General features: G+C 67.1%; 47 protein-coding genes, 2 pseudogenes and 1 riboswitch (2 of these 50 running past the window's edge). Of the genes and pseudogenes, 29 read left to right on the forward strand and 20 right to left on the reverse strand.

Features of this window, described 5'->3' with window-relative positions; translation table 11 throughout:
• On the reverse strand, positions 1-519 hold the beginning of the coding sequence (locus AC1DC5_RS16685; protein WP_476865883.1) for an MFS transporter. It extends 882 nt beyond the left edge of the window; only the first 519 of its 1401 coding nucleotides appear in the window; its start codon is at positions 517-519; the stop codon falls past the left edge of the window.
• Positions 520-727: 208 nt separating this feature from the next.
• Here AC1DC5_RS16685 and lhgO point away from each other — a divergent pair, with 208 nt between their 5' ends.
• The gene (gene lhgO / locus AC1DC5_RS16690) at positions 728-1933 is read left to right on the forward strand and encodes an L-2-hydroxyglutarate oxidase (protein WP_476865884.1); all 1206 of its coding nucleotides are present in this window, start codon (positions 728-730) and stop codon (positions 1931-1933) included.
• 34 nt (positions 1934-1967) lie between these two features.
• Here the strand turns inward: lhgO and AC1DC5_RS16695 are convergent, their stop codons facing one another.
• Together AC1DC5_RS16695 and AC1DC5_RS16700 are read right to left on the reverse strand one after the other, a co-directional pair.
• On the reverse strand, positions 1968-3200 hold the full coding sequence (locus AC1DC5_RS16695) for an MFS transporter (RefSeq protein WP_476865966.1): 1233 nt from the start codon (positions 3198-3200) through the stop codon (positions 1968-1970).
• A gap of 154 nt (positions 3201-3354) precedes the next feature.
• Positions 3355-3981 carry a class I SAM-dependent methyltransferase gene (locus AC1DC5_RS16700; RefSeq protein WP_476865885.1) on the reverse strand — a complete coding sequence of 209 codons (627 nt, stop codon included), beginning with the start codon at positions 3979-3981 and terminating at the stop codon, positions 3355-3357.
• Positions 3982-4066: 85 nt separating this feature from the next.
• Here AC1DC5_RS16700 and trmB point away from each other — a divergent pair, with 85 nt between their 5' ends.
• The 8 genes from trmB to AC1DC5_RS16740 all read left to right on the forward strand — a co-directional run bounded on the left by trmB (position 4067) and on the right by AC1DC5_RS16740 (position 14279).
• Positions 4067-4990 carry a tRNA (guanosine(46)-N7)-methyltransferase TrmB gene (gene trmB, locus AC1DC5_RS16705; protein WP_441406155.1) on the forward strand — a complete coding sequence of 308 codons (924 nt, stop codon included), beginning with the start codon at positions 4067-4069 and terminating at the stop codon, positions 4988-4990.
• Between the two features lie 184 nt (positions 4991-5174).
• Complete coding sequence (locus AC1DC5_RS16710) at positions 5175-5981, forward strand: DUF1206 domain-containing protein (RefSeq protein WP_441406156.1); 807 nt, start codon at positions 5175-5177, stop codon at positions 5979-5981.
• A gap of 161 nt (positions 5982-6142) precedes the next feature.
• Positions 6143-6230: riboswitch (SAM riboswitch) on the forward strand.
• A 101-nt stretch (positions 6231-6331) separates the two neighbouring features.
• The gene (locus AC1DC5_RS16715) at positions 6332-7993 is read left to right on the forward strand and encodes an ABC transporter substrate-binding protein (protein WP_476865886.1); all 1662 of its coding nucleotides are present in this window, start codon (positions 6332-6334) and stop codon (positions 7991-7993) included.
• Between the two features lie 6 nt (positions 7994-7999).
• Positions 8000-8959: an ABC transporter permease gene (locus AC1DC5_RS16720; RefSeq protein ID WP_476865887.1), complete on the forward strand. Its 960-nt coding sequence runs from the start codon at positions 8000-8002 to the stop codon at positions 8957-8959.
• An 18-nt stretch (positions 8960-8977) separates the two neighbouring features.
• The gene (locus tag AC1DC5_RS16725) at positions 8978-9889 is read left to right on the forward strand and encodes an ABC transporter permease (protein ID WP_476865888.1); all 912 of its coding nucleotides are present in this window, start codon (positions 8978-8980) and stop codon (positions 9887-9889) included.
• A gap of 11 nt (positions 9890-9900) precedes the next feature.
• A complete protein-coding gene (locus AC1DC5_RS16730; RefSeq protein ID WP_476865889.1) occupies positions 9901-11568 on the forward strand; it encodes a dipeptide ABC transporter ATP-binding protein in 1668 nt (555 codons plus the stop codon).
• A 33-nt stretch (positions 11569-11601) separates the two neighbouring features.
• Positions 11602-12852 (forward strand): acyl-CoA dehydrogenase family protein, encoded by a 1251-nt coding sequence (locus AC1DC5_RS16735; protein WP_476865890.1) that lies wholly within the window; start codon positions 11602-11604, stop codon positions 12850-12852.
• Positions 12852-14279, forward strand: coding sequence for an NtaA/DmoA family FMN-dependent monooxygenase (locus tag AC1DC5_RS16740; RefSeq protein WP_476865891.1), 1428 nt, complete (start codon positions 12852-12854; stop codon positions 14277-14279). Before AC1DC5_RS16735 ends, AC1DC5_RS16740 begins: the two co-directional genes overlap by 1 nt.
• 66 nt (positions 14280-14345) lie before the next feature.
• Here the strand turns inward: AC1DC5_RS16740 and AC1DC5_RS16745 are convergent, their stop codons facing one another.
• Together AC1DC5_RS16745 and AC1DC5_RS16750 are read right to left on the reverse strand one after the other, a co-directional pair.
• On the reverse strand, positions 14346-15023 hold the full coding sequence (locus tag AC1DC5_RS16745) for an anti-sigma factor family protein (protein ID WP_476865892.1): 678 nt from the start codon (positions 15021-15023) through the stop codon (positions 14346-14348).
• Positions 15020-15520, reverse strand: a complete 501-nt coding sequence (locus AC1DC5_RS16750) for a sigma-70 family RNA polymerase sigma factor (RefSeq protein ID WP_476865893.1) — start codon at positions 15518-15520, stop codon at positions 15020-15022. The genes AC1DC5_RS16745 and AC1DC5_RS16750 overlap by 4 nt, the downstream gene beginning before the upstream one ends.
• Before the next feature lie 242 nt (positions 15521-15762).
• Here AC1DC5_RS16750 and AC1DC5_RS16755 point away from each other — a divergent pair, with 242 nt between their 5' ends.
• Positions 15763-16332: a COG4315 family predicted lipoprotein gene (locus AC1DC5_RS16755; RefSeq protein WP_476865894.1), complete on the forward strand. Its 570-nt coding sequence runs from the start codon at positions 15763-15765 to the stop codon at positions 16330-16332.
• A gap of 37 nt (positions 16333-16369) precedes the next feature.
• On the opposite strand, the gene AC1DC5_RS16760 is transcribed toward AC1DC5_RS16755, so the two are convergent.
• Positions 16370-17242 carry a DMP19 family protein gene (locus AC1DC5_RS16760; RefSeq protein ID WP_476865895.1) on the reverse strand — a complete coding sequence of 291 codons (873 nt, stop codon included), beginning with the start codon at positions 17240-17242 and terminating at the stop codon, positions 16370-16372.
• 744 nt (positions 17243-17986) lie between these two features.
• On the opposite strand from AC1DC5_RS16760, the gene AC1DC5_RS16765 reads away from it, so the two are divergent.
• Both AC1DC5_RS16765 and AC1DC5_RS16770 read left to right on the forward strand, forming a co-directional pair.
• Positions 17987-18337, forward strand: coding sequence for a DUF3846 domain-containing protein (locus AC1DC5_RS16765; RefSeq protein ID WP_476865896.1), 351 nt, complete (start codon positions 17987-17989; stop codon positions 18335-18337).
• Positions 18338-18573: 236 nt separating this feature from the next.
• Positions 18574-22047 carry a DEAD/DEAH box helicase gene (locus AC1DC5_RS16770; protein WP_476865897.1) on the forward strand — a complete coding sequence of 1158 codons (3474 nt, stop codon included), beginning with the start codon at positions 18574-18576 and terminating at the stop codon, positions 22045-22047.
• Between the two features lie 284 nt (positions 22048-22331).
• Here AC1DC5_RS16770 and AC1DC5_RS16775 read toward each other — a convergent pair whose 3' ends face one another.
• Both AC1DC5_RS16775 and AC1DC5_RS16780 read right to left on the reverse strand, forming a co-directional pair.
• Complete coding sequence (locus AC1DC5_RS16775; RefSeq protein WP_476865898.1) at positions 22332-22817, reverse strand: hypothetical protein; 486 nt, start codon at positions 22815-22817, stop codon at positions 22332-22334.
• Positions 22818-22826: 9 nt separating this feature from the next.
• Positions 22827-24749 (reverse strand): primary-amine oxidase, encoded by a 1923-nt coding sequence (locus AC1DC5_RS16780; protein ID WP_476865899.1) that lies wholly within the window; start codon positions 24747-24749, stop codon positions 22827-22829.
• Positions 24750-24870: 121 nt separating this feature from the next.
• On the opposite strand from AC1DC5_RS16780, the gene AC1DC5_RS16785 reads away from it, so the two are divergent.
• Both AC1DC5_RS16785 and AC1DC5_RS16790 read left to right on the forward strand, forming a co-directional pair.
• Positions 24871-25461 carry a TetR/AcrR family transcriptional regulator gene (locus AC1DC5_RS16785; protein WP_476865900.1) on the forward strand — a complete coding sequence of 197 codons (591 nt, stop codon included), beginning with the start codon at positions 24871-24873 and terminating at the stop codon, positions 25459-25461.
• Between the two features lie 137 nt (positions 25462-25598).
• Entirely contained in the window at positions 25599-26576 is a 978-nt protein-coding gene (locus AC1DC5_RS16790; RefSeq protein WP_476865967.1) for an AraC-like ligand-binding domain-containing protein, read from the forward strand.
• A gap of 66 nt (positions 26577-26642) precedes the next feature.
• Here the strand turns inward: AC1DC5_RS16790 and AC1DC5_RS16795 are convergent.
• Positions 26643-28037: pseudogene (locus AC1DC5_RS16795) on the reverse strand (APC family permease); the annotation flags it as partial.
• A gap of 302 nt (positions 28038-28339) precedes the next feature.
• Between AC1DC5_RS16795 and AC1DC5_RS16800 the strand changes: the two are divergent.
• Both AC1DC5_RS16800 and AC1DC5_RS16805 read left to right on the forward strand, forming a co-directional pair.
• On the forward strand, positions 28340-29749 hold the full coding sequence (locus tag AC1DC5_RS16800; protein WP_476865901.1) for an aldehyde dehydrogenase family protein: 1410 nt from the start codon (positions 28340-28342) through the stop codon (positions 29747-29749).
• Positions 29750-29939: 190 nt separating this feature from the next.
• The gene (locus AC1DC5_RS16805; RefSeq protein WP_476865902.1) at positions 29940-30812 is read left to right on the forward strand and encodes a prephenate dehydratase; all 873 of its coding nucleotides are present in this window, start codon (positions 29940-29942) and stop codon (positions 30810-30812) included.
• An 18-nt stretch (positions 30813-30830) separates the two neighbouring features.
• Here AC1DC5_RS16805 and betT read toward each other — a convergent pair whose 3' ends face one another.
• Positions 30831-33137 (reverse strand): choline BCCT transporter BetT, encoded by a 2307-nt coding sequence (gene betT, locus AC1DC5_RS16810; RefSeq protein WP_476865903.1) that lies wholly within the window; start codon positions 33135-33137, stop codon positions 30831-30833.
• A 104-nt stretch (positions 33138-33241) separates the two neighbouring features.
• Positions 33242-35152 carry an FAD-binding monooxygenase gene (locus tag AC1DC5_RS16815; protein WP_476865904.1) on the reverse strand — a complete coding sequence of 637 codons (1911 nt, stop codon included), beginning with the start codon at positions 35150-35152 and terminating at the stop codon, positions 33242-33244.
• 131 nt (positions 35153-35283) lie between these two features.
• Between AC1DC5_RS16815 and AC1DC5_RS16820 the strand changes: the two are divergent.
• The 8 genes and pseudogenes from AC1DC5_RS16820 to AC1DC5_RS16855 form a co-directional block, all read left to right on the forward strand.
• Positions 35284-35397: pseudogene (locus AC1DC5_RS16820) on the forward strand (ArsR family transcriptional regulator); the annotation flags it as partial.
• A gap of 125 nt (positions 35398-35522) precedes the next feature.
• Positions 35523-37028, forward strand: a complete 1506-nt coding sequence (locus AC1DC5_RS16825; protein WP_441406176.1) for a fumarylacetoacetate hydrolase family protein — start codon at positions 35523-35525, stop codon at positions 37026-37028.
• Complete coding sequence (locus AC1DC5_RS16830) at positions 37021-37716, forward strand: GntR family transcriptional regulator (protein ID WP_476865905.1); 696 nt, start codon at positions 37021-37023, stop codon at positions 37714-37716. Before AC1DC5_RS16825 ends, AC1DC5_RS16830 begins: the two co-directional genes overlap by 8 nt.
• A 62-nt stretch (positions 37717-37778) precedes the next feature.
• Positions 37779-39293 carry a 5-carboxymethyl-2-hydroxymuconate semialdehyde dehydrogenase gene (gene hpaE / locus AC1DC5_RS16835; protein WP_476865906.1) on the forward strand — a complete coding sequence of 505 codons (1515 nt, stop codon included), beginning with the start codon at positions 37779-37781 and terminating at the stop codon, positions 39291-39293.
• A 52-nt stretch (positions 39294-39345) separates the two neighbouring features.
• The gene (hpaD, locus tag AC1DC5_RS16840) at positions 39346-40422 is read left to right on the forward strand and encodes a 3,4-dihydroxyphenylacetate 2,3-dioxygenase (protein WP_441406179.1); all 1077 of its coding nucleotides are present in this window, start codon (positions 39346-39348) and stop codon (positions 40420-40422) included.
• 2 nt (positions 40423-40424) lie between these two features.
• The gene (hpaH, locus tag AC1DC5_RS16845) at positions 40425-41210 is read left to right on the forward strand and encodes a 2-oxo-hept-4-ene-1,7-dioate hydratase (protein ID WP_441406180.1); all 786 of its coding nucleotides are present in this window, start codon (positions 40425-40427) and stop codon (positions 41208-41210) included.
• A complete protein-coding gene (locus AC1DC5_RS16850; protein WP_441406181.1) occupies positions 41195-42025 on the forward strand; it encodes an HpcH/HpaI aldolase family protein in 831 nt (276 codons plus the stop codon). Before hpaH ends, AC1DC5_RS16850 begins: the two co-directional genes overlap by 16 nt.
• 43 nt (positions 42026-42068) lie before the next feature.
• Positions 42069-43574 (forward strand): NAD-dependent succinate-semialdehyde dehydrogenase, encoded by a 1506-nt coding sequence (locus AC1DC5_RS16855; protein WP_476865907.1) that lies wholly within the window; start codon positions 42069-42071, stop codon positions 43572-43574.
• Here AC1DC5_RS16855 and AC1DC5_RS16860 read toward each other — a convergent pair.
• Positions 43562-44503 (reverse strand): LysR substrate-binding domain-containing protein, encoded by a 942-nt coding sequence (locus AC1DC5_RS16860; protein WP_441406183.1) that lies wholly within the window; start codon positions 44501-44503, stop codon positions 43562-43564. The genes AC1DC5_RS16855 and AC1DC5_RS16860 overlap by 13 nt on opposite strands.
• A 103-nt stretch (positions 44504-44606) precedes the next feature.
• Here AC1DC5_RS16860 and AC1DC5_RS16865 point away from each other — a divergent pair, with 103 nt between their 5' ends.
• From AC1DC5_RS16865 to AC1DC5_RS16880, 4 genes are all read left to right on the forward strand, one after another.
• Positions 44607-45803 (forward strand): cytochrome P450, encoded by a 1197-nt coding sequence (locus tag AC1DC5_RS16865; RefSeq protein WP_441406184.1) that lies wholly within the window; start codon positions 44607-44609, stop codon positions 45801-45803.
• A 16-nt stretch (positions 45804-45819) separates the two neighbouring features.
• Positions 45820-46143 carry a 2Fe-2S iron-sulfur cluster-binding protein gene (locus tag AC1DC5_RS16870; RefSeq protein ID WP_441406185.1) on the forward strand — a complete coding sequence of 108 codons (324 nt, stop codon included), beginning with the start codon at positions 45820-45822 and terminating at the stop codon, positions 46141-46143.
• 7 nt (positions 46144-46150) lie between these two features.
• A complete protein-coding gene (locus AC1DC5_RS16875; RefSeq protein ID WP_476865908.1) occupies positions 46151-47389 on the forward strand; it encodes an NAD(P)/FAD-dependent oxidoreductase in 1239 nt (412 codons plus the stop codon).
• Between the two features lie 121 nt (positions 47390-47510).
• Positions 47511-48908 carry an MFS transporter gene (locus AC1DC5_RS16880; protein WP_476865909.1) on the forward strand — a complete coding sequence of 466 codons (1398 nt, stop codon included), beginning with the start codon at positions 47511-47513 and terminating at the stop codon, positions 48906-48908.
• Positions 48909-48940: 32 nt separating this feature from the next.
• Here the strand turns inward: AC1DC5_RS16880 and AC1DC5_RS16885 are convergent, their stop codons facing one another.
• The 7 genes from AC1DC5_RS16885 to AC1DC5_RS16915 all read right to left on the reverse strand — a co-directional run bounded on the left by AC1DC5_RS16885 (position 48941) and on the right by AC1DC5_RS16915 (position 55272).
• Positions 48941-49387, reverse strand: a complete 447-nt coding sequence (locus AC1DC5_RS16885) for a hypothetical protein (protein WP_441406188.1) — start codon at positions 49385-49387, stop codon at positions 48941-48943.
• Positions 49388-49619: 232 nt separating this feature from the next.
• Positions 49620-50042, reverse strand: a complete 423-nt coding sequence (locus AC1DC5_RS16890; protein ID WP_441406189.1) for a heat shock protein transcriptional repressor HspR — start codon at positions 50040-50042, stop codon at positions 49620-49622.
• A gap of 15 nt (positions 50043-50057) precedes the next feature.
• Complete coding sequence (locus AC1DC5_RS16895; RefSeq protein ID WP_441406190.1) at positions 50058-51047, reverse strand: DnaJ C-terminal domain-containing protein; 990 nt, start codon at positions 51045-51047, stop codon at positions 50058-50060.
• 94 nt (positions 51048-51141) lie between these two features.
• A complete protein-coding gene (locus tag AC1DC5_RS16900; RefSeq protein ID WP_441406191.1) occupies positions 51142-51816 on the reverse strand; it encodes a nucleotide exchange factor GrpE in 675 nt (224 codons plus the stop codon).
• A gap of 2 nt (positions 51817-51818) precedes the next feature.
• On the reverse strand, positions 51819-53681 hold the full coding sequence (dnaK, locus tag AC1DC5_RS16905; RefSeq protein WP_441406192.1) for a molecular chaperone DnaK: 1863 nt from the start codon (positions 53679-53681) through the stop codon (positions 51819-51821).
• A gap of 285 nt (positions 53682-53966) precedes the next feature.
• Complete coding sequence (locus AC1DC5_RS16910; protein WP_441406193.1) at positions 53967-54359, reverse strand: hypothetical protein; 393 nt, start codon at positions 54357-54359, stop codon at positions 53967-53969.
• A gap of 142 nt (positions 54360-54501) precedes the next feature.
• Positions 54502-55272 (reverse strand): TetR/AcrR family transcriptional regulator, encoded by a 771-nt coding sequence (locus AC1DC5_RS16915; RefSeq protein WP_441406194.1) that lies wholly within the window; start codon positions 55270-55272, stop codon positions 54502-54504.
• Between the two features lie 182 nt (positions 55273-55454).
• Here AC1DC5_RS16915 and AC1DC5_RS16920 point away from each other — a divergent pair, with 182 nt between their 5' ends.
• On the forward strand, positions 55455-56417 hold the full coding sequence (locus AC1DC5_RS16920) for an NAD-dependent epimerase/dehydratase family protein (RefSeq protein ID WP_441406195.1): 963 nt from the start codon (positions 55455-55457) through the stop codon (positions 56415-56417).
• Positions 56418-56471: 54 nt separating this feature from the next.
• Here AC1DC5_RS16920 and AC1DC5_RS16925 read toward each other — a convergent pair whose 3' ends face one another.
• Positions 56472-57671 carry the 3' portion of an MMPL family transporter gene (locus tag AC1DC5_RS16925; protein ID WP_476865910.1) on the reverse strand. It continues 1023 nt past the right edge of the window, so only the last 1200 of its 2223 coding nucleotides appear in the window; its start codon lies beyond the right edge, outside the window; the stop codon is at positions 56472-56474.

Consider the following 57671-nt stretch of genomic DNA (forward strand, 5'->3'; position numbering starts at 1 on the left):
GCTGAGCACCTGCGCCACAATGCCGGCGGCGAAGGGTCCCACCAGCGAGGGAATCACCCAGGCCGCGGAAAACGCGGCGAAGATCTTCGGGTGCAGCACGGGCGGATAGACCCGGGCGATCACCACATACAGCGCCACGGTCATGGCGCCGCCGCCCAGGCCCTGGACCAAGCGGCCCGCCACGAGGGCGGGCATGGTCGACGCTGTTCCCGCGATCAGCAGGCCCAGCACAAACATGGCCACGGACGCGTACAGCGGCCCCACCGGGCCGCGCCGGTCCGACCAGTTTCCGGCGGCCACCATGCCGATGACGCCGGTGGCGAGCGGACCGGCGAACGCCAGGGCGTAGAAGGCGGCCCCATCCAGTTCACGGCTGACCAGCGGCATGATCGTGGTCACCGCCAGCGACTCGAAGGCAGCCAGGAACACGAGGGCACAGGCACCCAGGGTCACCAGCAGGTACTCGCGGTGGAAGATGCCGGCTGATTCCAGGGTCGGGGCGGGGGTGGTGCGGGGCAAGGGCGTGGCCTGATCGGTAGTCGTGGACGGATCCGCGGAACCTCAGCTGACGTTGAGGTCAGGGCCCGTTGCCGGGCGGAGTTTCCTGGCGGAACCGGGATGTTGGCTTAAGGGGAAGCATGCCACAGCCGGCGGCCGGGACGCAGCCCCTGAGCAATGGCGGGGTTCTATACTCGCGGGAAGACCACGGCGACAAGGACGCAATGACGTGACTGAACGAATCGGAATCATCGGTGGCGGGATTGTTGGCATCGCACTGGCCCGCGCCCTTGCCCAGGCCGGGACGGGAGACGTCACGGTCTTCGAGAAGGAGCACCGGCTGGCCGCCCACCAGACCGGCCACAACTCGGGCGTCGTCCACGCCGGCCTCTACTACGCCGAGGGCTCGCTGAAAGCCCAGCTGTGCGTTGCCGGACGTGCGGCCCTGCGGGACTTCTGCCTGCAGAAGAACCTTCCCTACCGGGAAGTCGGCAAGCTGGTGGTCGCCGTCGACGAGTCCGAGCTGCCTGCCTTGGCCGAAATCGAACGGCGGTCCCGGGCGAACGGCGTGCCCGGCCTGGCCCGGATCGACGGCGCCGCGCGGCTGCGCGAGATCGAACCGCACGTCGCAGGGGTGGCGGCGGTCCATTCGCCGCACACCGCCGTCGTCGATTTCGCGGCGATTACGGAAGCGATGGCCCAGGACGTCCGCACCGCCGGCGGCACCATCCTGCTCGGGCAGGAGGTGGTTGCGATGGCAGTTGAAGGCGGCACCGTGCGAGTAGTAACCGCCGGGTCCGAGCACGTCTTCGACCGGGTGATTGCCTGCGCCGGCCTGCAGTCCGACGTCGTGGCCCGCCTGGTGGGCGCCGACCCCTCGCCGAAAATCCTCCCGTTCCGGGGCGAATACTGGTCACTCAGCCCGGAGCGGGACCACCTGGTGCAGGGGATGATCTACCCGGTGCCGGACCCCCGGTTCCCGTTCCTCGGCGTGCACTTTACCCGCGGTGTGTACGACGACGTGCATGTGGGTCCCAACGCCGTCCCGGCGCTCGCCCGCGAGGGCTACGGCTGGCGGACCGTCTCGGTGAAGGACACTTGGGATTCGCTGCGGTGGCCCGGAGCCGGCCCGCTGGCGAAAAAGCACTGGCGGATGGGCATCGACGAGATCAGCGCGTCGCTCTTCAAACCGGCCTACTACCGCAAGGCCCGGCGCTTCATCCCCGAGCTCACCATGGCGGACCTGACGGCGAAGACAGCCGCGGGCGTCCGGGCCCAGGCCTGGGGCCGCGACGGGTCGCTGCTGGACGATTTCGCGGTGGACCAGGTGGGGCCCGTGACGCTGCTGAGGAACGCGCCGTCGCCAGCCGCAACGTCGTGCCTGGCCATCGCGGACTACCTCGTCGAGCAGTATCTGAAGGCCCTGCGCCGCTGAGCCCAGCTGCCGCCAGATTCAGCCGGAGACGGGCTCAACCGCCGACGAAGCGGTTCCGCCCGGCGCGGTAGCCGAACACCGCGGCCAGCAATCCGACGACGAGGAACAGCACCCCGGCCGCCGCGAAGGATCCCGTGGCCTGGTGCAGCTGGCCGACCATCAGCGTGCCGGTGGAGCCCACCCCGTAGCCCACGCCCTGCATCATGCCGGACAGGTGCGCGGCGGTGTGCCCGTCCCGGGTGCGGACCATGATCATGGTCAGCGCGACGGCGGTCAGGCTGCCCTGGCCCAGGCCCAGCAGCCCGGTCCACAGCCAGATCAGCTCCAGCGGCCCGAAAATACTCAGTGCGAAGCCGCCACCGGTCATCAGCGCCACCACGGTGTTGATACCGCGCTGGTCCCGGAACCGGGTGGCCAGCGCCGGGGCAAACAGGGACCCCAGCATCTGCAGCACGATCGAGACGGAGACGATCAGCCCGGCTGTGCCGCCGTCGACGCCGCGTTCGCGCAGGATCGGGGCCAGCCAGGCGAAGACGCTGAAGGACATCATCGCCTGCAGCACCATAAAGATGGTCACCTGCCAGGCAATCCCCGAGCGCCACACGTTCACGCCGCCGTGCGACAACCGCTGGCGGCCGTGGCGCTGCCGGATGGCCACCGGCAGGAACAGCAGAAGAACAACGCCGGCGGGCAGCGCCCAGAACTGCAGCGCCGCGGTCCACTCCCCTGTCGCACTGAAAACGGGGTAGGTGAATCCGGCGCCGAGGGCCGCTGAGGCGCAGATCGCCGTGGTGTACAGGCCGCCCATCAGGCCGAGACGGTGCGGGAAGTCGCGCTTCACCAGGCCGGGCAGCAGCACGTTGCAGAGCGAGATCGCGGCGCCGCAGGTCGCCGTCCCGGCCAGCAGTGCGGGGAGGTGGCCTGCATCGCCCACGTCCAGGGGCCGCAGCAGCAGCCCTGCGGTGAGTGCGGCCATGGCGCCCAGCAGCACGCGCTCGGCCCCGAAACGGCGCGCCAGGACAGGAGCCAGAGGGGCGAAGACGCCCAGCAGCGTCACCGGCACGGTGGTGAGGACCACCACCGCCCAGCCCGGCAGCCCGGCGTCGGCTGTCACCTCCGGAAGAACTGCAGAGAAACTCGAGAACACCGTGCGGAGGTTCAGCCCGATCAGGACAAGGCACACGCCCAGGTAAGCCAGCGCACGGCGGCCGGCGGCCCGGGTGGGTTCCGCTGCGGGGACGTCGTCGATCTCGGCGTCCACCAGCATGCCCCGGCCGTCCTCGATCTCGAGGCCGCCGACGGTGGAGTCCTGGGAGCTCTTCGGTGCAGTCACGGACCCATTCTGGCAGGCTCGTCGCCGCTGGCGTTGGCAGCAGCGCCCGCCTGCGGCGCCCGTCAACAGCACCCCGCCGACGGTCCTGTCAGGTCCGGCTCAGGATCAGGTAGCGTTCGTCGCCGATCTCCTTCCCCCACAGCGCCGGGTCTGTCAGCGGGACGACGTCGGCGTGGCGGCGGTGCCTGAGAACCAGTTCCCGGCACTCCGCCGAGGAAATGCCGGCCCCCGTGCCCCACAGCCCTTCCACCAGGATCATGGTTCCGGGTCCGCGCAGGAGCCGCGTCCAACGGCCAAGCGCGGCGTCCGGATCCGGCAGCGCCCACAGCACGTGACGGGCCAGGACGACGTCGCAGCCCGCCGGCGGGTACGGCGGTTCCGAGGCGTCACCCCGCAGGAACTCAACAGCTGCCGGGGCCCGGGCGCCCGCGGCTTCGGCAGCCTTGGCCGCCTCGGCTGCCTTTACCCGCGCTGCCTCCACCATCCGTGCGGACAGGTCCAGGCCCCGGACGCGGTGGCCCGCCTCCGCCATCAGGATGGACAGGCTGCCGGTCCCGCAACCCAAATCGGCCACTTCGCTGGCGGGCACGGGGATGAGCGGCAGGATCAGCCCGGCCCAGGCCCGGCGGACGCCCGGATCCAGCAGGCCATGATCGGCCTCCCGGTCGAAGTCCGCCGCCTGACCATCCCAGTATTCGCGTATTGCGTCGGTCATGCGGACAGTCTGCCACGGACCCCGGACAGGAACGCGTGCCACGGTCCCAACGGCCCGACGGCGGAACTCCACTATTCTGGAAGGGATGAGTGAAACCCCAGAATCCCCCGAAACGCCGCAGCCACCGCGCCCGGTGACCCCCGGCAGCCAGGCCTCCTTCGGCACCTACGGCGGCCGCCCGGTCAGCTTCGTCCGGCGCGGCACCAGGCTGCAGGGCCGCCGGCAGGCTGCGTGGGAGGAGCATTCCGACCGGTGGGCCGTCGAGGTCCCCCGCCACATCGCCAACACGTCCGTGCACCCGGACTACGTCTTCGACGCCGAAGCCGAGTTCGGCCGCAAGGCGCCGCTGATCGTGGAGATCGGTTCCGGGCTCGGCGACGCCGTCTGCCACGCCGCCGAGGAGAACCCGGACACGGACTTCCTCGCCGTTGAGGTCTACACCCCGGGGCTGGCCAACACCCTCATCAAGATCAACAGCCGCGGCCTGAGCAACGTCCGCGTCGTGGAGGCGAACGCCCCCGAGGTGCTCGCCACCATGCTGCCGGCCGGTTCCGTGACGGAGCTGTGGGTGTTCTTCCCGGACCCGTGGCACAAGTCCCGGCACCACAAGCGCCGCCTCATCCAGCCGGCCTTCGCCGAACTGGCCTCGCGGGCCCTCAAGCCCGGCGGCCTCTGGCGCATCGCGACGGACTGGTCCAACTACGCCGTGCACGTGCGGGAGGTCCTGGCCGGATCCCCCGATTTCGAGAACCTGCACGACGGCGAGCGCAGCGGCCCGGAGAGCCCCCTCACCAAGGTGTGGGAATCCGGCGTCGAATCCCTTGTGGGCGGCGCCCCCGTCAAGGAGGGCCGCGCCCCGGTGAGCACCGAACACACCGGCCCGAACGAGGGCACCGACGAGACCGGCGGCTGGGCGCCGCGGTTCGACGGCCGGATTCTGACGAGTTTCGAGAACAAGGCGCACGAGGCGGGCCGGCTGATCTTCGACCTCAGCTACCGGCGCCGGTAGTTCGGGTCGAGCCGGCCCGCCGGCCGGGTCCGACCCCTCTGCTGCCGCCTTCCCCGGCCCGGATTCCCGGGTGCTGTTCCCGGGCGGCCCGGCGTGGCACGATTGCGGGAGATGCATGAACCGGGCCGGCCAAAGGCCCGGCAGAACCACCGAGACAGTTGAGGAATCCGCCATCAAAAAAGAAATGAAAACCGCCGCGGACACGGCGGAAGAGATCACCAACTCCCGTGCGCTGGAGGTCGTGGCCCGTGCCGGTTTCGCTGTGAGCGGCATCCTGCACCTCCTCATCGGCGTGGTCGCGATCCGGCTCGCCATGGGCGGGGAAGGCAAAGCCGATGTCAGCGGAGCCGTTCAGCAGCTCGCCAGCCAGCCGGCCGGCCCGCTGTTGCTGTGGACGTCGTTCGCGGCGTGCGTGGCCCTCGCCATCTGGCAGACCAGTGACGCCATTTTCGACTTCGAGCACCTGCCGGCCAAGAAGAAGCTGGCAAAGAAGCTCAAAGCCGCTCTGCAGGCCGTCGTCTATGCCGGGCTCGCCATCACCTTGTTCTCGTTCGCCAACGGCGCCGGTTCTGACCAAAGCAGCTCCACGAGCGACCTCACTGCGTCCGTGCTGAAAGCCCCCGGCGGCTACGCCCTCCTGCTCGCCATCGGCGCAGCCGTGGCGATCACCGGGATCGTGTACGCCATCCGGGGCTTCCGCCAGTCGTTCGCCGAACACCTCCGCCTCCCTGCCTCGCAACGGGCGCGGACTGCGGTGACGGTCCTGGGAGTCGTGGGCTATGCAGCCAAAGGCATCGCCCTGCTCCTTGTGGGGCTGCTCGTCATTATCGCCACCGTGAAGGCGCACCCCGAGGAGTCAACCGGGGTCGACGGCGGGTTGAAAGCCCTCCGCGACCAGCCCTTCGGCGTGTACATGCTGGCCGCCGTCGGCGTGGGCCTGATCTGCTACGGCATCTTCATGATGGTGCGGGCGAAACTCGCCAAGATGTAACGCCAGCCGTGAGACGCCCGGACGCGGAAACCGGGCCTTTGTGATCATTTGTTGCAAAACGTGTCGTAATTATTGGGAAATCGAAGATTCTGCAGGAAAGTAGGTGTTGCCTCCACTGGAAACGGTCGCGGCAATGAGAAACGACCTTCTTTACGAATTACTAACCATCCAGATCGGCTGAGAGACCTGGCTCGATGACGCCGTAGCAACCACCTTCGGGCACGGTGCTAATGCCAGGACCGATGGATATTGCCACGATCCCAGGTTCCACCACCCTGCGCCCTGCGGCGGCCGGCGTGTGTGGGGCCTGCGATTCTGGAGTTCCTCGGTCATGACCGAGAGGATCCCCGATGGGTACCAATGAATCACGCACGGCAACGACCAACACGAAGGCCAGACGCCGCCCCCTGCGTTTGCTGACCCTGATGGGGGCGGCGGCCCTGGCCCTGAGCGCCTGCGGCGCCAACCCGGCCGGCACCGCGGCCTCGCAGGTTCAGGACGGAACCCCGGTGCAGGGCGGAACCTTCGTCTTCGCCGAGGTCACCCCGATCAACAACTTCCAGACCCAGGCGGCGCGCTTCTACGAAAAGGCGAACGTCCTGAACAGCGTCTTGGACCGGCTGACCTATTTCGATGCCAAGAAGGGCGAGCTCGTCCCCTGGATCGCGAGCAAGTTCACCGCGAGCGAGGATCAGACCAAGTTCACCTTCACGATCCGCCCGGGAGTGACCTTCAGCGATGGAACACCGCTGGACGCCAAGGCGGTCCAGGCCAACTTCGACGCACTGGGGAAGGGCATCGAGAGTGCGAAGATCCAGCCGAACGTTGATTTCTCCACTTACCAGTCCTCCCGGGTCATCGGCGAGGACCAGGTGGAGGTCACGCTGTCCTCCCCCGACGCCAGCTTCCTGCGCGCCACGTCCTCCGTCACCGCCGGACTCGTCTCGCCGAAGACCCTCACCCTGGACAACGCCGGCCAGTCGGCCATCGCGAAAATCTCCGGTTCCGGTCCCTTCACCTTCGAATCAGAGAAGGCCGACGAGGAAATCGTCCTGGCCAAGCGTTCCGACTACGCCTGGGCGCCGGAGGGTGCCGCCAACCAGGGTGCCGCCTATCTGGACAAGGTCGTCGTGAAGTACCTGCCGGAAGTGGCGCACCGTGCGGGCGCCGTTCAGACCGGCCAGGTTGACCTGGTCCGCGGCCTGCAGCCAGCCGACGAAACTGCCCTTGCCGGGAGCGGCAACCAGGTCCTGCCGGCCAAGGGCATTGACCTGACGGCAAACATGGCCGCAGTACGGATCGGCAGCGGCAAACTCGCGGACGCGAAGGTCCGCCAGGCACTGCAGCTGGGCATCGACCGGCCGACGCTGAAGGACACGGTGCTCTCCGACAGCTACGAACTGGCCGGCTCCGTCCTGAACCGTGAAGCGCCTGACTTCACTGATCTCTCCGCCGACCTGGCCTACAACCCGGAGAAGTCGCAGAGCCTGCTCGAGGAGGCCGGCTGGGCGGTTGGCTCCGACGGCATCCGCGCCAAGGACGGCCAGAAGCTTGAGGTCACCGTCACGTCGTCGAATAACTCCGTGGTCATCAAGCCCGCTTTCGAGCTGATCGAGCAGCAGTGGCGCAAGATCGGCGTGAAGCTGGTCAACCGCGCGGCGGACAACGCCTTCCTGGCGACTGCCATGAAGGATCCCAACGTGGAATTCTTTGGAACCCGGCAGTTTGCCTACGGCGGCCTGGGGCCGGTCTTCGGCCCGGTCACCAACACGCAGACGTTGAATGCGGACCAGCAGCTCAATGAACTCTTCGCTAAGGAACGCGCCGCCACCAGCCCCGCAGCGCACAAGCAGCTCGTCGCCGACGAACAGCGCGCGCTGGTTGTGGACCAGGCGTTGGCCCTTGTGCTCTGGGACGAAGTCCAGGTTTACGGCGCCAACGCGAAGGCGCATGTCGACTTCACCTCCGGTACCGCGCCGATTTTCCAGGGTGCCTGGAAAACCGGCAAGTAGGCCGTCATGGGCCTCTACTTTGCGCGGCGCCTCGGGCAGGCGCTGCTTGTCATCTGGCTGGCGTACACGCTCGTCTTCCTGGCAGTCCAGCTGCTGCCCAGCGATCCGGTCACGATCTTCCTCTCGGCGGACGCTGCGGCGGACCAGGCAACGATTGATGCCATGAAAGCCCAATACGGCTACGACCAGCCGCTGCTGGTGCAGTATTTCGGCCAGCTTGGGCAGCTGCTCGGTGGAGACGTCGGGTACTCCCTGGCCTCCGGGCAGTCCGTGGCGACCCGCATCGGCGCGGTAGCCGGGTCCACCCTGGCGCTGGCCTCCAGCGCCTTCGTGGTGGCCGTCGTCCTCGCGGTGGCCCTCGTGGCCTCGGCCACGTTGAGCCGGTCGGCGGCGCTGAAGCGATTCATCACCAATCTCCCGCCGCTGTTCGCAGCGGTTCCGGTGTTCTGGCTCGGGCTCGTGCTCCTGCAGCTCCTGTCCATCCAGCTCGGCGTGATGTCCCTGTTCCCGGACGGATCCTTTGCGTCGCTGGCAGTTCCCGTCCTTGTCCTGGCCCTTCACGTTTCCGCCCCGATCGCGCAGGTACTGCTCAAGAGCATCACGAAAGTCTATGAGCAACCGTTTGTCGACGTCCTGCGGGCCAAGGGCGCGTCCCCCGCATGGATCTTCTACCGCCACGCCCTGAAGAATGCGGCGGGTCCGGCAATGACCATTGCCGGTATCACGGTGGGAACCCTGCTTGCCGGTTCCGTGATCACGGAGACCGTGTTCGCCCGCTCCGGCCTCGGCTCGGTGGTCCTTCAGGCGGTCACAGTCCAGGATGTCCCGCTGGTCCAGGGCCTGGTCCTGCTGACGGCGTCGGCGTTCGTTGCAGTGAACCTGATCGTCGACCTGCTGTATCCGCTGCTGGATCCCCGCATCCTCAAGAGCAGTGCCCACGGCTCGCCAAGAGCACTGACTGCCTGAGCCAGAACGGAGAACCTTGTGAGCATCGATCTACTACGAACGGACCCTATCGCTGATTTGGCCTCGCCGCCCGCCGGTGGCGGCACCGGCCCGCGCGGCCCGGGAAAGCGCCAGGGAAAGCGCCAGGGAAACATCCTGCGCTCGGCGGGTCTGTGGCTGACCGTCATTCCGCTGCTGATCGTCCTGGGGTGGGCATTCCTGCCGGGCCTTTTCAGCTCCTTCGACCCCATCAGTGGCATTCCGAAACAGAAATTCCAGCCGCCAAGTGCCGGGCACTGGTTCGGAACCGACCACCTGGGCCGGGACGTCTACTCGAGGGTCGTCCACGGCACCTCGCAGACCCTGCTCACAGCAGGGCTCGCTGTCCTGATCGGTTTCGTGGTGGGAACGGCGTTGGGCCTGTTTGCCGCGACGGCGGGCCGGGCCGCCGATGCGGGCACCATGCGCCTCGTGGACGTGCTTTTGGCCGTGCCGGGGTTCCTGATCTCCCTCATCATTGTGACCGCGTTCGCGCCGGGACCAATCTCGCTCGGCGTCGGTGTGGGCATCGCCTCGATTGCCTCGTTCGCCCGTGTGGTGCGCTCGGAAGTTCTCCGCGTCCGCAACCTGGACTACGTCGAGGCCGCTTTCCTCAACGGGGGATCCTACTGGTCCGTCGTCTGGAAGCATGTCCTGCCGAACTCCTGCGGCCCGGTCCTTGCCCTGCTGGCAGTCGACCTTGGCGCTGCCATTCTCGCAATTTCCGGGCTTGGCTTCCTCGGCTTCGGTGCCCCTCCCCCCACGCCGGAGTGGGGTCTGCTGATCTCCGAGGGCCGGCAGTACCTCGCCGGAGCATGGTGGATGACAAGCCTGCCGGGCCTGGTCATCGTGCTGACGGTGGTGCTCTTGGCCGGTCTCGGACGCCAACTTCTCAAGATCTTCCGGTTCTAGTCAGGAGCCCCATGACACTCAACGCAGCAAACCCCATCGCCGAACCCGGGCCTCTTCTTGAGGTTCGCGGACTGCAGGTCGAATACGGCCGCGACCCAGGGGCCATCGTGGCCGCGGATTCACTCGACCTGGTCCTCAAACCGGGTGAGATCGTCGCCGTCGTTGGCGAATCCGGTTCCGGCAAGAGCACGCTCGCCAAGTCGATCATCGGCCTTCTCCCCGAAGCAGGCGGGATCTCTGCCGGAACCATTGTGTTCGACGGAATTGAGCTGACCGGACTTTCCGAACGCGCAATGGAGAAAATCCGTGGACGCAGGATCGGCATGGTTCCGCAGGATCCCGGCGGCTCGCTGGACCCGGTGAAGACGGTCGGATCCCAAGTGGCCGAGGTCTTCCGGCTGCACCCGGAGGACGGCAAACGCTCCAAAAGCGAGATCCGGGCGGAGGTCATCCGGCTCTTCGAACTGGTGGGCATCGACCGGCCGGCGGAGCGGCTGAAACAGTACCCCCACGAGCTCTCCGGCGGACTCAAGCAACGGGTCCTGATCGCAATCGCCTTCAGCCTGGGACCGAAGCTGCTGATTGCCGATGAGCCGACCTCCGCGCTGGACGTCACGGTGCAGCGGCGGGTGCTCGAGGTCTTCAGCAAGCTGGCGCGGGACCACGGGACGGCCGTCATCTTCGTGACCCATGACCTGGCCGTCGCCACCGACCTGGCCGATCGGATCGTGGTGATGCGGCAGGGCAGGATCCTAGAAGACCGTCCCGTCGCCGAGATCCTGGCGCAGCCGGAGGACGACTACACACTCAGGCTGCTGCGGGAGGCCTCTCCGGCCGCCCCGAAAACCGGCCTGGCGGCAGCGGCTACGGCCCGCGAGGAGCCCGTGGCGGCGATCGAAGTCCGCGGACTCACCAAAATCTTCGGGAAGCGCGGGGCAGAACACCGCGCGGTGGATGACATCAGTTTTGCGGTGCGCCAAGGAACCACCTTCGCCCTGGTCGGCGAGTCAGGGTCGGGCAAGTCCACCACGGCCCGCATGATCATGCGGCTGCTGGACCCGACGTCAGGCACCGTGAAGATCCACGGGAACGATGTCACGTCAACCGAGGGCAAAGACAAACGGGAGCTGTGGCGCTCCCTGCAGCTGGTGTACCAAAATCCGGATTCGGCGCTCGATCCGAGGCTCACCGTGCGGGACATCGTCGCCGAGCCCCTGGTGAATTTCCGCGTCGGGTCGCGGCTGGAACGTCGTGCCCGGGTTGTCGAACTCCTTGACCAGGTGAACCTCCCCGCACGGGTCGCCGGCAGCAGGACCAAGGAGCTGTCCGGCGGCCAGCGCCAGCGCGTGGCGATCGCCCGGGCCCTCGCCCTGGGCGCCCGCACCATCGTCTTGGACGAGGCCCTCTCCGCCCTGGACGTCCTGACGCAGGCCCAGATCCTGCTCCTGCTCGAAGACCTGCAGCGCGACCTGGGACTGTCCTACCTGTTCATTTCCCACGACCTGCACGTTGTTGAACGCTTCGCCCACGACGTCGGTGTGATGAGCCGGGGCCAGCTGCGCGAAGTCGGCCCGACTGCGCAGGTCTTCTCTAATCCGCAAAGCGAATACACCAGCCTGTTGCTCGATTCCAACCCCGGCCACCGCCTGCGCGAACTCGTCGCGGCGACCAGCCACTAAGAACATCAGTACCCGTTCAACGTTAGGAACATGATGACTGTCCCGACAGAAGTAAGAGAACTCAGCGGGGAGGCCCGCTACGCGGAGTTGTCCGCCCGCTTCCAGGATGTCTTCGCGCGGATCGCGGAAGGTGCCCTGGAACGCGAGTCCAGCCGCGTCCTGCCGTTCGAGCCCGTCGCCTGGTTGAAGGAAAGCGGCTTCACCACCATCCGGGTCCCCGCCGAGCATGGCGGGGAGCCCGTCAGCTATGAGCACCTGAGCCGGCTGCTGATCGAACTCGCCGCCGCGGACTCCAACGTTTCACACCTGCTGCGCTCACACTTCTCGTTCGTGGAAACGATTGCCCTGCAGCCGGTCGAGTTCCGCAACCGCTGGTTCCCCCGGGTCCTGGCCGGGGAGATCTTCGGCAACGCTGCGACGGAACGCTCCGGCAACGCGCTGGGCACCACCCAGACCAAGCTGCGCGAGGAAGGGGGCCGCTGGCTGCTGAAGGGCGAAAAGTACTACACAACCGGCAGCATCTTCGCCGACTGGGTCGTGGTCATGGCGAGCACGGAGGGCCGTGAGGGCCGCCAGTACGCCTTGGTCCGTGTGGACGACCCCAAAGTCACGATCCTCGACGACTGGGACGGGTTCGGGCAGCCGCTCACCGGCACCGGAACGGCCATCTTTGAGGACGTGGAGGTCGACGCCGGGGACATAATCCAGCGCAAGGTCACCAGCACGCTGGAACCGGCTTTCTTCCAGCTCGTACTGCTGGCCGTGCTCGTCGGAATCGGCCAGGCGGCGCTTCGCGACGCCAGCGCGCTGGTCCGCGAGCGCACCCGCACCTTCAATACCGGATCAGGTTCGCTGTTCCGGACCGATCCGCTGATTCAGGAACGCGTTGGCCAGATCGCCGCCGGCGTCTACGCCGCCCGGTCCGTCGTGGTGGCGGCCGCACGCGATCTGGATGCCGCCGTCGACCCTTCCCTCGGACTTGATGAGGAGGCCGCCTTCGTCCGGGCCGAGCTCGGGGTGCAGCAGGCCCATGTGACGGTCCCGGGTCTCATCCTGGCCGCCGCCAATGAGCTGTTCGATGTCACCGGCGCTTCGTCGACCAGCCGGGGCAAGGGGCTTGACCGGCACTGGCGCAACGCCCGGACGGTAGCCACGCACAACCCTGCTGTGTTCAAGGCGCGCTCCGTCGGCGATTATCACATCAACGGAACCATTCCCACGGGCCTGCACAGCATCGGCGACGCGGTCCAGGCAACTACGCAGATCCAGGGGAGTGATTCCTGATGGGAACCTTTGACGAACGTCCGCGGCTGCTCCTGAGCGCTTTCGTGATGAACACAACCACCCACATCCTGGGCGGTCAGTGGCGGCATCCGGAGGCGCAGCAGCACCGCTTCAACGAGCTGCAGCTGTGGGTCGACCTGGCCCGCGAGCTGGAGGAGGCAAAGTTCGATGCGATGTTCTTCGCCGACGTCGTGGGGCTGTACGGCGACCACGAGGGCGGCTGGGCCTCGTTGGTGGAGCGGGGGCTTCAGGTCCCCTCGAACGATCCGCTGGTGCTCTGCTCCGCGCTGGCCGCCGTGACCAAGGATATTGGCCTGGCCATGACGAGCTCGGTGATCCAGTCGGATCCGTTCCAGTTGGCCCGTCAGCTCTCGACCCTGGACCATATTTCCAATGGACGTGTCGCCTGGAACATCGTGACCAGTGTGCTGGAGAACTCCCACCGGAACTTCGGCAACGCCGGGCTCACTCCGCACGACGACCGGTACGACTGGGCCGAGGAATACACCGAGGCTGTCTACAAGCTATGGGAGGGTTCCTGGGACGACGACGGCCTGCTGGCCGACAAGGTCCGCGGCATCCACGCGGACCCGGCCAAGGTCCACAAGATCAACCACCGCGGGTCCCGTTACTCCATTGACGGCCCGCACCTTGTCGCGCCCAGCCCGCAGCGCACCCCCTTCCTGTTCCAGGCGGGGAGCTCCTCCCGCGGCAAGAAATTCGCCGCGGAAAACGCGGAGGCAACGTTCCTCTTTGCGCCCAACGTTGACTACGTCAAGAAGCAAACCACCTCCATCCGGGCCCTCGAAGCCGCCGCCGGCCGGGCCGCCGGCGACGTCAAGATCTTCGGCGGACTGTCCTTCGTGATCGGCAGCACCGAGGCGGAGGTCGACCGCAAGCAGGCCGAATACGACGAGTACTTGGACCTCCACACGATCATCGCGCACATCGGCGGCGGGATCGGCGTCGATTTCGGTGGTCTCCCGCTCGATACCCCGCTGGGCGAGATCGAGACCGAGGGCGCCCAAGGCGTTCTTCAGGCGGCCATTGCATCCGTGCCCGGCGGCAAGCCGACCATTGGTGACCTGGCGCGATACCGGGCCAAGGCCCAGCAGATCGCCGGCACGCCCGAACAGATCGTGGACGAACTGGAACGGTGGCAGGATGCCGGGATCGATGGTGTAAACATCATCAACCAGATCATCCCCGGGTCCTACACCGACTTCATCCAGGGCGTGCTGCCCGAGTTGCAGCGCCGCGGCCTGGCCCAGACGGAGTACGCGCCGGGCACCCTGCGTGAGAAGGTCTTCGGCCGTGGCCCGAAGCTCGAGCCGACCCACCCCGCAACCCGGTACCGCGGTGCCTTCAGCGAGCTGTCGGCAGCAGCAACAGTGAAGGCGAACGGCCTGGCTCCGGTGCAGGCTTAGCCGGATACTGCCCCGGCACCAAGCGAGCGGACGGCCGCGACCACGATCGTGTGGTCGCGGCCGCCGCTAGCCGTGGGGGACGGCGATGACGGCCATGGTCTGTTGCTGCCCGTCCCGCATCTCGACGCTGGCGATATTGGTCAGCTGCAGGGGCGTGGCCCCGGTGATCCTGACCCTGCCGCTGGGCGTGGCCGTCCACGCGCAGGCGCGCTCTTCGCCGCCGACGCTGTCCTTCACCCACAGTGAAAGCGTGCCGTCCACCGGCAGGCTCCGGCCCTCGACCGCGAGCTCGGTGCCCCACGTCTTCTTGACCATGCCCACCGTGAACTGCAGCCCGTCGCCGGCCTGGACGGAGTAGCTGGCGTCCGGCTTGGGCGGCGGGTTGACCAGCGGCGCGGCCAGGATCCCGAGGGCGAGGCACGCCGCCGCCGCCGCAGCCACGGCGGCGGTCCACCGGAGCCGGACCTTCCGGCGCCGCGTGGACAGCTCGTCGAGCAGCCGCCGCGGCACGGCAGCCGGCGCGGGAACCGACGGCACCGGTTCCCGCCCGGCCGCCGTGCCGAGGGCGACGGCGTCGGACACCGGGAGCGCGTCCAGCAGCGCCGGGAGGCTGGCCAGTTCGTCCAGCTCCTGCCGGCAATCCGTGCAACGGGCCAAGTGCTGCTCAAAGGCGGCGGCCTCGTCAGGCTCCAGGCCGCCCAGCAGATAGGCGCCGAGCAGTTGGTGCGGGTCAGTAGCACTCACCGTTGCACCCCCATTTCATCAAGGATTGTCCGGAGGGCCCGTACGGCGTAGAACGCCCGGGACTTCACTGTTCCACTCGGGATATTCAAACTGACCGATGCCTCCTGGACGGTATAGCGGCGGTAATGCAGGGCCACCAGGACGTTGCGGTGCTCCGCGCTGAGCCGCAGCAACGCCTCTTCCATCAGGACCCGGTTGAGGAGTTCGTCGACGCGTTCCGCGCCGCCGGACGGGTCGGCCAGGTCCCGGTCCGTCGTCTCGCGGGGCCGGCGCTGGGCCTTGCGGTAGTTGTCGATCATGATGTTGCGGGCGGTCCGGAACAGGTAGCTCCGCATGCTTCCGGTGATGTGCGGGGCCTGCTGCCAGACCCGCAGCACGGTTTCCTGCACGATGTCGTCCGCAAGTTGAGGGTCGCGGCAGGCGCTAAGGACGAAGCCCCTGAGTGCCGGTCCGTGGTCGCGGTAAATCGCAGCCACGACGTCTTCGTCCAGCGGCATGACCGTCCACCCTTCTCTGCGGTTCCCCTTGCGGTTCCGCAGCCCTTCGGCTCGCGCTTCTGCCCCTACGACGTGCTGATCGCCGGAAAAGTTCACGTGCACCGGTTGCGGGGCCCGGTCCGGTGCAGCCCTGAACCATTCTTACCCCGGAGGCGTCGTAACGGTTAGCGCCGCCGGACCAGCTGGGGGGTTCGCTTCACGGTGCCTTCGAGTCATGGAGCATTCGAGTCAAGGAGCAGCAGATGAAGAAGCACCTCAGCATTGGCCTGTCCGCTTTCGCCCTCGCCGCACTACTCTCCGGCTGTGCCGGCAGCAGCGGAACCACCACTTCCCCGACGACGACGGCGGCGCCAACCAGCGCGGCGGGCCCCTCGTCGGCTACCGCGTCGACGTCGGGCCCCGCCTCGGCGTCGGGTCCCGCTTCGACGTCGGCACCGGCCGCTGCCGCGGCGGACCTCAAGGTGGCGGATTCCTCCGCCGGCAAGATCGTGGTGGACGGCAAGGGCATGAGCGTCTATTACTACACAAAGGACGTCAAGGACTCCGGGAAGAGCGCCTGCACCGGCGGCTGCCTCGACGCGTGGCCTCCGGTCCTCGCCACCGCTGACACACCAACGGTCGACGGCGTCACCGGCACCGTGGGCACGATTGCCACCCCGAACGGCAAGAAGCAGCTGACCATCAATGGAATGCCCGTGTACCTATACGCCAAGGATGTTGCTGCCGGGGACATTACCGGCCAGGGCGTCGGGAGCGTCTGGTACCTCGTGGCCCCCACCGGTGACATGATCACCGCCGCCGCCGGGTACTAACGAAGGACGGTCGGCGGCGGGCACCGGACAGCAGGGCTCAGCCGTCGGCGTCCTCGAACTCGACGGCGGCCAGGATTTCCTTGGTGTCCGGGTGGATCATGACCGCTTCCTGCTCATCGTCCAGCATGAGGAACTCGCCCTGGTCCGTGGTGAAATGCCACGCCAGGGCGGTCTGGCCCTCGTGCTCGTAGTTGGGGTCGCCCATGGTGATCTTCTGGAGCGTGTGCCCGGCCACGGCGCACAGCTCGCGGATGATCATCTCGAATTCCGGGGTGTCGAGCAGGTCATCTTCGGCGGCCTCAGCCTGGCGCTCCGCCAGGTTGGGGATCCGGGACACGCGCTCGGCGATGTGGCGGTCCAGTTCCTCATCGCCCAGGACGAGGAGGTCTGCCTGGCTCCGGAGCCACGCGGCGTTGAGCGCGACAATGTTTTCGGTCTCCAGCAGCGTTTCAAAGTCGCCGTCGAGCTCTTCCAGGAGGCGGACGGCGTCCGGGACACCGCCGTCGGCGTCGCCTTCGAGGTCCGTGTCCCCGTCAAGGTACGCGTCTGCTTCCTCCTCGGAGAGGGAGTCGAAGGCAGCGACGCTGCGGTTGAAGAGGTCAAGGTGCGCGGCGGCCCCCATTCCTTCCAGCCCGGCCCGGATCCAGGCGTCGATCTCGGCGCGCTCGGGCGCGGAGAACACGTACTGGGCGAAGCCGCCGCCCAGACACTGCGTCAGGTAGAAGTCAACGTAGTAGCTGCCCAGGGCGCTGGGGGCGATTTCCTCGATGTCGAGCAGCTCCGCGTACATCAGGTTGACCACGTCCACGTTCGCGTCGACCACGTCCGCGTCGCTGCCGTTGATGCTCTCCCGCGGCAGAACCGTCGCGTATCCGGTGGCGGGAAGGGTGGTGGAAAGGCCGTTGCTCATGGAAAATCCTCACTGCTTAGGCGGGTGCCGCTCCGATCCCCTTCAACGTACGTTGCACGGCTGGCGCCGCGGTTGAGCCGGAGCTGAACGTCCGGCGAAGTTTGGGTGACCCGGGACGGCGGGACAACGACTCGTGGCGGGATGCTTCAAGGTGCGCCATCGTTCGGGCGGGCAAATTTCGTGCGCTTTTTTTGTGTCCGAGACCGGTCCGCAATTTCCTGTAAACCCGCGGACTGGCATTTAAAATATAAGTGGGTATGGTGATGGGTAGATAGCGTTTAGAAAGGCGTGATTCCATTGTCAGGAAAGTCTCCCAGAAGCAGCAGTGCCAAAAAAACGGGAAAGTCGATTCTCGAAAAGAGAGCCGAAAAAAAGGCAAAAAGCGAATCCAGCGAAAGTCTGTTCGCAAAGCCGCGCAAAAACCAGCGGTGACACTTCGGCCGTGACGCACCATCCGCACGCAGCCACGGTTGCGGGCGGAAACGCGCCTACAACGCGCCCGGGGGCTGGGGCCCTACGCGTTGAAGGAACTGCGGGCAGCCGGGCGCGAGACTCCTAGCCGCGGCCGGCTGCCCGCAACAACCGCCAAAAACTTCCAAATTCGCGTCAAGACGGTTTTATACAAACTACACGACCGATATTTGATGCTTCACAATGCTGCGACGGGCGCCGGGTGATTCTCGGCTGGACCGCTTTTGAAGCATGCGGAAATTGCCGATCGTTGAGACACAGAAAGACCCAGTCATGCGCCAGACCCATACCGCCCTGATTATTCCGGCCCGCTTCAGCCACCCCGTTCGTGCCGAAGAGATCGACACTTCTCTGGCGACACGGCAGACCCTGGTTGAAGGCAGCGTCGGGGCCATCACTTTTGTGGATTGGCACGTCTATCTCAACGACGAGGCAGACTCCATCCCCCTGCCGCTGAACGCCCGGGCCGAGGTGCTGATCCGCGAAGCAGGCCTGCGGCTCGATGAGAACGTCCGCGGGACGGTTGTCTTCCTTGGCAACGGAAACAACGGCGACGACGCGGCTGCACCTGCACACCTGCTCCGGCTGGCCGAGCGCCTCTTCGACACAGCGTTGGCGGCTTGACCCCTGGCAAGAATTCGCGGAGCTAGGCCACTGGCTCCACCAACGTCCGGGTCCGCGTGGTCATCCGCCTGAGCGGCAGTTGCCGGGGAGTCCACTTCGCCGCGTGACGCGCCGCCGGTCAAAGTTCAGCAGACGAAGCACCCGCCCACGGCCCTCGTGCCGGCCCCTGAGTTCGAGGGGCCCCGCCCGGCTCGCTAAGATGGATCAGATGACCAACTGCTGAAAGTAGTGCGCACATGCCATCCCATCCGGACGAGAGTGCGGCACTGGCGATACAGACTCCCGCAATCAACGACCGCTCCCTCGCGGCCGGGCTTGCCTACGCCATGGGGAGCCGCGTTTCCGGGATTTCCTTCGACGCCGCCACCGGCCTCATGCTCGGCAAGGTGCGGGGCGGCGCCGATGCGCCGTATTCGACGACGGCGAAGCTGGTCCGGAAGGCGGGCGGCTGGAGCTGCACCGTGGGCGTCTGCAGCTGCCCGGTCCGGAAGGACTGCAAGCACGTGGCCGCCCTGCTGTTCTCCGCCGAGGACAACCCCGCGATCCGGGTCCAGCTCCTCGCTCCCGCTGACATCAGCCGGTTGTCCCGGCAGGTCCCGGCGCTGGAGGTCCCGGACTGGGAACAGGCCCTCAGCCCGCTGATCGCCCAGCCGGGAATCACCGCGTCCACCAACGGCATCCCGCTGGCGCTCCAGTTCGAAATCGAAGAACCGGCCCCGCACTTCTCCTACACCGGCCGCCGCGATCCGCTGCGCAGCGTCCGGCAGCTGAAGGCCCGTCCCGTGATCATGGGCGCCAAGGGCAAATGGATCCGGGGCGATGTCTCCTGGAACACCCTGAGCTACCTCAGCTACCGGCGCGAATGCAACGAGGCCCACGTCGAGTGGATGCAGGAGTTCCTGGCCGCGCACACCGCCCAGGCCAACCGCCAGCACGCCGGGACCGGACTGTGGCTGGGCTTGAACACCTATGCCGGCAAGAACCTGTGGAGCCTGCTGGCCCAGGCCCGGAAAGTCGGCGTGGCCCTGGTCCACAGCCGGGGTCCGGAGTCCGTGCGGCTCGTTGAGCAGCCGGCCGCCGTCGGACTCAATCTGACGCGGTACGGAACCGCGCCGGTCCCGGCGGAGGCAGCCGACGACGTCGTGCCGGCTGCAGCCGGCAGCAACGACGGAGGGCTGTCGCTCGCCCCCACCATCACGGTCGAGGGGGACGTGGTTGATCCGGCCTCCGTCGGGACCATCGGGCGCCCGGCCCACGGCATCTTCCTGACTTCCGGGGCGGACGCCCTGCCCGGCGTCGCGCCGGGAGACTCCATTATTACGCTCGCACCGCTGGAGAGCGGGCTCAGCGAGGAACTCCTGACGTTCGTCACCGCCGGTACCACGCTGCACATTCCGGCCCGGGACGAGAGCCGGTTCCTGACAGGGTTCTACCCTAAGCTCAAGCAGAGCGCCCGGGTCACGGCCTCCGACGAGTCCGTGGAACTGCCCCAGCTGGCCGTTCCCACCCTGTCGCTGCTGGCGAACTACGGCGCCGACCACCGGGTCCGGCTGCACTGGGAGTGGCACTACAAGTCCGGCAAGCTCGTCACGGCCCAGCCGCTGTGGCGCCACCCCGGCGATCACGGCTACCGGGACGACCCCGCCGAGGCCCGGATCCTCGAAACGGTCGGGCAGCCGTGGGACGTGGTGGCGGCCCTGGGCGAGTCGGCCACCGGCGGCTGGGGAACACCGCGGCTGGCGGCTTCGGCGGAACTCAGCGGCCTCGACACACTGGCCTTCACCGAGGAGCTGCTCCCCCGGCTCCGCGACGTTCCCGGCGTCACTGTGGATACCGCTGGCGAGATCGCCGACTACCGCGAGGCCGAAGAGGCGCCGGTCGTCTCCATCTCCACCAAGGCCACCGAGCAGCGTGACTGGTTTGACCTGGGCATCCAGATTTCCCTGGAGGGCCAGCCGGTGTCCTTCGCGGCCGTCTTCTCGGCCCTGGCGGCCGGCCAGACCAAGATGCTGCTCCCCAGCGGGGCGTACTTCTCCCTGGACCTGCCCGAACTGCACCAGCTCCGCGCCCTCATTGAAGAGGCCCGGGAACTCCAGGACAACAAGGATGCGCCCCTGCAGATCAGCCGCTTCCAGGCCGGGCTCTGGGACGAACTGGCCCAGCTCGGCATCGTGGACCAGCAGGCCGCAGCCTGGCGCGAGGCTGTCGGCGGGCTCCTGGAAGGCGGCGTGAAGGGCCTGCCGCTGCCGGCAACGCTCAACGCCGAGCTGCGCCCGTACCAGCTGGAGGGCTTCAACTGGCTCAGCTTCCTCTACCGCCACGGACTCGGCGGCGTGCTGGCCGATGACATGGGCCTGGGCAAGACGGTCCAGGCACTGGCGCTGATCTGCGCCGCCAAGGATGCGGCCGCGGGGCAGGAAGCGTCCGACGGCGGCGCTGCCGCCGCGGAGTCCCCCGCCGCTGCCCCCAATGCGCCCTTCCTCGTCGTCGCCCCCACAAGCGTCGTGGGCAACTGGGAGGCTGAGACCGCACGGTTCGCCCCGGGCCTCACGGTGCGGGCCATCGGCGAAACGTTTGCCAAGAGCGGCTCGGACCCGGCAGCGGCGATGGCCGGTGCGGACATCGTCATCACCTCCTATGCCCTGTTCCGGATCGACTACGAGGCCTACGCCTCCAAGGAATGGGCCGGGCTGGTCCTGGACGAGGCCCAGTTCGTCAAGAACCACCAGTCGAAGGCCTACCAGTGCGCACGGAAGCTTCCGGCGGCGTTCAAACTGGCCATCACCGGAACCCCGCTGGAGAACAACCTCATGGAGTTCTGGGCGCTCACCTCGATTGTCGCGCCGGGCCTCTTCTCCAGCCCGAAGCGGTTCGCCGAGTACTACCAGAAGCCGGTCGAAAAGAACGGTGACAAGGCGCAGCTGGACAAGCTCCGGCGTCGGGTCCGTCCGCTGATGATGCGGCGCACCAAGGAACAGGTCATCCACGACCTGCCGCCAAAGCAGGAACAGATCCTCGAGGTCGTGCTGAACCCGCGGCACCAGAAGGTCTACCAGACGCACCTGCAGCGGGAGCGCCAGAAGATCCTGGGCCTGATCGACGACGTCAACAAGAACCGCTTCACCATCTTCCAGTCCCTCACGCTGCTGCGGCAGCTCAGCCTGGACCCCTCCCTGATCGATCCCTCGCTGTCCGGCGTCCGGTCCAGCAAGCTCGACGTGCTTTTCGAGCAGCTCGAGGACCTCGTGGCCGAAGGTCACCGCGCCCTCATCTTCAGCCAGTTCACCGGTTTCCTGGGCAAGGTCCGCGAGCGGCTTGTCGAGGAGAACATCGAGTTCTGCTACCTCGACGGCGGTACCCGGAACCGCACCGACGTCGTCAATGAGTTCAAGAACGGCGCCGCACCGGTGTTCCTGATCAGCCTCAAGGCCGGCGGGTTCGGCCTGAACCTGACGGAGGCGGACTACGTGTTCCTGCTGGACCCGTGGTGGAACCCGGCCTCGGAGGCGCAGGCCGTGGACCGCACGCACCGGATCGGGCAGGCCCGGAACGTGATGGTCTACCGGCTCGTCGCCAAGGACACCATCGAGGAAAAGGTCATGGCGCTCAAGGCCCGGAAATCCCAGCTGTTCGCCGACGTCATGTCCGGTGACGCGCTGTCCGGCGGAACGCTCACCGCGGAGGACCTGGCCGGCCTGTTCACCGACTGACACGGTCCATCCAAACAGCAACGCGGGGTCACATAGCGCCGGTAAAACCCCGTGGATGGACCGGATCTGACTCCGTGTTGCGGGGCTCAGCCCGCGCCCCGGAGCGGTTCCGGGTCGCGACGCTCCAGCCCAGTTACTCGGTGCCGCACCCCATCTCCGCGCCCGGAAACCGCGGGATTCCGCGGGATACAGCGCGTGCGTGGAATTGCGGGCGGAAGTAACTGGGCGGGAGCGTCACCATGATCCCGGCAGTCAGCCCGTGTGGTCCTGGAGTTCGGGAACCCTCATGACAGGTAAGCCGGCACGGCCTCACCTGCGGCGCGAACACCCCCGGTGCAGGAGCGCCGCCGGAGCCGGGCCAGGAGCGTCGCGGCGAACAACGCCGTCGTCATTTCCAGTGCGATGACCGCCAGCAGCATGCCGGCGCCCGAAGTTGCCGCCCCGGCTGCCGGTGCAGCGCCGCCAGGGTGGGGGTGGCCAGATGCCCCGGGACCGGTGCCGAGGAGCAGGACCGCGTGCACCCCGGTCATCGCCAGCGCCGAGGCCATGACCTGGCGAAGGGACCTGATTCGCCCGTGGCGCCAGATATGAACGGCACACGGCACACACACCGCCACCATGGCGAGCATGAGCAGGTTCAGCCAGGTCCCGTGCTGGTTCCCGGCGACAAGCCACAGGTGCGCGAGGCACGACGCCGCCGTCACAGCGGCGCAGATCCGCGGATGCAGGACCATGCCGGAGCGGCGGCCCCATCCTCGCACGACGGTCACGGCGCCGGGCTAGCCGTGGCAGTGGCCGCCGGCCGGCTGTGCACTCGCGGGCACATCCAGCACGGGGCTGCGGTCAAAGAATCCCTCGGGCCGGAGCTTGAAGCCCACCGTGTCCACCGGCATGATGGGCCAGTCTTCGGGACGGGGGAAGTGGGTCAGGCCGAAGGTGTGCCACACGACGATGTCCTGGCCATCAATCTCGCGGTCCTGGGCAACGTAGGCCGGCAGACCCGCCCCGCCGGAATGCTGGTTCACGAAGTCGCCGGTGGGGTACCGCTCGTCGTCAGCGTACCGGGTGACCCACAGGTCCTTCGTGGCGAAAGCGGCGCGCCGGGCGATGGAGGACTCCGGGTCTGCCAGCAGTGTGGGCTGGTTCCCGGAGTGGAGCTTGTAGCCCACGGGCTCGCCCAGGCGATTGAGGGACTGCGGGTTGGAGATGACCCAGGTCCGGCCGCTTCCGGCGTCGGCCTCACGGACGCCCTCGGACTCCCTGGCGAGCACTGTGCGTTTCCGGGAGAAGGCATTGCCGCGTTCGTTGCCCGGCCCCATGGGCTGCCGGACGACGTCTTCCTCCTCTACCCGGTTGGTAAAGCCGTCAATGGCCATGTCCAGCCGCGCGCTGAAGAGGTGCTGGTGGAAGGGGGCGCCCAGGCCTGGGGCCATCTGGGAGATGTTGGCCGAGCCACCCTCCGGGAAGGCGGAGGTGAAGACGACGCCGGTGGCCTTGGCCTCGAACTCGATGGTGCCGTCGAGGTAGAGGTACCAGTAGAAGCCGTAGTCGTAGTTGCCGATCGTGGTGAAGAAGGAGATCACCAGACGGCGGTTGCGGCGCGTGTAGTTGATGCCCGTCCAGAGGTCGCTGTGCTTGGCCAGGATGCCCCAGTCCTCCTCGTGCATGCAGATGCCGTTGCGGATCTCCCGGGGGTTGCCAAAGGCGTCGCTGATGACGGGGCTGAGGTACGTGATTTCGCCGAGGCAGTCACAGCCCAGTTCCAGCGAATTGGCGTACTGGCCCACTAGGTACTCGCCGGTGTCGAAGTAGTTCTGCCAGGACCGGATTGGCGACGGGTCCCCGTATGGGACCACCATCTCGGCGATGGAGGCGCGGTTAATGATGCTCCGTTTCCTGTCGCCGTCCTGGAACGCAAAATTGTGCAGCACCACGCCTTCGCGGACGTCGAAGCCGACGTCGACGCTCCACTTTTCCCACTCGACGTGGTTCCCGCCCGTGACGCTGAAGCTGGGACCCTCCGGCTGGGTGATGCTGATGGGCTTTTGCGTGGTGCGCAGCGGGCCGGTGAGCTCCGGATCGGTGTAGTTGCCGTGCTCCGCGGGTACCGGGACGACGCCGGTGTCCAGCACCTGCGTCACTTCCTTGCTGACGACGTCGACGTACGCCACCAGACCGTCCACGGGGTGGGCCCAGGCGCTGTCCTCGGGGAAATCCTGCATGAACGCCAGGCCGCGGAGAATCCGGCGGCCCTTTTCCTCCGGATACTCGAACACTCCGGCAGACAGCGGGGCGACGCGGACTTTGCTGACGTCAAGGCCGCGGGCGGCCAGGGCCTTGAGCCACCGCTCGTCCGTGGCCAGGAGCGCCTCGACAACTTCGAACTCCTCCTCCAGAACCGGCAGCTCGCCGGTCACAGCCGCGTCCAGCTCGACAGCGGAAATCACCGCGCCGCTGGACAGCGAGACGGTCACGTCAGCGGGCTTTCCCCCGCGCACATCGTGCAGGAAGACCCGGAACCGGCGGTCTTCGGTTCCCGCCGGCGCGTTCCTGGCGGGGTCCACCAGACCCAGGTACGCTATGCGCTTGGTCTCGCCCAGCAGGCCCGCCGCCCGCAGGATGCCCTGGACTGCAGTGATTTCCGCGTCTGCGGCCAGGCTGTACGGGCTAATCGAGGTGCGGTTGTCGGTTTGTGCGGTCATTATGACGGCCTTCGTTCGGGGACCCTGGCGGGTCGGAACTTTATTTTCTATAGTTGTAGAGAATACGGAAATGTAAGCTGTGCCACAAGAGTCCGACGCAAGAAAATTGGGGAACTGTCCGGTGCCAAAGATTGTCGACCACAACCAGCGGCGGCTCGAACTCGTCGACGCCACATGGCGGATCATCGCCCGGCTCGGGATCGAAAGTGCCACCATGCGGGAGATCGCCCTCGAGGCCGGTTTTGCGAACGGGGCACTCAAGCCGTACTTCCCCACCAAGGATGACCTGCTGACCTTCGCCTTCGGGCATGTCTTCAACCGCACCAACGAGCGCATCGCCGAGGTCACCGCCGGGCAGGCCGGGCTCCCGGCCCTGCGGGCATTCTGTGTCGAGGTGCTGCCCCTGGATGAGGAGCGGATCAACGAGGCCCGGATTGTCATCCCGTTCTGGCAGAAGGCCATCAACGACCCCGGCAAGGCGCGGATCCACCGGGACTCGATGGCGCAGTGGCTTGCGGCGATGCGGCAGTACCTTGCCGAGGCGCGGGAGGCCGGCACCGTCACCACCGGCGTCAACGACGCCGCACTCGCAGGTCAGCTGCTCAACCTCCTCCTCGGCGCACAGATCGCGGCGGCACTCGCCCCGGAAGGCCAGGTGGAACTCGGGCTGAACGACCAGCTGGAGGGCTTCCTCACCCTGCTGTCCTGCTAGGTCCCCGGACAATCTTTTTTCGCCGGTTGTCGAAAAAAGATGACACCGGCGAGCTGCGGCGCTACCCTGAAAGGACTGTGCCCCAGGACACATTCCTAGAGGACAGTCCCAGAAATACGACGGCGTCAGGACCTTCGATGACCGCAGTTGCAGTCCGCCCCTCGCCCAGTCCCGCCGGACAGGACATCCGCACCAGCACGGCAGAATCCTTCGACCACTGGCGGCACCTCGTCGCGGAATCGTTCGTTCCGCTGGCTGCCTCGAGCCGGAATGCGGAGACCTTCCGCGGACGCATGCGGGCCCGCAGGCTGGACCGCGTGGCACTCGTCGAGGTCTCCTCGACGAGCCATGAGGTCCACCGCACGCCGGCCCTGATTGCGCAGTCCAACCAGCGGTATTTCAAGCTCAATCTCCAGCTGCAGGGCACGGGGCTCCTCATCCAGGACAACCGTGAGGCAGTCCTGCATCCGGGAGATCTCTCCATCTATGACACCAGCCGCCCTTACACGCTTGCCTTCGAGGGTGACGCCCGGCTCATGGTGGTGATGTTTCCCTGGGATGCGCTGTCCCTGCCGCCGGACTGCATCGCGGAGCTCTCCGCCGTGCGGATGGCTTCCGACGGCGGCCTCGCCGCGATCGTGGGGCCGTTCATCGCCCACCTCGCGGAGAACCTGGATGCGCTGAGCGGCCCCAGCGGGTCCCGCCTCGCCACGAATGCCCTGGATCTCGTGTCCACCATGCTGCACGCGGAGCTGGACATGTCCCCCGACCGGATGCGTCCGCAGGCCCTGCTGGCGGCCTCCGTACGGGAGTACATCGACGCCAACCTCGCCGACCCGCTGCTGTCGCCGGCTTCCATCGCGGCCGCCCATTTCATCTCCACCCGGCACCTGCATAACGTCTTCCACGAATCCGGCGCCACGGTGGCGAGCTGGATCAGGACCCAGCGGCTGGAGGGGGCGCGCCGGGAGCTGCGGGATCCGCTCCTGGCCGGGCTGCCGGTAGGCGCCGTCGCCGGACGCTGGGGCTTCCTCGACGCGGCCCACTTCAGCCGCTCCTTCCGTGACGCCTTCGGCGATTCCCCCAGCGACTGGCGCCGCGGCGCTTCCGCTTGACCTGCGCCCACCGCCGACACAATCCGCCGGCCGGGACGCCGGCGGGCTGACATTCTGACTGATACGCGGACGGACTGATAAGCGGGGAGGGGCGGTTTCGGTACTGCCGCCGATCAGCGCCGTGAAGTTGCTGACCACCAGGAACAGGACCCAGCCAAGCAGTACGGTGGCCAGCACCGGCGCCAGGGCCGTCTGCCAGACCTGGCCGGCCACGCGTTCCCGGCGGAAGTAGGCCACCACGGCCAGGGACGACAGCATGTACAGCACCAGGAGCGCCGCCACGGCCAGGCCGCTGAACCAGGAAAAGAGCGTCAGGACAGGATCCAGGGTCAGCACGGCGAACGGCGCCACCAGCAGGAACGCGAGGGCAGTCTGGATCCGCGCGGCGACGGCGGGGGCCCGGTGCCGGTTGGTCCGCGCCAGGACTGCGGGCATCGACCCGCGCAGGGCCAGCGAATGGAGGTAGCGGTTGATGCCGTTGTGGAATGCGATGATGCCGGCGAGAAGGGACGTCACCAGCAGGATGCCGGTGACCGTTCCGGCCCACGGGCCGAACAGTTCCACCATCGGCGTCAGCACGAAGGCGGTGGAATCGCCCGAATCGAGGGCCGCGCCCGCGGCGTCCATCACGTGCGAGGGTCCGTAGTAGCTGACCAGCATCCAGGAAATGAAGGAGAAGAACACCGCGATGACCCCCACCGACAGGTACGTTGCGCGGGCCACCGTGCGGTGGGCATCCTTGGCCTCGGCCGAGTAAATGGCCGTGGACTCGAAGCCGAACATGGACGCGACCGCGAACATGATGGCCACGCCCGGGGCGCCGGTGGCGATCGCCTGGGGCGAGAAGGACGCCGCCAGGCTGAGCCCTTCCGGGCCTCCGCCGTGCAGCAGAACGGTGAAACCGAACATCAACAGGATGGCGACTTCCAGACCCACCAGAATCGCCAGGACCCGCGCCCCGAGTTCGATATTGAGGGATCCCAGCACCTGCACCCCGGCCATGGTGATCATGGCCAGCAGCCACCAGGGCACCACGATTCCGGCGGACGCGAGGAGGCCCGAGAAGGCCGCGCCGTACAGACCGTACATGGCGGCCTGGACGGTACCGTAGGCGAGGAGCGCCAGCCACGCAGCTCCTGCTCCGATCTTCCGCCCGAAGGCGGCGGTTACGTAAGCGTAAAAGGCGCCGTTGGCCTGGATCCTGCGGCTCATCGCGACGAATCCGACGGCGAAGATCATGATGACGATGCCCACCACCAGGTACGCCCCGGGCGCGCCGGGCCCGTTGCCGAGGGCGGCAGCCAGCGGTGATGCGCCGACGATCCCGGTCAGCGGCGCCTGGGCGGACAGGACAAAGAAGAGAATGCCCATGACTCCGACGCTGCCTGCGCGTAGCGCGGTGGAGTGCTCCTTGCGGGGGGTGGCTTCTGCGGTCCGGGACTCGGAATTTGAAATACTCATCGGATCCTTCTTAACGGTCATGAGTGTGGGGAAAGGTGCGCCCGTAAAGGTGAATGGCACCGTGCAAACCAGCCTCGCAGGTGGCCCACGTCACTTTCTTGTCGATCAGCGACCGGTTGTTGTCCCACAGCGCAATGGCGCCCGGGCCCCAGCAACCCTTCGCACGGAGTCAACTGCAGTTCGCGCAAAGACAAGACCGCGTGCCCGTCGCCGGGAGAGACTCGGAGATGTCAGGTCGGCCGCTCTGGAACCATCCTGCGCCGCACCTGCCCCTTCTTCAACTACTCGATGTGGAGTGCACCATGGAAACTTACGACGCTCTTCTGGCCTCAATTGCCCCCGCCACCGGCCAGGGCCGGACCATCCTCGACCCCGCCACCGGGGAGCCGGTCGGCGAGGCGCCGGTTCACACCGTGCAGGACCTCGAGCAGGCCATCGCCGCCGCTGAAGCCGCCCAGCCGGCGTGGGCGGCGCTGGGCCACGACGCCCGGTCCGCCGCGCTCCTGAAGGCTGCTGACGCCGTCGAACGCTCCGCCGAGGAACTGGCCCGCCTGCTCTCCCGCGAACAGGGCAAGCCCCTCAACGGCCCCAACGCCCGCTTCGAGGTCGGGGCCTGTGCCGCCTGGCTGCGCGCCGCCGCCGGCACCCCGCTGGACCCCGAGACCGTGGTGGACGACGGCGAGACGCGCGCCGAACTGCACTACCGGCCCATCGGCGTCGTCGGCGCGATCGGGCCCTGGAACTGGCCCATGATGATCACCGTCTGGCAGATCGCCCCGGCCCTGCGGATGGGCAACGCCGTGGTGGTCAAGCCCTCCGAATACACCCCGTTGTCCGTCCTGGCCCTCGCCAAGGTCCTCAACGAAGAGCTCCCGGACGGCCTCCTGACCGTGGTCAGCGGCGGCCGCGACGTCGGCGAAGCCCTCGCCGCACACCCCGGAATCGGCAAAGTCATGTTCACCGGCTCCACCGCCACCGGCAAGGCCATCATCAGATCCTCCGCGGACACCGTCAAACGCCTCACCCTGGAACTCGGCGGCAACGACGCCGGCATCGTCCTGCCCGACGCCGACCCGAAGGCCATCGCCGAGGGCCTGTTCTGGGGCGCCTTCATCAACACCGGCCAGACGTGCGCGGCGCTCAAGCGCCTCTACGTCCACACCGACATCTACGACGCCGTGTGCGAAGAACTCACCAGCGTCGCCGCCGCCATGCCGATGGGGAACGGCCTCGACGAGAACAACGTCCTCGGCCCGCTGCAGAACCGCCAGCAGTACGACGTCGTGGCCCGGCTGGTGGAGGCCGCCCGCGAATCGGGCGCCCGGATCCTTCTCGGCGGCAACCCGGCTCCGGACCAGCCCGGGCACTTCTACCCCGCCACGCTCGTGGCCGACATCGGCAACGACAATCCGCTCGTGTGTGAGGAACAGTTCGGTCCCGCCCTTCCGATCATCCGCTACGGCACCGTGGACGAGGCGGTCATCATGGCGAACGCGCTCGACGTCGGCCTCGGCGCCTCCGTCTGGTCCTCCGACGCGGCAGGCGCCCGGAAGGTGGCGGCCCGCCTCGAAGCCGGCACCGTCTGGATCAACAAACACGGCGCCGTGGACCCGCGGATCCCCTTCGGCGGAGCCAAGCAGTCCGGCTACGGCCTGGAATTCGGCGTCGACGGCCTCAAGGCCCTCGGTGTCCCGCAGGTCATCAACGGCTGAGTCCAGGCGCGGACAGATCGACGGCGGAGGGCGGGGGCGGCAGGCCCCGCCCTCCGCGAGCGTCGGGACACGATTTCCGCTGCAGTCGCCCTGGGCCTCCGGGCCGCCGCCAACGGGGCCACTGCCCGAATGGCGATACTAATGCTCCGCAGTTGGGCGGCTGGGCACCGGCCCTGACACCATACGGACTATGGCCCAGAAGATTGCGTACCAGGGTGAGCCCGGCGCCAACTCCAATATTGCGTGCGCGCAGATGTTTCCCGACCTGGAAAGCGTTCCCTGCGCCAGCTTCGAGGACGCTCTGGAACTGGTCTCCACGGGTGAGGCCGCCCTGGCCATGATTCCCATCGAGAACTCGATCGCGGGGCGGGTGGCTGACATCCACATCCTGCTGCCGCAGTCCCGTCTGCAGATCGTGGGCGAGTACTTCCTGCCGATCCATTTCGACCTGATGGGCATCCCCGGCAGCACCATCGAGGGGGCCACCGAGGTCCACAGCCACATCCATGCCCTGGGCCAGTGCCGCAAGCTGATCCGCAGTGCCGGCCTGAAGCCTGTCATTGCCGGGGATACCGCAGGTTCCGCCCGGGAAGTGCGGGAGTGGAACGATCCGGCCAAGCTGTCCCTCGCTCCCCCGCTCGCGGCTCGGATTTACGGCCTGGAGGTGCTGGCCTCGCGGGTGGAGGATGACCCGTCCAACACCACCCGGTTCGTGGTCCTGGCCCCGGAAAAGGACCTGTTGTCCCGCAAGGAGTTGCCGGGACCGGCCGTGACCAGCCTGCTGTTCCGGGTCAGGAACGTCCCGTCCGCACTCTTCAAGGCGCTGGGCGGCTTCGCCACGAACGGCGTGAACATGACCAGGCTGGAAAGCTACATGGTGGGCAACGAGTTTGCTGCCACCATGTTCATGGCCGACGTCGAAGGGCACCCGCAGGACCTGCCCTTGCGGCTGGCGCTGGAGGAGTTGGAGTTCTTCACCACCGAGGTGCGCATCCTGGGCGTTTACCCCGCCGCCGAATACCGGACGGGGCAGGAGCGGACCGGGCAGCCGGTCGGCAACTAAGGGCGCACCCGCGCCGCGCTACGGCTTGGACCCGGTGCTGCTCCCGCGGCCGTCCTGGCCTCCACCGTCGCCGTCGCCGTCACCCGCGGCAGCGTCAACCGCCGCTGGCTCAACCGCCACGATGGATCCCGTGGCCGGCGGCACCGGCGGGGTCAGCACCGAGGCGTAGTCGTGCTGGGTGGAGTATGTCAGGAAGCCCAGGTGCGCCTCGTACCGGTCCAGGACGTCGTCGATGATCTGCTGGTGGGTCACGCCCATCAGGTCGTACCCCTCGGAGCCGGTCTGGGCGAACACTTCCACCCGGTAGTAGACGTCGGTTTCGCGGGACATCCGGCCGCCGAACATCGGCACGGGAGCCTCCACGGCCTGGATTTGGTAGTGGAAGTCGCGGTGGTCCGGGATCGTGACCACCAGTGCGTAGCTGGAGATCCCGGTCTGCTCGTTCGGAACGATGTCCAGGGTGGCCTGATAGCCCTGCTTGGTGAACTCCTTGAGCACGTCAGCCAGCGCCGGTTGCGCAGTCTTTTCCATGAACAGCGCCACCTGCTTCTTGGACGGATAGGAGCGCATCCCGGCGAGCCGCTGGCGCCACGTGCGTTCGGGTACGTGGCCGCCGTGCGCCGCCGTTGCCTGCCGGCGCAGGACCTGGCCTTCGCGCTCGGCCCGCTCCATCCGCAGTGCCTTGGAGAACGACGCCATCACCAGCCAGGCGATGATCGTCACGGGCAGGGCGAAGATGAGGGTGGCGTACTCCATGGTTGTCACACCGCCGGCTACAAGCATCGCGATGGCCAGCAGTGCGGTGAGGACCGCCCAGAAGATGCGCAGCCATTTGGCACCGTCCTGGGACGGATCCGGGATGGACGACGAGAAATTGGACATCACCATGGCGCCGGAATTGGCACTGGTGAGATAGAACAAGAGGCCGGAGAGCGTGCCCAGGCCGATGAGGAATCCGGCGCCGGGGAACATGGCCAGCAGCGCGTACCAGCCCTGTTCCGGGCTGTCCATGGCCAGCTGGGCGAATTCCGTGTTGCCGTTCAGGACCTCGTGCATGGCACTGTTGCCGAAGATGCTCACAATCAGGAAGTCGCACAGCACCGGGGCGGTGATGGCCGCAATCACGAACTCCCGCAGCGTCCGGCCGCGGGAGATGCGTGCCAGGAACAGGCCGACGAACGGCCCCCAGGCCAGCCAGAAAGCCCAGAAGAACAGGGTCCAGCTGGCCATCCATTCCGAACCGCCGTCCTCGTACGCGAAGGTCTGCAGGGTGCGGTCGGGCAGGGTGAACAGGAACCGGCCGATGTTCTCCACCATGGAGTTAAGCAGGAACGAGGTCTGCCCGGTCACCAGGATGTACAGCAGCATGGCCGCCGCACTCCAGATGTTCAGCTCGGAGATCCAGCGGATCCCCCGGTCGACGCCGGACGTGCACGCCGCGATGGTCAGGACGACGGCGACGAGCACCAGCGCGATCTGGAGGGCCAGCCCCTGCTGCAGGCCAAAGATCAACGCGAAGCCGACGTTCAGCAGCACCACCCCGATGCCCATGGACGTGGCCACACCGAAGACCGTGCCCACCAGGGTGACGATGTCGATCGCGTCGCCGACGCCGCCACGGACGCGCTTGCCGAGCAGCGGATACAACGCCGCCCGGATGGACAGCGGCATGCCCCAGCGGTAAGCGAAATATCCCATCGCCATGCCAAGGAGCGCATACATGGCCCAGCCGGCCACGCCGTAGTGGAACATGGTCCACACCACGGCGTCCTGGGCCGACGCCGCCGTCTGGCCTTCGCCCACCGGCGGCATCATGTACTGCGTGATGGGTCCCGTGACGGAGTAGAAGAGCATGTCGATGCCCACACCGGCGGCGAACAGCATGGCCACCCAGGTGAAGAGCTTGTACTGCGGCCGGGAGTGGTCCGGGCCCAACCGGACCGAGCCTTCCTTGGACAGCGCAACCCAGAGCACAAAGACGATCACCACGGTGACGGTCAGGACGTAGAACCAGCCGACGTTTTCCGCGATCCAGGCCACGACTGTCTTCATGGTGGCCTGCGCGTGGGTGGGCACCACCATCGCCCAGACGGAAAAAGCGATGATGACGACCGACGCGATGATAAACACCCGCCAGTTGATCTTCGGCCGCGGCTCCTCGATGAGTTCGGCCGGCCCGCGGCTCAATTCCTGCCTGGAAACCGGCGGCCGGTTCTCGGAATCCTGGCCGCCGCGCTTGCGGTCCGTGCCCCCCAGCTGACTTCGTGGGATCGGTGCATTCGATTGTCCGTTTGCAACACGCCGCACGATTTCTTCTTCAGCCATGGAATCCCATGTTACTCCGCGGCCTGAAATCGGGGCCGGGTCAGCGGGATCTCAGCAGGCGGCGTCCTCCCTTGATCTCAGGCACCAGACGCCCCTTTCCGGCGTCATGCCTCCACCGGTTTCCGGGCCTGCAGGAGCGGCGCGAAGAACGCGGCGAGCTCCGCCGTCGCCGTCAGGGGCAGGACGTTGGCCACATACTGGTCCGGGCGCACCACAACCACCACGCCGCCGCGGTCGATGCCGCGCAGCTCGAAGATGTCCGCCGACGGATCGGTGGCGTAGACCTTCTCGGGGTAGTTGAGCTTGAACGGCCCCACCTGCGGCTTGAACACCGACGGCACGGCGCCGATGTCCACGCTGGTGTGGTCCTGCTGGTAGATCACCTTCACGTCGAACCACGCGTCACGGTCGGCGCCTTCGGGTGTGGCGGCGAGCGGCGAGTCCGTGGCGTCTGCCAGCCACGCGGCCAGGTCCGCGGTCGGCGACGGCGCGCCAGCCTGTTGTCCCGGCGCGGCAGCGTCGGCGAAGACGTAGATGCGCCACCGGCCGTCCGCCATGGCCTGGTGGCCGAGCTGCAGGGGGTTGGTGTCGCAGACCCGCACCACGGGCGCGGATTTGAAGCGCTTGCCGATGGTGAAGCCGGTGGCGAGGTCCTGGTGCGCCGGCCCGCCGATGAGCATGGAGGGGGCGTACTGGGTCATGAACCCGGCCGGGAATTCGGCGGTGCTGACGTAGAAGTCCTCGAGTTCGGAGGGGCTTTCGAACTCCTCGGGCTTCTTCGCCATCAGCGTCGACCACTCCTTGTCGAAGTCGATGAGGTTCTTCGCGATGACCTGGCGCTCGGCCGAGTACGTGGACAGCAGGCTCTCCGGGCTACGGCCCTCCAGGACGTGTCCGAGCTTCCAGCCCAGGTTGAAGCCGTCCTGCATGGAGACGTTCATGCCCTGGCCCGCCTTCGCGCTGTGCGTGTGGCAGGCGTCGCCGGTGATGAACACCCGCGGGGTGCGCGTGCCGCGGTCCTCCGGGAGGACGTCGTCGAACCGGTCGGTGAGGCGGTGGCCCACCTCGTACACGCTGTGCCAGGCGACGTTGCGCACGTCGAGCGTGTAGGGGTGGAGGATCGCGTTCGCGTTGCCGATGATCTGCTCGATGGTGGTGCTGCGGACGGCGCCGTTGTCCTTCGGGTCGACTTCGCCGAGGTCGACGTACATACGGAAGAGATGGCCGCCTTCGCGCGGAATCAGCAGGATGCTGCCGCCCGTGCCGGACTGGATCGCGCACTTGGTGCGGATGTCCGGGAAGTCCGTCACGGCCAGGACGTCCATGACGCCCCAGGCGTGGTTGGCCTGGTCGCCGGCGAGCGTGCAGCCGATCGACTCCCGCACCTTGCTCCGGGCACCGTCCGCGCCGACGACATACTTGGCGTGGACGATGCGCTCCCGGCCCTCATCCGGGCCGGCGGTGTGGAGGAGTGTGACGGCGACGGGGTACTCCCCCTCGCCGATTTCGAGGCTGCGGAACTCGAAGCCGTAGTCGGGCGCCATGCGGCTGGGCGAGTTCGCCATGAATTCGCCGAAGTAGTCCAGCACGCGGGCCTGGTTGACGATCAGATGCGGGAATTCGCTGATGCCCGTCGTGTCGTCGACGGCGCGGGCGCTGCGGACGATCCGGGAGGGGTCCGCGGGGTCCGGCTTCCAGAAGGCCATCTCGGTGATCCGGTACGCCTCGGCGATGATCCGCTCCGCGAAGCCGAAGGCCTGGAACGTCTCGACACTGCGGGCCTGGATGCCGTCGGCCTGGCCGATGGCGAGCCTGCCGCCACGGCGCTCCACGATCCGCGTCGTGATGCCCGGGAACTGGGACAGCTGCGCGGCCGTGAGCATGCCCGCGGGCCCGGTGCCCACAATGAGCACGTCGACCTCGTCAGGAAGCTGGGTAGGGCGGTTGATGCCGACGCCGGCAGCCGGCTGGACGCGCGGGTCACCGGATACGTATCCGTGATGGTGGAAATGCACGGGCTGTCCTCACTTCGTTGTGGCTAGGTGCCGTTGCTTCGGTTGTTCGATAATAGAAATACATGTTCTAATATCGAATTACAGCATTGACTATAGGTGGGGCCAAGGGCAAGCGCAAGATTTTTTTGTGACGCCCCCATAGTGGCCTGGCCACACTGGCCCGCGGCGTGGCCCGCGACCTGCAGACGGCGGCGCTTCCGGAACTGACAACCCTCGCCAACCAGCTGGGCATCACCGCCCTCCTTGGAAGCCGCGCGGCAAATCAGCGAGCAGCTACACTAGCCGCAGGGGCCGGGAAAGGTTCTTGACGGATCTCTCCGGAGAGTGCATAGTTATCGTATACGATTTCGTACTCGATGAGGAGTAGCACTTGGAACAGGTCACCGACCGCATTCTGGCCGCGGCCCGCAAGGTCATCGCGGTGCACATCAACTACCCCAGCAGGGCGGCCCAGCGCGGCCGCACGCCGGAACAGCCGTCCTACTTCCTGAAGCCGCCCTCCTCCTTGGCGTCCGGTTCCGCGGAAGCCCCGTCCACGGTGGAACGCCCGGCCGGCTGCGAACTGCTGGGCTACGAGGGCGAGATTGCCCTGATCATCGGCACGCGCGCCCGCCGCGTCGGCATCGCGGAAGCATGGAGCCATGTCGAGTGGGTCACCGCCAGCAACGACCTCGGCGTCTACGATCTGCGCTACGCGGACAAGGGGTCCAACCTCCGGTCCAAGGGCGGCGACGGCTTCACGCCGATCGGCCCGGGGCTCATCGGCGCTGACACCGTGGACCCCGCCGGACTCCGGATCCGCAGCTGGCACAACGGTGAACTGGTCCAGGACGACACCACGAGCGACCTGCTCTTCCCGTTCGCCCGGCTCGTCGCGGACCTGTCCCAGCTGCTCACGCTCGAAGCGGGGGACATCATCCTCACGGGCACCCCGGCCGGCGCCTCCGTGGCCAAGCCGGGCGACGTCGTCGAGGTCGAAGTCAGCACTGACGATGAGGTGGGCGGCGGCGCCGTCAGCACCGGCCGACTCACCACCAGAGTGGTGGAAGGCACGACGCCGTTCGCCGACTATGGTGCCCGGCCCAAGACCGATGACGTGCAGCGGGAAGAGGCCTACGGATCGCGCGAAGCCGCCGGACTCGGCGCCGCGGAAGGCGCCGCCGTCGGGCATGTCCTGACCCCGGAACTGAAGGCGAAGCTGGAAAGCGTCTGCACCGCCACCCTGTCATCCCAGCTGCGCAAGCGCGGCCTGAACAACGTCAGCATCGACGGGTTGTCCGCGACCCGCCCGGAGAAGCGGGTGGTGGGTCTGGCCCGGACACTGCGTTACGTCCCCAACCGCGAGGACCTCTTCAAGACCCACGGCGGCGGCTTCAATGCCCAGAAGCAGGCCATCGACTCGGTCAACGAGGGCGAAATCCTAGTGATGGAGGCCCGCGGCGAGAAAGGCACCGGCACCATCGGGGACATCCTGGCACTGCGCGCCCAGGTCCGCGGCGCCGCGGCCATCATCACCGACGGCGGCGTCCGTGATTTCTCCGCCGTGGCCGCCATGGATATGCCCACGTATTACTCCAACCCTCACCCTGCCGTACTGGGCCGCCGCCACATCCCGTGGGACACGGACATCACCATCGCCTGCGGCGGAACCACCGTGCAGCCCGGCGACATCATCGTGGCGGACTCGGACGGCATCCTGGTGATCCCGCCGGCGCTGGCCGACGAGCTCGCCGACGATTCCATCGCGCAGGAACGCGAGGAGGTCTTCATCGCGGAAATGGTGCAGCAGGGTCACAGCGTTGACGGTCTCTACCCCCTGAATGCGTCCTGGCGGGCCCGGTTTGCGGAATGGGAAGCAGGCAAATCCCATGCCTAAAGCCACTCTCGCAGCCGGTGCGCCCGCCGCAAGCAGCAAGTCCGAGCAGGCCTACGCCGCAGTGAAGGCCAAAATCGTAGAGGGGGCCTTCACTCCGGGATACCGGCTGGTCCTGGCCAAGATCGCGACCGACCTCGGCTTCAGCGTGGTCCCGGTCCGGGAAGCCATCCGCAGGCTCGAAGCCGAGGGACTGGTGAAGTTTGAACGCAACATTGGGGCCACCGTGGCGGGCATCGATCCCACTGAGTACCTGTACACCATGCAGACCCTGAGCATCGTGGAGGGTGCCGCCACGGCGCTGTCCTCACCGCTGATCGGCGGGACGGACATTGCCCGGGCACGCGCCGTGAACGAGGAGATGCGCAAATGCCTGCAGGACTTCGACCCCGACAGGTTCACCCAGCTCAACCAGGACTTCCACAACGTCCTGTTTGAACACTGCCCCAACCCGCACATCCTGGACCTCGTGCACCGGGGGTGGAACCGGCTCGCCGGGCTGCGGTCCTCCACCTTCCGTTTTGTCCCCGGCCGCGCCTACGAGTCGGTGGACGAGCACGAGGCCCTGCTGCAGCTCATTGAGTCCGGCGCCAGCGCGGACGACATCGAAAAAGCAGCCCGCCTGCACCGCTCCGCCACCCTGGACGCGTACCTCGCCCAAAGCAACGCGGGGTCACTTGGCGCCCATTAAGGCCCTTCACATGGGCCGTAAGTGACCCCGCGTTGCAATCTCAGTTAGTTAGGAAGACAACAATGACGTTTACTGCTCCTGTTACCACCACCCACTACGTTCCGCAGGACCTGCCCACCCATATCCAGCACTACATCAACGGCGAATTCGTTGACTCCGTGGGCGGAAAGACCTTCGACGTCCTGGACCCTGTGTCCAACCAGAACTACGCCACCGCCGCCGCCGGCCAGAAAGAGGACATCGACCTCGCCGTCGCCGCCGCCCGCGAGGCCTTCGTCAACGGGCCTTGGCCGAAGATGAAGCCCCGCGAACGCGCCCGCGTGCTGAACAGGATCGCCGACGCCGTGGAGGCCCAGGAAGCACGGCTCGCGGAGCTGGAGACCTTCGATACGGGCCTGCCCATCACCCAGGCCAAGGGCCAGGCGCTGCGCGCGGCCGAGAACTTCCGCTTCTTCGCGGACCTGATCGTCGCCCAGTTCGACGACGCCATGAAGGTCCCCGGCGCCCAGATCAACTACGTCAACCGCAAGCCGATCGGCGTCGCGGGCCTCATCACGCCGTGGAACACGCCGTTCATGCTGGAGTCCTGGAAGCTCGCCCCGGCGCTGGCTACCGGCAACACGGTGGTGCTGAAGCCGGCCGAATTCACGCCGCTCTCCGCGTCGCTGTGGGCACAGATTTTCAAGGACGCCGGCCTGCCCGACGGCGTCTTCAACCTGGTCAACGGACTGGGCGAGGAAGCCGGCGACGCGCTGGTGAAGCACCCAGATGTCCCGCTGATCTCCTTCACCGGTGAGACCACCACGGGCCAGACGATCTTCCGGAACGCCGCGGCCAACCTCAAGGGCCTGTCCATGGAGCTCGGCGGCAAGTCCCCGTGCGTCGTGTTCGCCGACGCCGACCTCGACGCCGCGATCGACTCCGCCCTGTTCGGCGTCTTCTCGCTCAACGGCGAACGCTGCACCGCCGGCTCCCGGATCCTGGTGGAGCGTGCCGTGTACGAGGAATTCTGCGAGAAGTACGCCGCCCGCGCCAAGAAGATCGTGGTCGGCGACCCGCACGACCCGAAGACCGAGGTCGGCGCGCTGGTCCACCCGGAGCACTACGCCAAGGTGGCCTCCTACGTGGAGATCGGCAAGTCCGAGGGCCGGCTGCTCGCCGGCGGCGGCCGTCCGGACCACCTGCCCGAGGGCAACTACATCGCCCCGACCGTGTTCGCCGACGTCGCCCCGGACGCGCGGATCTTTCAGGAGGAGATCTTCGGGCCCGTCGTCGCGATCACCCCGTTCGACACCGACGACGAGGCCCTCGCCCTGGCGAACAACACCAAATACGGGCTTGCCGCTTACATCTGGACCCAGAACCTGACCCGCGCCCACAACTTCTCCCAGAACGTCGAGGCCGGCATGGTGTGGCTCAACAGCCACAACGTCCGCGACCTCCGCACCCCGTTCGGCGGCGTCAAGGCCTCCGGCCTCGGCCACGAGGGCGGCTACCGCTCCATCGACTTCTACACCGACCAGCAGGCCGTGCACATCACCCTCGGCACCGTCCACACCCCCAAATTCGGCGCCTGAGCCCTTCCGGCCAGCGCCACCCCAGAACCCCTTTCAAAGAAGAGAGAATCCCATGACCAACTTCGTTCCCACCCCCACCGTTCCCGCGCCGGACATCGTCCGCTGCGCCTACATGGAGATCGTGGTCACCGATCTCGCCAAGTCCCGCGCCTTCTACGTGGACCTCCTGGGCCTGCATGTCACCGAGGAAGACGAGAACGCCATCTACCTGCGCTCACTCGAGGAGTTCATCCACCACAACCTGGTGCTCCGCAAGGGCCCCATCGCCGCCGTCGCGGCCTTCGCCTACCGGGTGAAGTCCCCCGCAGAAGTGGACGCCGCCGAGGCGTACTACAAGGAACTGGGCTGCCGCACCGAGCGCCGCAAGGACGGCTTCACCAAGGGCATCGGCGACGCCGTCCGCGTCGAGGACCCGCTGGGCTTCCCGTACGAGTTCTTCTACGAGGTGGAGCACGTGGAACGCCTCACCCAGCGCTACGACCTCTACTCCGCCGGCGAGCTGGTCCGGCTGGACCACTTCAACCAGGTCACCCCGGACGTCCCGCGCGGCCGCAAATACCTCGAGGACCTCGGCTTCCGCGTCTCCGAAGACATCCAGGACTCCGACGGCGTCACGTACGCCGCATGGATGCACCGCAAGCAGACCGTGCACGACACCGCCTTGACCGGCGGCAACGGCCCGCGCATGCACCACGTCGCGTTTGCCACCCACGAGAAGCACAACATCATCCAGATCTGCGACAAGATGGGTGCCCTGCGGATCAGCGACCGGATCGAACGCGGCCCCGGCCGGCACGGCGTCTCCAACGCCTTCTACCTCTACATCCTGGACCCGGACGGCCACCGCGTGGAGATCTACACGCAGGACTACTACACCGGCGACCCGGACAACCCCACCATCACCTGGGACGTGCACGACAACCAGCGCCGCGACTGGTGGGGCAACCCCGTGGTCCCGTCCTGGTACACCGAGGCCTCCCTGGTCCTGGACCTCGACGGGAACCCGCAGCCCGTCATCGAACGCACCGACGCCTCAGAAATGGCCGTGACCGTGGGGGCCGACGGATTCTCCTACACCCGCAAGGAAGGCTCTGAGGCTGAGGGTTTCAAGCTCGGGGCGCAGCTGTAGCCATGCTGGATGCCAAGACGATCGAGGCCATCGCCGACGAACTGCTGGAAGCGGCCCGGACCCGCACCCCGGTCCCCCGCCTGACGGCCCGCTACCCGGACATGACGGTGGAGGACTCCTACGCGGTCCAGCAGTTGTGGCGGACCCGGAACGAGGAGTCGGGCCGGACCCTGGTGGGTCGCAAGATCGGCCTCACGTCCAAGGCCATGCAGGCCGCCACCGGCATCACCGAACCGGACTACGGCGCCATTTTCGATGACATGGTACTCGAGACGGGCTGCTCGGTGGAGTGGGACCGGTACACGCATCCGCGGGTGGAGGTGGAGCTGGCGTTCGTGCTGAAGAAGGACCTGTCCGGACCCGGCTGCACCATCTTCGATGTGCTGAACGCGACCGACTACGTGGTGCCGGCCCTGGAGATCCTGGACTCCAGGATCGAGATGGAGGGCCGGACCATCGTGGACACCATCTCCGACAACGCGGCGATGGGCGCCATGGTCATCGGCGGCCGCCCGGTCAAACCCGACGCCGTGGACCTCCGCTGGGTCTCGGCCATCCTGTACAAGAACCAGACCGTGGAGGAGACCGGCGTCGCCGCGGGCGTGCTGGACCACCCGGCCAACGGTGTGCACTGGCTGGCGAACAAGATCGCCGCCCACGGGGACGCCATGAAGGCCGGGGACATCATCCTCGCCGGGTCCTTCACCCGCCCGCTGTGGGTCTACAAGGGCGACACCGTCCACGCGGACTACGGACCCCTGGGAGTTGTCACATGCCGCTTCGACTAGAAAACACCTTCCGGGACGCCCTGGCCAATGAGGACGGCGCGGCATACCGGCCGCTGGCCGGGATGTGGGTGTGCTCCGGCAGCCCGCTCATCGCCGAACTCTGCGCCGGATCCGGGCTGGACTGGCTCCTGGTGGACGCCGAGCACAGCCCCAACGGGCTCGAATCCATCCTCGCCCAGCTCCAGGCCATCCACGGCTACCCGGTCCACACACTGGTCCGGCCGCCGGTCAACGACACCGTCGTGATCAAGCAGTACCTGGACCTGGGCGTGCAGAACCTGCTGATCCCGATGGTCAACTCGGCGGCCGAGGCCGAGGCCGCCGTCGCCGCCACCCGCTACCCGCCGCAGGGGGTCCGCGGAGTCGGCTCGGCGCTGGCCCGCGCCGCCCGCTGGAACCGGGTCCCGGACTACCTGTCCCGGGCCTCCGAGACGATCAGCCTGACCGTCCAGATTGAATCCGCGGCGGCCGTGGACGCGGTCACGGACATCCTGGCGGTCGACGGCGTGGACGCGATCTTCCTGGGCCCCTCCGACCTCGCAGCCTCCCTGGGCCTGCTGGGCCAGCAGGAACACCCGGAGGTGCGTGCCGCCGTCGAACGCTGCCTCTCCGCGGCCAGGGCGGCCGGTAAACCCGCCGGTGTGAACGCCTTCAACCCCGCCACCGCACGCCACTACCTCGAGAACGGCGCCGACTTCATCCTGGTGGGAGCCGACGTCGCCCTGCTGGCCCGGGGCTCCGAGGCCCTCGCCGCCGAATACGTCCGGCCGGCCGCGGCCAAGGCCGCCGGCGACGGCACCCCCGCCAGTTACTGACACCGACACAGACACTGCCCCTGACCCCTAAAGGATTTCCTTGATGAGCGTTGCACCCGCACTCTCCCCTGCCATTTCCCCTGACCGGGAAGCCTCCGTCCTCGCCTCCGTGCCCACCGGGCTGTTGATCGGCGGGCTCTGGCGGGACGCGTCCGACGGCGGCACGTTCGACGTGCACGACCCCGCCACCGGGAAGGTCCTCGCCGCGCTCGCCTCCGCCACCAGCCAGGATGCGGTCGCCGCCCTGGACGCGGCCGACGCTGTTCAGTCGTCCTGGGCCCGGACCGCTCCCCGGGTGCGGGCCGAAATCCTGCGCCGGGCCTTCGACCTGGTCACCGAACGGGCCGAAGACTTCGCGCTGCTGATGACCCTGGAAATGGGCAAGCCACTGGCTGAGGCCCGTGGCGAGGTTACTTATGGGGCCGAATTCCTGCGCTGGTTCGCCGAGGAAACCGTCCGCGACTACGGCCGCTACCTCACCACACCCGAGGGCAAGAACAAGATCCTCGTCCAGCACAAACCGGTCGGCCCGTGCCTGCTGATCACCCCGTGGAACTTCCCGCTGGCCATGGCCACCCGCAAGGTCGCCCCCGCTATCGCGGCCGGCTGCACCATGGTCCTGAAACCGGCCAAGCTCACCCCGCTGACCGCGCAGTACTTCGCCCAGACCATGCTCGACGCCGGTCTGCCCGCCGGTGTGCTGAACGTCGTCGCCTCCTCCAGCGCCTCCGGGATCTCAGGGCCCCTGCTGGCCGACCCGCGGCTGCGGAAAATCTCCTTCACCGGCTCCACCCCGGTGGGCAAACGCCTCATGGCCGACGCCGCACAAAACGTCCTCCGGACCTCCATGGAACTCGGCGGGAACGCACCGTTCATCGTTTTCGAGGACGCCGACCTGGATAAAGCCGTAGACGGGGCCATGGCCGCCAAAATGCGCAACATGGGCGAAGCCTGCACCGCCGCGAACCGCTTCCTCGTCCAGGAATCCGTCGCGCAGGAGTTCACCGCCAAGTTCGCCGCCGCGATGGCCGCCCTGACCACCGGCCGCGGCACCGAACCCGGCACCCAGGTTGGCCCGCTCATCGACGCAGCCGCCCGCGACGACGTGCACGCCCTGGTGGCCGCCGCCGTCGACGCCGGAGCCACCGCCGTCACGGGCGGCGCCCCCGTGGACGGCCCCGGCTACTTCTACCCGCCCACTGTGCTCGGCGGCGTGCCGAACGACGCCGCCATCCTCGGCCAGGAAATCTTCGGACCCGTCGCGCCGGTGACCACGTTCAGCACGGAAGAGGACGCCATCCGCCTCGCCAACAGCACCGAGTATGGCCTCGCCTCGTACCTCTATAGCCGCGACTTCAACCGGCTCCTACGCGTAGCAGAACAGATCGAATTCGGCATGGTGGGCTTCAACGCCGGCGTCATCTCCAACGCCGCCGCACCCTTCGGCGGCGTCAAACAATCCGGCCTCGGCCGCGAAGGCGGCACCGAAGGCATCGCCGAATACACCACCACCCAATACATCGGCATCGCCGATCCCTACGCTGGCTGAGGCGGGGGACCGGCCGCGGTGCGCCTGGCGGATTGCCAGGCATAGCCTGCGGCGAAATCGACCATGGCCTGCGCGCGGTCGGTCAGGCGGACTGCCTCGGGCCAGACGATACGCACGGACAGCGGCTTCACCGCCGGAACGAGGGGCTTGCTCACCACGGCAAGCCCCTCATAGCTGGCATCAACAGCAGGGTGTTGCACCAGCACGGAATAACCGAGGCCGCGGCCGACGAGCGAACGGGTGACCTCAAAGTCGGTGGTGCGATAGCGGACGTTCGGTTCCACCCCGGCACGTTCAAACAGCGAGATACTGTGGTGGCTGCTGGGCGGCGCGTCCAGCAGCACCATCGGCTCGGGGGCCAGATCCCTCAGGGAAACTTCGGACATCTCCGCCAGACGGTGCCCGGCAGGCAGCAGCGCGTAGGCGCTTGTCCTGTACAGCTCCACCTCGGCCAGTCCGGCCGGCAGATCCGTTTCGTAGACGACGGCCAGGTCGAGCCCGCCGTCGAACAGCCGCTCCAGCAGGCCGGTCTGCGTCCCTTCCACGGACGACAGCTCCACCAGGGGGTGCTCGCGCATAAACCCCTCAAGCAACGGCGGCAGTACCGTCGGGGCGAGCGTGAGGTAGCAGCCGATGACCAGCGGACCAGCCAGTTCCAGCCCGCCGCTGGACGCGCTCAGCTCCAGTTCCTCGGCGTCCGCCAAGAGCAGCCTGGCGCGACCATAGAGGTGTTTCCCTGCCGGCGTCAGCGATACGCCGTGCGCTTTGCGGCGGACCAGCAGTTGCACCTTGAAGATCTTCTCGAGCTCCGTCACGGAAGCGTTCACAGCGCCCTGCGAGAGGTGGAGTTTCAGCGCCGCGGCTGAAATTGCCCCTGCATCGGCCACCGCAACAAACTGCGCCAGCTGCCGGAGGGTATAGCGCGCCATTCGATTCCTCAATTTTTCCGTTGATAATAGGCATTTCTTCGAACTTTACCAGTGGTTATGACGCCTGCCACAGTGGAGGAAACCAAAACTGACAGGAGCCACAATGACGTTGGACACCGCGCTGGCAAAGACCGCCCCCATAGCCGACTGGGTCACCCTCGCCGATCTGCACCGGGACCCCTTTCCCATCTATCAAAAGATGCGGGAGGAGGCCCCGGTACATTGGGTGCCGGAAGTTGGCCGCTTCATGGTGACCAGCTACGACGCCTGCCACCTCATCGAGAATGACCAGGAGACGTTTTCCGCCAACGAGACCGGGTCCCTGATGAAGCGGGCCATGGGCCACTCCATGCTGCGGAAGGACGATCCGGAGCATGATGTGGACCGCAAATCCTATGGCTCCGTGCTGCGCCCGAAGGCCATCAAGGAAAAATGGAATGCAATCTTCGAACAGAACAGCGAAACTTACCTCGCACGCCTCGAAGCTGCGGGTCCCGGCGCCGACCTGATCACCGAATACGCGGCGCCCTACGCCGCCGAGAACCTGCGGCTGATCATGGGCTTCCACAATGCAAGCCAGGAAGACATGCAGCGCTGGTCCCAGACGATGATCAACGGCACCGGGAACTACGCCGACGACCCCGAGGTCTGGGCCGCATCCAAAAAGTCCTACGACGAGGTTGACGACGCGATCGACGAGATCCTGCCGTACCTGCTGCGGCATCCGGACGGCAGCCTTCTCTCCGGACTTGCCTCCATGCCCATACCACTCGAGGCGATCCGCGCCAACATGAAGATGACCATCGGCGGCGGCCTAAACGAGCCCCGCGACGTCCTCGGCGTCGCCGTGTGGGCGCTGCTGCGCGACCCCGCCCAACTTGGCCTGGTCAAAGCCGACCCGACGCTCTTTCCGGCCGTCTTCGAGGAGGCCGTCCGCTGGGTTGCGCCGATCGGCATGTATCCCCGGGAAACAACCAGGGAAACCGTCCTGGGCGGGATCACCTTGCCCAAGGGCGCCCGGCTTGGTGTGGTGATCGGCGCGGCCAACCGGGATCCGGCCATCTTTGCCGACCCCGACGCGTTCGCCATCAACCGCGAAAAGAAGCCGCACCTGGCCTTCGGCGGTGGAAACCATTTTTGTGCCGGCACTTGGGTGGCTCGCGCATCCGTGGCGGCCGTCGCTCTCCCCCACCTGTTCTCCAGGCTGAAAAACCTTCGCCTGGACCCTGATCAGACTGCTGTGGACTCCGGCTGGGTTTTCCGGGGCATGACAATCCTCCCCGTTTGCTGGGACAAATAGAAAGAACCTAAGAACCATGACCAAAATCAGTTTTCACCACAACGGCGGCAACGTCGATGTCCTCGACGTTGCCGCCGGGACCTCCATCATGCGCGCCGCCGTCGCCAACGGCGTGCCCGGCATTATCGGCGAATGCGGCGGCCAGGCCATGTGCGCCACCTGCCACGTCTATGTCCGCGAGGAATATGTTCCCGGCCTGCCGGGGATCGGCGAAGAGGAAGAGGAGATGCTCGACTGCACCGTGGATCCCCGGGATCCGGAGCGAAGCCGACTGGGCTGCCAGGTCTTCCTCAAAGACGGCTACGGCCTCGAAGTCGATGTTCCGGGACAACAGGTCTGAGCGGCCCATGGACAACGTTGTTATCGTCGGAAACGGCCAGGCGGGGATCCAATTGGTTGAGTCCCTGCGCGCTGAGGGCTACACCGGGCCCATCACGGTCATCGGCGAGGAGGAGCACCTTCCCTACCAGCGGCCTCCGCTCTCCAAGGATTTCATGGCTGCAGGCCACGAACCGCAGCCGTTGCCCTTACGGGCCGAAAGATTCTTTGCCGAGAACGACGTCGATTCCCGTCTGGGCGCGTCGGTCACAGCGGTAGACAGGGAATCGCGCACCGTAACGCTGGCCGGCGGATCCCGCCTCGGCTACTCGACCCTGGTTTTGGCCACCGGCGCGGCCAACCGCACCCTTGACATCCCCGGCAGCCAGCTGGGCGGCATACACGGGCTGCGGACCCTCTCGGATGCCCGGACCATCCACGCCAGCCTGAACCGGGCCACATCCGTGGTGGTGATCGGCGCCGGCTTCATCGGCATGGAGTTTGCTGCGGCGGCACGGCAGCGCGGCTTGGATGTGACAGTCCTTGAATTTGCCGACCGCCCCATGGCCCGCGCGCTCACGCCCACAATGTCCAACTATTTTGCGCAGGCGCATCAACGCAACGGCGTGACCATGCGTTTCGGCGAAGGAATAGCGGCCTTCGCCGGTCGGGACGGCCAGGTCAGCGGAGCCGTCAGCACCAGCGGACAGACCTACCCGGCCGACCTGGTGTTGGTGGGTATCGGCGTGGTGCCTCGGACCGAACTGGCCACCGCGGCCGGACTGGCCGTGGATAACGGGATCGTCGTGGACGCCGGCATGCGCACGTCAGACCCCGCCATCTTCGCCCTCGGAGACTGCGCCAGCTTCCCCGCTCGGGCAGGCGCCCGAATACGGCTCGAGTCCACCCAGAATGCCACCGACCAGGCCAGGCACACGGCCCGTTCCATCCTCGGGAAAGCCGAGCGGTACGCCTCACTTCCGTGGTTCTGGTCCCAGCAAGGCCCGCTCAAGCTGCAGATCGCCGGGCTGAGCCGCCCCGGGGACCAAACGGTGCTCCGTGGCGATCCAGCCGCGAATAGGTTCTCCGTTTTCTGCTATCGGGACGGTGACCTTGCTGCCGTTGAGTCCGTCAACAGCCCAGGCGACCACATGGCGGCCCGCCGGCTGCTGGCGCAGGGCCGGTCGGTTTCACCCGCAGAGGCTGCGGACCAGGCGTTCGACGTCAAAGCCCATTCGCTGCAGGTTCCTGCGCGGGCATTGACATGACTTGAATCACAACTACACTAATTGATTGTATACGATTTCATGTATGAGATCGTAGATAGTTGCATCCCCGCATCCCTTTTCGCGCCACGCAGACGTGGCCCTCCGCAACAAGGAATAAAACATGAGTGCTATCCCGCTCGAGCAGCGACGCTCGGCAAAGGAAAACCGCCGCGTGGCGTTCGCTACCATCGTCGGAACCACCATCGAGTGGTACGACTTTTTCATCTACGCCAATGCCGCGGGCCTGATTTTTGCAAAACTCTTTTTCGAGCCGGCCGGCAGTGACATCGGCATCCTGATTTCTTTCGCCTCCGTCGGACTGAGTTTCCTGTTCCGCCCGCTAGGGGCCTTCCTGGCCGGACACTTCGGCGATCGCCTGGGACGACGGGCAATGCTCGTCATCACACTGATCATGATGGGTGTTGCCACCACGCTCATCGGTGTGCTGCCCACCTACGAGACCGCGGGCATCGTGGCACCCATCCTGCTGCTTCTGCTGCGCATCGTGCAGGGCATTTCGGCAGGCGGGGAATGGGGCGGCGCGGTTCTGATGGCCGTTGAACACGCCCCCCGTTCCAAGCGCGGCCTGTTCGGTTCCTTCCCCCAGCTCGGCGTTCCCTTGGGCATGCTCCTTGCCTCCGGCGTCCTAGCTCTGATGTCCGGCGTGATCTCCCCCGGTGCGGCCTTTGTGGAGTGGGGCTGGCGCGTCCCGTTCCTGCTCAGCTTCGTTCTTATCATCGTGGGATTTGTGGTCCGTCGCAGCGTCGAGGAAAGCCCCGTTTTCGAGGAAATCGCGCAAAAGAAGCAGCAGACCCGCGTCCCGGTTGTTGAACTGTTTAAGAAGCACTGGCTGCTGGTCATCATCGCTGCCCTCATCTTTGCGGGCAACAACGCCGCCGGCTATATGACCACCGGCGGCTACATCCTCAGCTATGCCACAAACCCCAAGGGACTTGCCATGGACCGCACCTCGGTCCTCATGGCAGTTACGGCCTCCGCCGCCCTCTGGTTCGTCTTTACGCTGATCGCCGGGTTCCTCTCCGACAGCATCGGCCGGAAGAAGACTTATCTCATCGGCTATGGCTGCCTGATCGTGACAGTCTTCCCGTTGTTCTGGCTGGTCAATACCGGCAACATCTGGGCCCTGTTCCTGGGCCTGGCAATGTTCACCGTGGGGCTCGGCCTGACGTACGGTCCGCAGGCTGCCGTCTACAGCGAACTGTTTCCCGCCTCCATCCGGTTCTCCGGCGTCGCGATTTCCTATGCGCTGGGTGCCATCATCGGCGGCGCCTTCGCACCCATGATCGCCACCGCGCTGGTGCAGGCCACCGGGACCACGGTTTCGGTCTCCGTCTATCTGCTGATTGTCGCGCTGGTTTCCACCGGAGCGGCCCTAGTCATCCGCGACCGCAAAGGCATTGACCTGAGTATCAACAACCAGGCCGAGCAGGAAGTCGGCGCCACAGTCTTCGACAGCCGCCGGCCCACCGTCCGCGAGGACGTCGACGTGAACGCCTGACCACGCTCGATCACAGCGCGCAGCGGCGCCGGTCAACCCATGGCCGGTGCCGCCGCCGTGCCCGAACTGAACTGGCGGCGGGCCCAGCGGGCCAGTTTTTTGCCCTTGCCCTTCCACCAACTGTCCTCGTCGCCGCCGTGGCGCCACCGGAAGATCACCATGACCATCACAAAGACTCCGGCCGCAACCTCCTGCCACGTTCCGCTGGCAGCATCGATCAGCACGGTGACCGCGCTGATCAGGATCGACGGCCAGGCCAGGGTGGTGAAGACGGTGTTGGCCACGTAACGGCGATGCGACCGGGGCACGGAGAGGGCGCGGACCATGTCGAAGCAGACACACACCACCACCACCGTCTGGCCCAGGGACAGCAGGATTGAGCCGGTCAGGGATCCGGCGAACATCGCCAGGACCTGGAGTCCGGAGTTCATGACCTGCCCGCGATCAGTGCGGGTCCAGGTGCCGATCTGCCCGGCCAAGATGGATTCAACATTAGGTGCCCCCCCGGCTGTCCTCGCTGCTTCACTGGCTGCGACGCCAGATTCCTGCCATGGACAATTCAAACGGCCCGGCGGCCCCGAAGTCACGCAAACGCTGTACCCGTCTTTACGGACGCTGACACCCGGCGACAGCGCACCAGTACTCACTCTGGGGCGCTGACTACGTGGACAGAAGAGGGAGGACGGAGGAGGGAGCCGGAAACCGGCTCCGTCACTCGCTGTTCCGCGGCCGCCACACCACAACGGCCTGGGAGCGGGCACGGGGGCGCTGGCCGCGGGCCAGGCTGACGACGTCGCCCGCGGCTCCGGCGGCGAAGATGCGGGAGTCCAGCGCGCGGGGGCGGCGTTCGATTTCCTCGCTGAGTTCGGTAACGCGCCGCTGCAGGGCAGCCACCTGGTTTTCCAGCTGGAGGATCCGTTTGATGCCTTCGAGCGAAACACCCTCCTGGGAGAGCCGCTGCACCTCGCGGAGCATGGTGATGTCCCGCTGTGAATAGCGCCGGGACTTGCCGGGCGCGCGGCTGGGCGACACGATGCCCAGCCGGTCATACTGCCGCAGCGTCTGGGGGTGCATGTCCGCCAGCTCCGCGGCGACGGAGATCACGAAGATCGGCTGCTCGTACTCGATGGCCATGGCAGGCACCCGTTCCTAGAGCCGGGCCTTGGCTGCCAGTTCGGCGCGGACGTCCTCGCCGGCGGTGGCCGCGCCGAAGGCCTTGACGGCCTCCTCGGCTTCCTTGCTGAGCTTCCGCGGGACGGCGACGTCGATCGTCACCAGCAGGTCCCCGGTTGCCTTGGAGTGCTTGACGCCGCGCCCCTTGACCCGGAGGGTACGGCCCGACGGCGTGCCGGCCGGGACGCGTACCTTGACCTTGTCGCCGTCGATGGTGGGAACCTCGATATCGGCACCCAGGGCTGCCTCCGGGAAGGTGACCGGCACGTGGATGCGCAGGTTGTCGCCGTCGCGGACGTAAAAATCGTGGGGCTTCACCGCGACGGTGACCATGAGGTCCCCGTACCCGGCCGGACCGTACTGGCCCTTGCCACGGACCCGGACCTTCTGGCCGTCCTTGATGCCGGCCGGGATGCGCACGTCGATGACTTCGCCGTCCGGTTCACGCAGGCCGATGGTGGTGCCGCGGATGGACCCGGCAAAGGAAATGGAGGTGGACGCCGTGCGGTCCGCGCCCTTCTGCGGGGCACGCTGGAACGACTGGCCCCCGCCGAAGCCGCCGCCGGCGCCACCGCCGAACAGGTCGGCGAATTCCGGCGGCATGCCGCCCGCCGTGCTGTAGCCGCCGGAGTGGCGCCCCCCGCCGCCGGTAAACAATCCGCCGAAGAGGTCCTCGAAGCCAGCCCCGCCACCGGCTCCGCCGCCTCCGCCACCGGGCGCGAACCGTGCGCCGCCCATGGCCCGGATGGCGTCATACTGCTGGCGCTCGTCGGGATCGGAAAGCACGGAATAGGCCTCGGAGATGTCCTTGAACTTCTTCTCCGACGCGGTGTCACCGGCGTTCGTGTCCGGGTGGTGCTGCCGCGCGAGCTTCCGGTAAGCCTTCTTAATGTCGGCGTCGGAAGCGTCCTTGGCGACTCCAAGGATCTTGTAAAAGTCCTTGTCCACCCAGTCCTGACTAGCCAATGGCGTTTCCTTTCAAAAGTGTGTGCCGAGGTGACAGTTCACGCCCATGTTTGGTTGAAACACGGGCGCGAACTGTCACCTCGATGGCGTGCTGCTACGCCGGAACCGCGACGATGACCTGTGCTGCGCGGAGCACGCGGTCGCCGGACCTGTAGCCGGAGCGCAGAACCTGGCTGACGGTGTCGATCTCGACGTCCTGGCCGGGCTGCTGGATGAGGGCCTCGTGGATCGTGGGGTCGAACTCCACGCCGGTCTCATTGATGCGCACCAGGCCGTACGTCTTCAGCGCGTTCTCCAGCTTGGCGGCGATCGCGGCGAACGGTCCGTCCGCGAGGTCACCATGCTGGCGGGCGGCGTCAACGTCGTCCAGGACCGGGAGCAAGGAGTTCAGGACGCCAATGACGGCCATCTCCCCTGCCACGGCACGGTCGCGTTCGACCCGCTTGCGGTAGTTGACGTACTCGGCCTGCAGGCGGCGAAGGTCATTCCTGAGCTCCTCCGTTTCCGCACCGTCGGCACCCTGGGCCACGGACTCCGCGGCCGGCACCTCAACGCTGTTGAGGATGTCCTCCGCCTGGGACAGTGCGTCCCCGGAACGGGAATCCGCAGCATCGGCGTGCTCCTGGTCGGGGTGGCGGGCCTGGCCGGTCTTCGGATCAACCTTGCGGTTGTCGTGGATGATCGGCTTCTGCGGCTCGCTTTCCCGCTGTTCAGCGTCGCGACGGCTCTCGGAAGAACCGTGCTCTTCTTCGTTACCGTGATGCGGCATGGCTACTTCTTCTCGTCTTCGTCAACGATCTCGGCGTCGACGATGTCCTCATCGGTGCCGGCTGCCGGCTCACCGGCCGGTGCACCCTGGGCGCCGGTGGCGCCGTCCGGGGAACCTGCCTGGGCGTAGATGGCCTCGCCGAGCTTGCCCTGGGAAGCCTGGAGCTTCTCAAACGCGGTCTTCACGGCGGCGTCATCAGTGCCTTCGAGGGCTGCCTTGAGGGCGTCGACGTCGGCTTGGACCTCGGTCTTGACCTCTTCCGGCAGCTTGTCGGCGTTGTCGGCGATCAGCTTGTCCACGGAGTAGGCGAGCTGCTCGGCGGTGTTGCGGGTGTCGGCTGCCTCGCGGCGGGCCTTGTCCTCTGCTGCGTGCTCTTCGGCGTCCTTGACCATGCGGTCAATGTCTTCCTTGGAGAGGCTGGAACCGCCCGTGATGGTCATGGACTGTTCCTTGCCGGTGCCCTTGTCCTTCGCGGACACGTGGACAATGCCGTTGGCGTCGATATCGAAGGTGACCTCGACCTGGGGGACGCCGCGCGGGGCCGGAGCGATACCGGTCAGTTCGAACGTGCCCAGCGGCTTGTTGTCGCGGGTGAACTCGCGCTCGCCCTGGAAGACCTGGATGGCCACGGACGGCTGGTTGTCATCCGCCGTCGTGAAGGTCTCGGAGCGCTTGGTCGGGATGGCCGTGTTGCGCTCGATCAGGTGCGTCATGATGCCGCCCTTGGTTTCGATGCCGAGGGAGAGCGGGGTGACGTCGATCAGGAGGACGTCCTTGCGCTCACCCTTCAGGACACCGGCCTGCAGAGCGGCGCCGACGGCGACAACCTCATCCGGGTTCACGCCCTTGTTCGGTTCCTTGCCGCCAGCGAGTTCCTTGACCAGGTCGTAGACGGCCGGCATACGCGTGGACCCGCCGACGAGCACGATGTGGTCGATCTGGGACAGCTGGATGCCGGCTTCCTTGATGACGTCGTGGAACGGCTTCTTGGTGCGCTCGAGCAGGTCCTTGGTGAGGTCCTGGAACTTGGCGCGGGTCAGCTGCTCGTCCAGGTGCACCGGGCCGTCGGGGGTGACGGAGAGGTACTGGAGCGAGACGTTGGTGCTGGTGGAGGAGGAGAGTTCCTTCTTGGCCTGCTCTGCCGCCTCACGCAGGCGCTGCAGGGCGATCTTGTCCTTGGACAGGTCGATGCCCTTGACCTTGAGCTGGTTCAGCAGGTAGTCGACGACGCGCTGGTCCCAGTCGTCGCCGCCGAGGCGGTTGTCGCCGGCGGTGGAGCGGACCTGGATGGTGGAGAAGTTGTCTTCGTCCTTGCCCACTTCGAGGAGGGAGACGTCGAAGGTTCCGCCGCCGAGGTCGAAGACGAGGATGAGTTCATCTTCCTTGCCCTTGTCCAGGCCGTAGGCCAGTGCGGCCGCGGTGGGCTCGTTGACGATGCGCAGGACCTTGAGGCCCGCAATTTCGCCGGCCTCCTTGGTGGCCTGGCGCTCGGCGTCGTTGAAGTACGCGGGAACGGTGATCACGGCGTCCGTGACCTTTTCACCGAGGTAGGACTCGGCGTCGTTCTTGAGCTTCATGAGGATACGGGCGGAGATCTCCTGCGCCGTGTACTTCTTGTCGTCAATGGCGACGGACCAGTCGGTGCCCATGTGGCGCTTGACGGAAGCAATGGTGCGGTCAATGTTGTTGACGGCCTGGCGCTTGGCGATCTCGCCGACCAGCACTTCGCCGGACTTGGAGAACGCAACAACCGACGGCGTGGTGCGGCCACCCTCGGCGTTGGCAATGACGGTGGGCTCGCCACCTTCGAGAACGGAGACGACGGAGTTGGTTGTTCCGAGGTCAATACCTACTGCACGTGACATGTGTTGCTTCCTTCTTTCCTTGGAAACTTGCTGAGATGGCTGCGGACCGCAGCGGTTATAGCTCGCCGGATCCGACCGTTATTGAGCGATCTGCACTCAACTTTACTCAGGGGCGTTTCAAAGTCAATTCAAAGTTGAGTGACCTACGCTCAACTTCACTTTTTTGGCGCTGCGGAGCGTTTCTTCAGCGGCTGGGAATTCCCGGAATTCCGGGCATGGTTGTGCAGCCGCGGCGCTGACGCCCCGCTGTTCGCTGTGCGCGAAGTCCGCCGCCTGGATGTCCTCCTAGCGTTCGCCGCGGCCCTCTTCGCCGGCAGATTCGTCCCTCGCGGGCGCCTCGTCGGCGGCGCGGCGGGCCGGCCGGCCACTGGCGGCGCCGGCTGCTCCATAATCACCTTCGGGATACTCCCCCTCTTCGACGGCGGCCGATGCTGCGCCGGTGCCACCCGCCGTCCCGTAGTCACCCTCGGGGTAGTCGCCCTCTTCGGTGCCGACGGCGGTGGCGCCGGCGACGCCCGCCGAGCCGTAGTCGCCGGTGGGGTATTCGCCCTCGGCGGCCTCGGGCGGATTCTCCCCGGCAGTGCCCGCGGTGCCATAGTCTCCCTCGACGTACTGGCCCTCGGCGGCCTCTGCTTCGGGCTCTGCTGCCTTGCGGTCAAACTCACTGTTTTCGGACATGGTTGGATCCCTCCTGGAAGCTTCAGCGCGCCCAGGCAGGCGCAGGGGCAGTCTATCGAGCGCCGCCGGGAGACAACAGGGGGATCAGGGAAACGGAGAGACCCCGCCCCGGCGGCGGCCCGGCCGTGGGTCGACTTAACAGTTATTCCGGCTGAGCGGCCCGCCCGCCGGACTGGCCCGCCGAGGGCCCAAGTCCCGCGAGATCCGCCAGCACGGCCAGATGGTGGGCGAAGAGCTCATCCGGGGCGGCAAACGTATCCGCGCCGTACTGGCCGAAGACCTCGAAGCTGATGGCGCCGAAGAGTGAGGTCCAGACGAGCGCACCCCGCGCCATCAGGCTGTCCGGCACGGCGAGTCCCATCCCGGCCCGGATGCTCTCCAAGTCGGCCGCCAGCGGCGCGGTGACGGCAGCCGGACCGCCAGGCATCGTCAGCCGTCCGGCGCGGTAAGCGCCGTCGAGGAGTGCCATCAGCGCATATATGACCCGCGTACCCGGGCCGGTGGTCCGCTCGGCCGGCGCTCGATAGCCGGGCACGGGACTGCCGAAGAGGAGCCCGTAGCGGGCCGGTTCGCGCAGGGCCCAGCGCCGCACCGCGGAGCCCAGCGCACTGAACCGTCCGGCGAAATCGCCCACCGGAAGGACGGCCACGGCGGCTTCCACTTCGTCCCCGAGCTCGTTGTACGCATCGACCAGCAGCAGGGTCAGCAGCTCTTCGCGATTCTCCACATAGCGGTAGACCGCCGAGGAGACGACGCCGAGATCCCTCGCCACGGCGCGCAGCGACAGAGCGGCAGCCCCGTGCAGCGCCAAATGTTCCCGGCCGAGGCGGACAATGTCCTCAATGGTCCGGACCCGGGCCCGCTCGCGGGGCGTGAGTGGCTTCTGGGGCGGGGAGCTGGCGGTCTGTGGCACGGCTCCAGCATTTCACAAATCAGAGCAGTGTCAACAAATGTGAGCACCGCTCTTGACATCCCGGAAGGATGGACGCATTCTGTATCCAGAGAGCACTGCTCTCAAAATCGGTGAGGCCAGGCTGCAGGGCAACCCCGCCCGGACGGCAACAACCGAACCCAACCCAGCGAAAGGAAACCAACGTGTCCCAGCCCAAATCCCCGGAGTCCCCGGCCCGGGCATTCTTTGTAGTTACCGGAGCCGGGCCCGTCGGCTGGACAGTTGCCGAGCAGCTTGCTGCCGCAGGCCACCGGGTCCGCGTGCTCACCCGTTCCGGCAACGGCCCGGACCACCTGCTCATCGAGAAGAAGGCAGCGGACGTGTCCGACGCGGCGCAGCTTGGCGGGTTGTTCAGCGGCGCCACAGCCGTGTTCCACTGCATCCACGGCTCCAAGTACGACGCGAAGGTCTGGGCGGCGGAACTTCCGGGCGCCGAGCAGGCCGTGCTGGCCGCGGCAGGCGAGGCGGGCGCCGTCGTCGTCTTCCCGGAGAGCCTGTACTCCTACAGCGAACCTGACCGGCCGATGACCGAGGAGGGGCCGCGCGAGGCGCAGGGCGGCAAGCGGGGCGTCCGCACCGCGCTGCTGAAGGCCCGGGCTGCCTCCGCGACCGACACCGTGAGCGTCGTGGCGGGTGATTTCTTCGGCCCCAGGGTCCGCATGTCGCACGCCGGCGAGCGTATGGTCCGTCCCGTCGCGGCCGGCAAGCCAATGCAGGTGGTCGGCCGGGCGGACCAGCCGCATTCGTTCACGTACGTCCCCGACCTCGCTGCCGCCATGATCGCCGCGGCGGACAAGCCGAACACATGGAACCGGGTGTGGCATGCGCCCACCGGACCTGCGCTGACCCAGCGCGAGCTTGCGGGGGCCTTCGCCAGCGCAGCCGGCGCCCGCGCCCCGCGCGTCACGGCGATCCCCGGATGGGCGCTGAAGGCGATGACGGTGTTCTCCCCTGACATGCGGGAAATCGCCGAGACGCTGTACCAGTTCGAGCGCCCGTTCGTGATGGATTCGACTGCGAGCCAGGCCGCCCTCGGCGTGGCGCCCACCCCGCTGACGGAAGCAGCCGCCGCCACGGTCGCCTGGTGGGGAGACCAGGAACGGTGACGACGGCTGCGGTCTAAGTCCCGACGAGCGGGGTTTTGGCCATCGGGGTTCCGCTTAGCGGCTTCCCGCCTCCGCGGGCGCGGGCTCCGGGACGGCGGGCAGGGCGCTTGCGGCGGCATCCGCCTCGGGGCGTCCCATCCTGCTGGGCCACCAGATCCGCGGGCCGATGTCGTAGGCCAGGGCCGGCACCAGCAAGGAGCGGACCAGCACGGTGTCCAGCAGCACCCCGAAGGCCACGATGAAGGCCAGCTGCACCAGGAACATGATGGGGATGACGCCCAGGGCCGCGAAGGTGGCCGCGAGCACCACGCCGGCGGAGGTGATCACACCGCCCGTGACGCCGAGGCCGCGCAGGATCCCGGCCCGGGTGCCGTGCTTAAGAGATTCCTCCCGGACCCGGCTCATCAGGAAGATGTTGTAGTCCACGCCGAGTGCGACGAGGAACACGAACCCGAACAGCGGAACCGTGGCGTCGGCACCCGGGAATCCGAAGACGTTGTTGAACACGAAGGCGGAGACACCCATTGCGGCGCCGTAGGACAGGACCACCGAGGCGACCAGCAGGACCGGCGCCAGCACCGAGCGCAGCAGCAGCATCAGGATCACGAGGATGACGGAGAGGACCACCGGGATGATGGTGACAAGGTCCCGCTGGGCGGTGGTGTTTGTGTCCAGGGCCGTCGCGGTCACTCCGCCGACCAGCGCGCCGCCGTCGATCTCCTTGAGTTCCCGGCGGAGGTCCACAACGACGTTTTCGGCCTCGGTGGAATCCGCGGCGAAATTCAGCGTCGCGTTGATCAGGACCTTCCCGTCCCGCACTGCGGGAGCCGCGGGGGCGGGAGCGCCTGGGGCAGCCGGCGCTCCCGCGATGACGGGCGCGCCGCCGTCGGCCAGCAGGTAGGCGTCCCCGACGCCGCCAGTCGCCCTGGTCTTCGCCAGGACTTCCTGGGCCCTGGCCTCGTCCGCGACGATCACGGCTGGACTGCCGGAGCCGGCGTCGAAGTGCCGCGCCAGCGCGTCCTGGCCGTCGACGGCGTTCGAAGCGGTAAGGATGACGTCGGTCTGCGGGACGCCGTTGGCCTTGAGCTGCAGGACGCCGGCGGAAGCCACCAGGAGCAGCAGCACGGAGGCGATCCAGACGGTCCGGGGCCGGCGGGAAACGAGGGAACCGGTGGCCCGCCACAGGCCCTTCTGCCCCTCGAGGCCGGTGACGAGTTCAGGCTCGCGCTCGGTCTCCGGGAGCAGCTTGGGGCG

The organism is Arthrobacter sp. 10L424 (assembly GCF_056395325.1).

What these genes read in the sequence shown, in the direction of transcription:
- AC1DC5_RS16700 (WP_476865885.1), bottom strand. Translation starts at nt 3,981, where the DNA reads ATGACCGACGCAATACGCGAATACTGGGATGGTCAGGCGGCGGACTTC.
- AC1DC5_RS16720 (WP_476865887.1), top strand. Translation starts at nt 8,000, where the DNA reads ATGGGCCTCTACTTTGCGCGGCGCCTCGGGCAGGCGCTGCTTGTCATC.
- AC1DC5_RS16695 (WP_476865966.1), bottom strand. Translation starts at nt 3,200, where the DNA reads ATGCTGGTGGACGCCGAGATCGACGACGTCCCCGCAGCGGAACCCACC.
- AC1DC5_RS16715 (WP_476865886.1), top strand. Translation starts at nt 6,332, where the DNA reads ATGGGTACCAATGAATCACGCACGGCAACGACCAACACGAAGGCCAGA.
- AC1DC5_RS16765 (WP_476865896.1), top strand. Translation starts at nt 17,987, where the DNA reads ATGCGCCAGACCCATACCGCCCTGATTATTCCGGCCCGCTTCAGCCAC.
- AC1DC5_RS16755 (WP_476865894.1), top strand. Translation starts at nt 15,763, where the DNA reads ATGAAGAAGCACCTCAGCATTGGCCTGTCCGCTTTCGCCCTCGCCGCA.
- AC1DC5_RS16850 (WP_441406181.1), top strand. Translation starts at nt 41,195, where the DNA reads ATGCCGCTTCGACTAGAAAACACCTTCCGGGACGCCCTGGCCAATGAG.
- hpaE (WP_476865906.1), top strand. Translation starts at nt 37,779, where the DNA reads ATGACGTTTACTGCTCCTGTTACCACCACCCACTACGTTCCGCAGGAC.
- AC1DC5_RS16730 (WP_476865889.1), top strand. Translation starts at nt 9,901, where the DNA reads ATGACACTCAACGCAGCAAACCCCATCGCCGAACCCGGGCCTCTTCTT.
- AC1DC5_RS16760 (WP_476865895.1), bottom strand. Translation starts at nt 17,242, where the DNA reads ATGAGCAACGGCCTTTCCACCACCCTTCCCGCCACCGGATACGCGACG.
- AC1DC5_RS16735 (WP_476865890.1), top strand. Translation starts at nt 11,602, where the DNA reads ATGACTGTCCCGACAGAAGTAAGAGAACTCAGCGGGGAGGCCCGCTAC.
- betT (WP_476865903.1), bottom strand. Translation starts at nt 33,137, where the DNA reads ATGGCTGAAGAAGAAATCGTGCGGCGTGTTGCAAACGGACAATCGAAT.
- AC1DC5_RS16860 (WP_441406183.1), bottom strand. Translation starts at nt 44,503, where the DNA reads ATGGCGCGCTATACCCTCCGGCAGCTGGCGCAGTTTGTTGCGGTGGCC.
- AC1DC5_RS16910 (WP_441406193.1), bottom strand. Translation starts at nt 54,359, where the DNA reads ATGTCCGAAAACAGTGAGTTTGACCGCAAGGCAGCAGAGCCCGAAGCA.
- AC1DC5_RS16865 (WP_441406184.1), top strand. Translation starts at nt 44,607, where the DNA reads ATGACGTTGGACACCGCGCTGGCAAAGACCGCCCCCATAGCCGACTGG.
- AC1DC5_RS16780 (WP_476865899.1), bottom strand. Translation starts at nt 24,749, where the DNA reads ATGACCGCACAAACCGACAACCGCACCTCGATTAGCCCGTACAGCCTG.
- AC1DC5_RS16770 (WP_476865897.1), top strand. Translation starts at nt 18,574, where the DNA reads ATGCCATCCCATCCGGACGAGAGTGCGGCACTGGCGATACAGACTCCC.
- AC1DC5_RS16710 (WP_441406156.1), top strand. Translation starts at nt 5,175, where the DNA reads ATGAAAACCGCCGCGGACACGGCGGAAGAGATCACCAACTCCCGTGCG.
- AC1DC5_RS16790 (WP_476865967.1), top strand. Translation starts at nt 25,599, where the DNA reads ATGACCGCAGTTGCAGTCCGCCCCTCGCCCAGTCCCGCCGGACAGGAC.
- AC1DC5_RS16855 (WP_476865907.1), top strand. Translation starts at nt 42,069, where the DNA reads ATGAGCGTTGCACCCGCACTCTCCCCTGCCATTTCCCCTGACCGGGAA.
- AC1DC5_RS16880 (WP_476865909.1), top strand. Translation starts at nt 47,511, where the DNA reads ATGAGTGCTATCCCGCTCGAGCAGCGACGCTCGGCAAAGGAAAACCGC.
- AC1DC5_RS16740 (WP_476865891.1), top strand. Translation starts at nt 12,852, where the DNA reads ATGGGAACCTTTGACGAACGTCCGCGGCTGCTCCTGAGCGCTTTCGTG.
- AC1DC5_RS16805 (WP_476865902.1), top strand. Translation starts at nt 29,940, where the DNA reads ATGGCCCAGAAGATTGCGTACCAGGGTGAGCCCGGCGCCAACTCCAAT.
- AC1DC5_RS16800 (WP_476865901.1), top strand. Translation starts at nt 28,340, where the DNA reads ATGGAAACTTACGACGCTCTTCTGGCCTCAATTGCCCCCGCCACCGGC.
- AC1DC5_RS16890 (WP_441406189.1), bottom strand. Translation starts at nt 50,042, where the DNA reads ATGGCCATCGAGTACGAGCAGCCGATCTTCGTGATCTCCGTCGCCGCG.
- hpaD (WP_441406179.1), top strand. Translation starts at nt 39,346, where the DNA reads ATGACCAACTTCGTTCCCACCCCCACCGTTCCCGCGCCGGACATCGTC.
- dnaK (WP_441406192.1), bottom strand. Translation starts at nt 53,681, where the DNA reads ATGTCACGTGCAGTAGGTATTGACCTCGGAACAACCAACTCCGTCGTC.
- hpaH (WP_441406180.1), top strand. Translation starts at nt 40,425, where the DNA reads ATGCTGGATGCCAAGACGATCGAGGCCATCGCCGACGAACTGCTGGAA.
- trmB (WP_441406155.1), top strand. Translation starts at nt 4,067, where the DNA reads ATGAGTGAAACCCCAGAATCCCCCGAAACGCCGCAGCCACCGCGCCCG.
- AC1DC5_RS16900 (WP_441406191.1), bottom strand. Translation starts at nt 51,816, where the DNA reads ATGCCGCATCACGGTAACGAAGAAGAGCACGGTTCTTCCGAGAGCCGT.
- AC1DC5_RS16875 (WP_476865908.1), top strand. Translation starts at nt 46,151, where the DNA reads ATGGACAACGTTGTTATCGTCGGAAACGGCCAGGCGGGGATCCAATTG.
- AC1DC5_RS16750 (WP_476865893.1), bottom strand. Translation starts at nt 15,520, where the DNA reads ATGCCGCTGGACGAAGACGTCGTGGCTGCGATTTACCGCGACCACGGA.
- AC1DC5_RS16870 (WP_441406185.1), top strand. Translation starts at nt 45,820, where the DNA reads ATGACCAAAATCAGTTTTCACCACAACGGCGGCAACGTCGATGTCCTC.
- AC1DC5_RS16830 (WP_476865905.1), top strand. Translation starts at nt 37,021, where the DNA reads ATGCCTAAAGCCACTCTCGCAGCCGGTGCGCCCGCCGCAAGCAGCAAG.